This window comes from Bombella dulcis (genome assembly GCF_026385505.1).
In the GTDB taxonomy this organism is placed as follows: domain Bacteria; phylum Pseudomonadota; class Alphaproteobacteria; order Acetobacterales; family Acetobacteraceae; genus Bombella; species Bombella dulcis.
The window spans coordinates 171,546-219,557 of sequence record NZ_JANIDV010000004.1 but is presented as its reverse complement, the minus strand read 5'-3'; the positions used below and the strand labels follow the sequence as shown (position 1 = coordinate 219,557).

42 protein-coding genes and 1 tRNA gene (1 of these 43 cut by a window edge) are annotated in these 48,012 nt (G+C 56.4%); 20 read left to right on the top strand and 23 right to left on the bottom strand.

Annotation, left to right across the window (positions count from 1 at the left end; translation table 11 throughout):
• Window positions 1-128: 128 nt before the first annotated feature.
• The 3 genes from NQF87_RS07445 to NQF87_RS07435 all read right to left on the bottom strand — a co-directional run bounded on the left by NQF87_RS07445 (window position 129) and on the right by NQF87_RS07435 (window position 2,636).
• Entirely contained in the window at window positions 129-1,133 is a 1,005-nt protein-coding gene (locus NQF87_RS07445) for an alpha-ketoacid dehydrogenase subunit beta (protein WP_266127774.1), read from the bottom strand.
• Window positions 1,134-1,158: 25 nt separating this feature from the next.
• A complete protein-coding gene (locus NQF87_RS07440) occupies window positions 1,159-2,133 on the bottom strand; it encodes a thiamine pyrophosphate-dependent dehydrogenase E1 component subunit alpha (RefSeq protein ID WP_266127773.1) in 975 nt (324 codons plus the stop codon).
• A gap of 224 nt (window positions 2,134-2,357) precedes the next feature.
• Complete coding sequence (locus tag NQF87_RS07435) at window positions 2,358-2,636, bottom strand: hypothetical protein (RefSeq protein WP_266127772.1); 279 nt, start codon at window positions 2,634-2,636, stop codon at window positions 2,358-2,360.
• A gap of 916 nt (window positions 2,637-3,552) precedes the next feature.
• Between NQF87_RS07435 and NQF87_RS07430 the strand changes: the two genes are divergently transcribed.
• Window positions 3,553-4,971 carry a carbohydrate porin gene (locus NQF87_RS07430; RefSeq protein WP_266127771.1) on the top strand — a complete coding sequence of 473 codons (1,419 nt, stop codon included), beginning with the start codon at window positions 3,553-3,555 and terminating at the stop codon, window positions 4,969-4,971.
• A 102-nt stretch (window positions 4,972-5,073) separates the two neighbouring features.
• Here the strand turns inward: NQF87_RS07430 and NQF87_RS07425 are convergent, their stop codons facing one another.
• Window positions 5,074-5,553, bottom strand: a complete 480-nt coding sequence (locus tag NQF87_RS07425; RefSeq protein WP_266127770.1) for a phosphate-starvation-inducible PsiE family protein — start codon at window positions 5,551-5,553, stop codon at window positions 5,074-5,076.
• Between the two features lie 306 nt (window positions 5,554-5,859).
• Between NQF87_RS07425 and NQF87_RS07420 the strand changes: the two genes are divergently transcribed.
• Window positions 5,860-6,636 (top strand): hypothetical protein, encoded by a 777-nt coding sequence (locus tag NQF87_RS07420; protein ID WP_266127769.1) that lies wholly within the window; start codon window positions 5,860-5,862, stop codon window positions 6,634-6,636.
• 311 nt (window positions 6,637-6,947) lie between these two features.
• Here NQF87_RS07420 and NQF87_RS07415 read toward each other — a convergent pair.
• From NQF87_RS07415 to NQF87_RS07405, 3 genes are all read right to left on the bottom strand, one after another.
• A tRNA-Thr gene (locus tag NQF87_RS07415) sits at window positions 6,948-7,022 on the bottom strand.
• Window positions 7,023-7,144: 122 nt separating this feature from the next.
• Window positions 7,145-7,348: a hypothetical protein gene (locus NQF87_RS07410; protein ID WP_266127768.1), complete on the bottom strand. Its 204-nt coding sequence runs from the start codon at window positions 7,346-7,348 to the stop codon at window positions 7,145-7,147.
• Window positions 7,349-7,353: 5 nt separating this feature from the next.
• Complete coding sequence (locus NQF87_RS07405; RefSeq protein ID WP_266127767.1) at window positions 7,354-8,514, bottom strand: Mrp/NBP35 family ATP-binding protein; 1,161 nt, start codon at window positions 8,512-8,514, stop codon at window positions 7,354-7,356.
• A gap of 115 nt (window positions 8,515-8,629) precedes the next feature.
• On the opposite strand from NQF87_RS07405, the gene NQF87_RS07400 reads away from it, so the two are divergent.
• Entirely contained in the window at window positions 8,630-10,240 is a 1,611-nt protein-coding gene (locus NQF87_RS07400; protein ID WP_266127766.1) for a Do family serine endopeptidase, read from the top strand.
• 16 nt (window positions 10,241-10,256) lie between these two features.
• Here NQF87_RS07400 and NQF87_RS07395 read toward each other — a convergent pair whose 3' ends face one another.
• The 6 genes from NQF87_RS07395 to NQF87_RS07370 form a co-directional block, all read right to left on the bottom strand.
• Window positions 10,257-11,090: a TerB family tellurite resistance protein gene (locus NQF87_RS07395; protein WP_266127765.1), complete on the bottom strand. Its 834-nt coding sequence runs from the start codon at window positions 11,088-11,090 to the stop codon at window positions 10,257-10,259.
• 66 nt (window positions 11,091-11,156) lie between these two features.
• On the bottom strand, window positions 11,157-11,480 hold the full coding sequence (locus NQF87_RS07390) for a ribbon-helix-helix domain-containing protein (protein ID WP_323670722.1): 324 nt from the start codon (window positions 11,478-11,480) through the stop codon (window positions 11,157-11,159).
• On the bottom strand, window positions 11,450-12,598 hold the full coding sequence (gene tgt, locus NQF87_RS07385; RefSeq protein WP_266127784.1) for a tRNA guanosine(34) transglycosylase Tgt: 1,149 nt from the start codon (window positions 12,596-12,598) through the stop codon (window positions 11,450-11,452). Before tgt ends, NQF87_RS07390 begins: the two co-directional genes overlap by 31 nt.
• Window positions 12,599-12,639: 41 nt before the next feature.
• Window positions 12,640-13,704 (bottom strand): tRNA preQ1(34) S-adenosylmethionine ribosyltransferase-isomerase QueA, encoded by a 1,065-nt coding sequence (queA, locus tag NQF87_RS07380; RefSeq protein ID WP_266127764.1) that lies wholly within the window; start codon window positions 13,702-13,704, stop codon window positions 12,640-12,642.
• Between the two features lie 88 nt (window positions 13,705-13,792).
• Window positions 13,793-14,398, bottom strand: a complete 606-nt coding sequence (locus NQF87_RS07375) for an MlaC/ttg2D family ABC transporter substrate-binding protein (protein ID WP_266127763.1) — start codon at window positions 14,396-14,398, stop codon at window positions 13,793-13,795.
• A 45-nt stretch (window positions 14,399-14,443) separates the two neighbouring features.
• Window positions 14,444-15,241, bottom strand: coding sequence for an MlaA family lipoprotein (locus NQF87_RS07370; protein WP_266127762.1), 798 nt, complete (start codon window positions 15,239-15,241; stop codon window positions 14,444-14,446).
• A gap of 351 nt (window positions 15,242-15,592) precedes the next feature.
• Between NQF87_RS07370 and NQF87_RS07365 the strand changes: the two genes are divergently transcribed.
• Complete coding sequence (locus NQF87_RS07365; protein ID WP_266127761.1) at window positions 15,593-16,765, top strand: aldose epimerase family protein; 1,173 nt, start codon at window positions 15,593-15,595, stop codon at window positions 16,763-16,765.
• A gap of 426 nt (window positions 16,766-17,191) precedes the next feature.
• Here NQF87_RS07365 and NQF87_RS07360 read toward each other — a convergent pair whose 3' ends face one another.
• The 3 genes from NQF87_RS07360 to NQF87_RS07350 all read right to left on the bottom strand — a co-directional run bounded on the left by NQF87_RS07360 (window position 17,192) and on the right by NQF87_RS07350 (window position 19,889).
• A complete protein-coding gene (locus NQF87_RS07360) occupies window positions 17,192-17,848 on the bottom strand; it encodes a PIN-like domain-containing protein (protein WP_266127760.1) in 657 nt (218 codons plus the stop codon).
• Window positions 17,845-18,579: a serine O-acetyltransferase gene (cysE, locus tag NQF87_RS07355; RefSeq protein ID WP_266127783.1), complete on the bottom strand. Its 735-nt coding sequence runs from the start codon at window positions 18,577-18,579 to the stop codon at window positions 17,845-17,847. Before cysE ends, NQF87_RS07360 begins: the two co-directional genes overlap by 4 nt.
• A gap of 89 nt (window positions 18,580-18,668) precedes the next feature.
• Complete coding sequence (locus NQF87_RS07350; RefSeq protein ID WP_266127759.1) at window positions 18,669-19,889, bottom strand: FAD-dependent monooxygenase; 1,221 nt, start codon at window positions 19,887-19,889, stop codon at window positions 18,669-18,671.
• 191 nt (window positions 19,890-20,080) lie between these two features.
• Between NQF87_RS07350 and NQF87_RS07345 the strand changes: the two genes are divergently transcribed.
• From NQF87_RS07345 to NQF87_RS07335, 3 genes are all read left to right on the top strand, one after another.
• Window positions 20,081-20,419, top strand: coding sequence for a P-II family nitrogen regulator (locus NQF87_RS07345; RefSeq protein ID WP_266127758.1), 339 nt, complete (start codon window positions 20,081-20,083; stop codon window positions 20,417-20,419).
• The gene (locus NQF87_RS07340) at window positions 20,419-21,690 is read left to right on the top strand and encodes an ammonium transporter (protein ID WP_266127757.1); all 1,272 of its coding nucleotides are present in this window, start codon (window positions 20,419-20,421) and stop codon (window positions 21,688-21,690) included. The genes NQF87_RS07345 and NQF87_RS07340 overlap by 1 nt, the downstream gene beginning before the upstream one ends.
• Before the next feature lie 155 nt (window positions 21,691-21,845).
• Window positions 21,846-22,562, top strand: a complete 717-nt coding sequence (locus tag NQF87_RS07335; RefSeq protein ID WP_266127756.1) for a hypothetical protein — start codon at window positions 21,846-21,848, stop codon at window positions 22,560-22,562.
• Window positions 22,563-22,623: 61 nt separating this feature from the next.
• On the opposite strand, the gene NQF87_RS07330 is transcribed toward NQF87_RS07335, so the two are convergent.
• Window positions 22,624-23,520 (bottom strand): 4-(cytidine 5'-diphospho)-2-C-methyl-D-erythritol kinase, encoded by an 897-nt coding sequence (locus NQF87_RS07330; RefSeq protein ID WP_266127755.1) that lies wholly within the window; start codon window positions 23,518-23,520, stop codon window positions 22,624-22,626.
• Window positions 23,521-23,653: 133 nt separating this feature from the next.
• Between NQF87_RS07330 and NQF87_RS07325 the strand changes: the two genes are divergently transcribed.
• From NQF87_RS07325 to NQF87_RS07275, 11 genes are all read left to right on the top strand, one after another.
• Complete coding sequence (locus NQF87_RS07325) at window positions 23,654-24,469, top strand: uracil-DNA glycosylase (protein WP_266127754.1); 816 nt, start codon at window positions 23,654-23,656, stop codon at window positions 24,467-24,469.
• A gap of 724 nt (window positions 24,470-25,193) precedes the next feature.
• Window positions 25,194-26,663, top strand: a complete 1,470-nt coding sequence (locus NQF87_RS07320) for a transglycosylase SLT domain-containing protein (protein ID WP_266127753.1) — start codon at window positions 25,194-25,196, stop codon at window positions 26,661-26,663.
• A gap of 327 nt (window positions 26,664-26,990) precedes the next feature.
• Window positions 26,991-28,859, top strand: coding sequence for a phosphogluconate dehydratase (gene edd, locus NQF87_RS07315; RefSeq protein WP_266127752.1), 1,869 nt, complete (start codon window positions 26,991-26,993; stop codon window positions 28,857-28,859).
• Entirely contained in the window at window positions 28,856-29,476 is a 621-nt protein-coding gene (gene eda, locus NQF87_RS07310; RefSeq protein WP_266127751.1) for a bifunctional 4-hydroxy-2-oxoglutarate aldolase/2-dehydro-3-deoxy-phosphogluconate aldolase, read from the top strand. Before edd ends, eda begins: the two co-directional genes overlap by 4 nt.
• A gap of 234 nt (window positions 29,477-29,710) precedes the next feature.
• Window positions 29,711-31,327 carry an MFS transporter gene (locus NQF87_RS07305; protein WP_266127750.1) on the top strand — a complete coding sequence of 539 codons (1,617 nt, stop codon included), beginning with the start codon at window positions 29,711-29,713 and terminating at the stop codon, window positions 31,325-31,327.
• Window positions 31,324-32,550, top strand: coding sequence for an efflux RND transporter periplasmic adaptor subunit (locus tag NQF87_RS07300; RefSeq protein WP_266127749.1), 1,227 nt, complete (start codon window positions 31,324-31,326; stop codon window positions 32,548-32,550). Before NQF87_RS07305 ends, NQF87_RS07300 begins: the two co-directional genes overlap by 4 nt.
• Window positions 32,547-34,088, top strand: coding sequence for an efflux transporter outer membrane subunit (locus tag NQF87_RS07295; RefSeq protein WP_266127748.1), 1,542 nt, complete (start codon window positions 32,547-32,549; stop codon window positions 34,086-34,088). The genes NQF87_RS07300 and NQF87_RS07295 overlap by 4 nt, the downstream gene beginning before the upstream one ends.
• Window positions 34,089-34,174: 86 nt before the next feature.
• Entirely contained in the window at window positions 34,175-35,767 is a 1,593-nt protein-coding gene (purH, locus tag NQF87_RS07290; protein WP_266127747.1) for a bifunctional phosphoribosylaminoimidazolecarboxamide formyltransferase/IMP cyclohydrolase, read from the top strand.
• Between the two features lie 5 nt (window positions 35,768-35,772).
• On the top strand, window positions 35,773-36,162 hold the full coding sequence (locus NQF87_RS07285) for a hypothetical protein (RefSeq protein ID WP_266127746.1): 390 nt from the start codon (window positions 35,773-35,775) through the stop codon (window positions 36,160-36,162).
• 8 nt (window positions 36,163-36,170) lie between these two features.
• Window positions 36,171-36,929, top strand: a complete 759-nt coding sequence (locus NQF87_RS07280) for an NAD kinase (protein WP_266127745.1) — start codon at window positions 36,171-36,173, stop codon at window positions 36,927-36,929.
• Between the two features lie 103 nt (window positions 36,930-37,032).
• Window positions 37,033-37,497, top strand: coding sequence for a TM2 domain-containing protein (locus tag NQF87_RS07275; protein ID WP_266127744.1), 465 nt, complete (start codon window positions 37,033-37,035; stop codon window positions 37,495-37,497).
• A 91-nt stretch (window positions 37,498-37,588) separates the two neighbouring features.
• On the opposite strand, the gene NQF87_RS07270 is transcribed toward NQF87_RS07275, so the two are convergent.
• The 6 genes from NQF87_RS07270 to NQF87_RS07245 all read right to left on the bottom strand — a co-directional run bounded on the left by NQF87_RS07270 (window position 37,589) and on the right by NQF87_RS07245 (window position 46,543).
• On the bottom strand, window positions 37,589-38,536 hold the full coding sequence (locus tag NQF87_RS07270) for a 2-hydroxyacid dehydrogenase (RefSeq protein WP_266127743.1): 948 nt from the start codon (window positions 38,534-38,536) through the stop codon (window positions 37,589-37,591).
• Window positions 38,533-39,063: a low molecular weight protein-tyrosine-phosphatase gene (locus NQF87_RS07265; RefSeq protein ID WP_266127742.1), complete on the bottom strand. Its 531-nt coding sequence runs from the start codon at window positions 39,061-39,063 to the stop codon at window positions 38,533-38,535. The genes NQF87_RS07270 and NQF87_RS07265 overlap by 4 nt, the downstream gene beginning before the upstream one ends.
• Window positions 39,060-40,037, bottom strand: coding sequence for an AEC family transporter (locus NQF87_RS07260; RefSeq protein ID WP_266127741.1), 978 nt, complete (start codon window positions 40,035-40,037; stop codon window positions 39,060-39,062). Before NQF87_RS07260 ends, NQF87_RS07265 begins: the two co-directional genes overlap by 4 nt.
• 98 nt (window positions 40,038-40,135) lie before the next feature.
• Entirely contained in the window at window positions 40,136-43,474 is a 3,339-nt protein-coding gene (locus tag NQF87_RS07255; protein ID WP_266127740.1) for a Hint domain-containing protein, read from the bottom strand.
• Window positions 43,475-43,869: 395 nt separating this feature from the next.
• Window positions 43,870-44,430 carry a hypothetical protein gene (locus NQF87_RS07250; protein ID WP_266127739.1) on the bottom strand — a complete coding sequence of 187 codons (561 nt, stop codon included), beginning with the start codon at window positions 44,428-44,430 and terminating at the stop codon, window positions 43,870-43,872.
• Between the two features lie 1,840 nt (window positions 44,431-46,270).
• The gene (locus NQF87_RS07245; protein ID WP_266127738.1) at window positions 46,271-46,543 is read right to left on the bottom strand and encodes a hypothetical protein; all 273 of its coding nucleotides are present in this window, start codon (window positions 46,541-46,543) and stop codon (window positions 46,271-46,273) included.
• Between the two features lie 794 nt (window positions 46,544-47,337).
• On the opposite strand from NQF87_RS07245, the gene NQF87_RS07240 reads away from it, so the two are divergent.
• Together NQF87_RS07240 and leuS are read left to right on the top strand one after the other, a co-directional pair.
• Complete coding sequence (locus NQF87_RS07240; RefSeq protein WP_407652026.1) at window positions 47,338-47,811, top strand: DUF3576 domain-containing protein; 474 nt, start codon at window positions 47,338-47,340, stop codon at window positions 47,809-47,811.
• Window positions 47,812-47,820: 9 nt separating this feature from the next.
• Window positions 47,821-48,012 carry the beginning of a leucine--tRNA ligase gene (gene leuS, locus NQF87_RS07235; RefSeq protein WP_266127737.1) on the top strand. It continues 2,421 nt past the right edge of the window, so 192 of the gene's 2,613 nt are visible here — the first part of the coding sequence; its start codon is at window positions 47,821-47,823; its stop codon lies off the right edge, out of view.

The following is a 48,012-nucleotide window of genomic DNA, read 5'->3' as shown; positions in this document are numbered from 1 at the left end:
AGGTTCCGGGAGGCACCTTCTTCCAGCACGGCCCGTACGAGGCCACTGGCGGCGTCACTGGTAACCGTTGCGTATCTGTCATGGTTCCGGGCTGTCATGAGATAGCTCCATCAGTTCCTGTGTGGGGGTTACGGCATCGTCTTCATCACGGCGGCCATGATCTGCTCTTCATCGGGGATGTAGGCTTTCTCCAGAACAGGTGAGAAGGGCACGGGCGTATGAGGGGCACTGACCATCTGCGGAGCAGTCTCCAGGCTGGTGAAGCACTGTCCGGTGACCTGTGCCACGATGTCGGTTGCGATGTTGCAGCGGGGATGGGCCTCGTCAGCAGCCACCAGTCGTCCGGTCTTCTGCACGGATTTCAGGACGGATGCGATGTCCAGCGGGGAGAGGGTCCGCAGGTCGATCACCTCTGCATCAATGCCCTTTTCCGCCAGTCCGGCTGCGGCTTCCAGTGCCCGGGGCACCATCGGCCCATAGGTGACGATGGACACGTCACGCCCTTCTCTGGCGCGATGGGCCTGCCCGAAGGGGACAGCATAGGGGTGTGCCGGGACAGGGCCGGTGGTCTCGTAAAGATATTTCGGCTCACAGAAAATGACGGGGCCTCTGTCCCGGATGGCCTCGATCATCAGTCCCTTGGCGTCATGGGGTGTGCTGGGACAGACGACTTTCAGGCCCGGAACATGGGTGAACATGGCTGTCAGCATCTGGGAATGCTGTGCGGCTCCGTTGATACCTGCCCCGACCATCGTGCGGACGACGAGCGGTATTTCAGCCGTGCCGCCGAACATGTAGCGCATCTTGGCAGCCTGATTCAGGAGCTGGTCAAAACAGACGCCCATGAAGTCGATGAACGGCACTTCCGCAACGACGGGGAAGCCGGAGAGGGCTGCACCGATGGCGGCCCCGACATAGGCCATTTCTGTCGGCGGGGCATCGATCACCTGGTCGCCATATTTCGTATAGAGGCCTTTCGTGACACCGAGGACACCGCCCCATGTGTCCGTTTCACCGCCAGCGTCGACACCACCGGCCGTATCCTGTCCGAAAATGAGCAGTTTCGGGTCTCTGGCCATTTCCTGATCCAGAGCTTCATTGATGGCTGATTTCAGCGAAATATGTCTGGTCATGACTGATTTTCCTTCAGATGCTGTTTCAGTAGGAGACGTACACACCGTCATTGAGTTCATTCAGGGCCGGGTGGGGTGCCTTGAGCGCTTCCTGGACGGAAGCTTCGATCAGCTGCTCAACGTCACGGTCCACGGCGTCCAGTTCGGCTCTGTCCAGACCGGAGTTCCGGGCAAAAATGTGCAGGCAGTCCCGGTCCTTCCAGGCGTCTTTCACTTCCCCGGCAGGGCGATAGGCCTGGCTGTCCCCTTCAAAATGGCCGTAGAAGCGGACGGTCCGGCATTCCAGAAGCACCGGTCCACCACCGGCCCTCATTTTTGCGATCAGCTCACCGGCTGTGCGGTAGACGGCCATGAAGTCCAGCCCGTCCACCGTGACGGCGGGCATGCCGAAGCCCCTGGCACGATCTTCATAGCTGCTGACGGAGGTTGTCCTGTGCTGGGGCGTGGACTGGGCGTAGCCGTTATTTTCCACGACGAACATCAGGGGGAGTTTCCAGACACTGGCCAGGTTCATGCTTTCCAGCACGGCCCCTTCATTCACGCCGCCATCCCCGCCGAAGACCACGGCGACATGGCCTTTCCCTTCCAGTCTGTCGGCAAGGGCGGCACCACAGGCCAGCGGGGCACCGGCACCCAGAATGCCGTTGGCCCCCAGCATTCCTTTGCTCAGGTCCGCAATATGCATGGAGCCACCCTTGCCCTTGCAGATGCCGCCCTGCCGCCCGTGAATTTCTTTCATCATGGCCATGACGTCCACGCCCTTGGCGATGCAGTGGCCGTGCCCGCGATGGGTGCTGGCGATCTGGTCCTGATCAGTCAGATGGCTGCATATTCCGACAGCAACGGCCTCCTGCCCGGCATAGAGATGGGTGAAGCCCGGAACGATACCCGCCTTGAAGTCCTCATGCAGACGGTTCTCGAAGGTACGGATCGTCTTCATGCGCCTGTAGGCGGACAGCAGGATTTTATGGGATATGTCCGTGTTTTCAGTATGATTCATGACTGCCTCCATAATGACTCTAATAAGGGGCCGATGCCTCATGGGGTATGGCGTTACAGTCTTTTTCTAGATGTCCGTTGTGGAAGGGCGGTAGAAAGATTTTGTGTAAAACTTGCCTTATTTTCCAGAAATGAAAGATGTCCCCGAGGAATCAGGTATGAAAAAAGCCGCCTCCCGCAGGGGAGGCGGCCTGTCACCCGGCAGATGCCGTGCCGGATGTGGCGTCAGAGATAATCAGCCAGCGACATGTTCTTCATGTCCGCAATGAGCGAGAAGGAGGCTTTCAGCTGGAGGCTGAGATCGGATGACCGTGTGGCGACTTCGGCAAGATTGACGTCCAGATTGTTGGAAAGCTGCTCCTTGATGGAGAGCTGGACGCTGGAATAGATGCCCTGCCGACGGGTCAGGGTGTTTTGTGTGACGCCAATGGTGGTGTTCATGTGGATGAGCTGATTGGTTGCCTGACCGGTAAAAACGGATAGAAAGAAGGAAAATACATTCATGCTGGCAGTATTATTTGCGGAAAGATAAATTTTTTAGGAAAAATGAGCAGAAATCGATATTATATTTATAATTTATAAAATTGAACATTAAATATAATTTTATCTTGTATAAGACTACAATATTAATCTAGAATATATTAAAAATTATTTCCTGTGATCGCTATTTTTAAGTAATATTTTAATATAGGTGGCGTTTCTGTACGTTTTGGTCATTTAATAGTGGAAATTTGCGAGGTCCTTAGAGGAGCGGACCGAAAGTAACGTTTGTTGCAGGATAAATCGTATTAAATGTACAATCGGCTATTTTATAGAGGGTAAGGTGGATTGTGAACCTCTGCGATTCAAAATAAATTTGACCCTTGCAAACTCGCTTCGAGGTGCTGGGCAAAGGCATCTTAGGTAAGTTATTCTGTTTTAAGAGTTAAGTAACCGGGTCAGAACACTTTTTTTTTTGAGTGTCTTTGTATAGAGACGTAGGATGGTGTTTTTGCTCAGTTTATCGGAGAAAAATAAAAATATGAATATCTTGGCTGCGTTGAATATTTTGTTTGTTATAGGGGAAAAAGTGCGAGGAAGGGAGAAAGTTTGTCTAGCATTGGCTTTAGTTTTCTCATGTTTGAAGGCTGATGCTCTCTGGGCTGCGGATGGAACTCTGAGCGGGGGGCAGGTCCAGTTTCGTTCGGAACAGGCCACTGCTATTGTGGAGCCGCCTCGGAAGACGTACGGAAGGGAAGCTTTGTTCATACGCAATGGAAAGCAGGTACAACCAACGTTGGTGGGTCGGGAACCGGTAAGAGGCGAGGTTGAGCATGCGGCTAAGGTTTATTTTAAGCAAGTTAAACTTCGTCCATACTCTAATTATCCGTCAGAGGATTTCGGTGTGTATGGCGAGAATGGACGAGAACTTTTGCAGCGTGTGAATATTCCCCTTCATGAGGGCGACCCAGTGACGAATGATGGTCCGCCTCTGCCTCGACCTGAAGCCCTGTTTCGCAAGATGCGTTGGAATGAATGGCTGCGGGACCGTGGTGTGGCCTTTATGCTGGATAATACTAATGAGTTTGCCGGTGCCATCACTTCTCCCACGAAAGGACTGGGATTGAAGCAAGGAGCGTCCAACTCTGGTCAGTACAGTCTTGAGAATGATATTGACTGGTACAAGCTGGCCGGCATCCGGGGGTTCCAGACTCATGTCATTGGTGTTGGCCGTTACGGCATTTCAGCCAGCAAGATGTTTGGGGACAATGTGAACCCCAGTCAGGAAATTTACGGTGGTGGTGGCAATGTGGTGTTCCACCTTATCCATTTCTACGGGGAAGAAACACTCTGGGGCGGGCGGTTGAATATTGCTGCAGGCCGCATGTCCACCAATACGGACTTCGCCAATAGCCCGATCTACTGTAACTTCATGAACAATGCCTTCTGTGGGAACCCCAAGGCGGTGACGGATACGTATACACGGTCATCCTATCCGGGGACGAGCTGGGGTGCCCGTGTTCGTGGTCGCCCCACGAATAGCACCTATATTCAGGTGGGTATCTATTTTCCCGAGCGTGGCATTTATGGCGTGCAGGAAAACCGCACGGGCTTCAAGTTCAATGGTGCCAATATCAGTGGCGTGCTGACGCCGATTGAAGCGGGTTGGGAGCCCGAGTTTGGTAAGAAGCATTTGTTGGGACATTACAAGGTTGGTTTTGCTCCTGATACGTCTGACCATTATCTGGGTGTGTATAACCCGCCGAACCGTCGTAATGGCTGGCGGACTCTTATGACTATTCCCAACTGCCCGACCTGTTGGGGTGTGGGTGATGAGGTGCCGGGTACGGGTGTTCGTCGTAATTTTAATTGGAGCTTGTGGTTTTTGGCTGATCAAATGATCATGCGGAACAAGACGCAGGATACGCCTGAGGGTGGTTTAGTCGCCTTTTTCGATGCGTATTGGAACAAGGCCTCCACGGCTATGCGTGGTAAGCTTTATGCGTTCGGGCTTGTGGACACTGGCTTTTGGCCCGCTCGTCCGCTGGATACAGTGGGTGTTTCCTTCTCTTATACGGGGTCTAGCCGCTACACTCGTGATGCACAGCGTTTCCAGATTGAACATGGTATGGCTCCTGCACCGGGGAGTGCCTATTATGAGAGTGGTGGGGCACCACTGATGTGGGGGTCTTATGGTGTGCAGCGTTGGGGCAGTACGTTTGAGGCGACGTACCGTATTCACGTCATGCGGGGTGTGACCTTTGCTCCGGATTTCCAGTATTATTTCAATCCGGGTATGCAGCGTGTCCTGAAGGATGCGGCCATGCTGGGCTTCAAGTCTCACGTCCAGTTCTTCTGATCTGATGACGTGTGCCTGCCGCTTTTTGTGGGCGGCAGGGTGATTGTCCCCTTTCCGGCTGCTGGAGCTGGAAAGGGGTTTTTTTTATTGTGGGATGATTTGTTACGGGCTGGGCGGCGTCTGGGGGGCGGCATCAGCCCGTGTCATGGCCTTGCCACGGACCAGCCAGTAAGCGGCGGAGAGGGACAGGACAGCCGCCGAAAGGGCCAGAAGTTCACTGACATTCACGCCATTCAGGTCCAGCACGATGAATTTCCGTACGGCTGCCATCATGCCGATGAGCAGAACGGACCGCATACGGATCATTCCCTGTGATTCCGAACCGGGAAGCACGAGAATGGAGTGGCGGAACTCCAGAGCGATCAGGACCGTGAAGAACAGCCCGAAGATTTCCTGAAGAATGGCAGGTTCCGTGGGACTGAGACCGGCATGGAGGACAAGCCTTGCAACGGCTACCACGACATGCAGCAGCCCAAGGCAGGCCACTAGCGTGATGCAGATGGACAGGATCAGCATGGCTGCCCCTTCGAACATGTCGAACAGGCGGGCCAGCCCGATGAAGCCGGGCAGGGTGTTTTTCATGGGAGGAGATGCCTCTGTTGTGGGTGGGAAGTTTCTTGGGACTTATAGTGGTTTTTTGGTAGGATGCTTCTAACAGTTGAAGAAGGTGTATGTTAGCCTTTTTCATATTGAGGAATTTGTATAACATTAAAGCTGTTAGAGGTGCATGGGAGTCTTTTGTTAAGGCATGAAAATGGGTGATTGGAGCAGATATTTTTCTTTCTTGGTGAGAAGGAGATTATATAAATATGGAGGATAATAGAGGTAATTTTTTACAAATTTTCCCTTCTTTTTTGAAATTTTTTGTAGGTGAGGATTTTAATGACAGTGACTAATATTGCTTTTAGGCTTGAAGAAGTCTTTTTAGGATTTAATAGGGTTTTTATTTTTATGAGGGATCAACTTAAACCTGTGACTATACGTCAAATATGGAGTTATAATTTTGATCTCCAAGGCGAGTTAGACAATAAAAATATTGATAGGAAAATTTTTGATGTAGGAGACGATTTAGATCTCTTGTGTGAGCAGATACGCAGTTCAAGAAAGATGAAAGAAACACAGAAGCCTCCAGCTTTGAATAAAGTGGAATACTTTTATGATTTTGTTAGACCTGAAAATTTTGGAAATTTTGCCCTTTCCGGTGGTGGTATTCACTTCGTTTCACATATATCCATAACGGCTGATAAGTGTGGTGAATTGGGTTTTTTAGGTCACGCTTTAGAGGTTGATTTCCCAGAGTTTGCTTGTCCCGTAGAAAAAACGAATGATTTAATTGAAGAGCTTGAGTGTGTCCTCTCTATTTTGGATAGTGATTGCTTGGATATTGGATTGAAAATAAGAATTAAAAGAAAGGTTGATGCTGTAATATGGTGTTTGCAGCATCCAGAAAGTGGAAGCTTACAAAATGCCTATGAGGCCTTAGGAGCTGCAACTTTGAATGCGTATCAGATGGAAAAATTATGTCCTTCTGAGGGGGGAAGTGAGCAGGCCAAGGTTATAACGGAACGTCTTCTTTCTGCAGTAAAAACAGTGGGGACTTGGGTAAGTGCTGCTGATGGAGCTATGAAACTGGTACACGGTGTACGGGCAATGTTAGGGTCCTAAGTGTTATTTTGAGGTATAGTTATTCTTCTAATGGATGGAGGAAGGGTCTGTTTCTGTGTGAGGGTGTCTGGCGTGTCTTTATGTGGAACTTCCTAGAATAGGAGTACGTTGCGCTTGTTGAATGTGGCTTGCTCATTCGTGAAGCGGTTTATAGCCTTCAGTTGCAGCTTGGTTGGTCCAGCCCCTTGCCTGACCCCGATTAGGGAGTACATCAAGTTTCACGCCAAGGTATTTATTTGAAACACTGTTATTGATGGGATCGGCGACGTAAAAAGAAGACCAATAAGCCGTAAAATCCTAAGGGAAAAATCTGGTGCCGGATGAGAGATTCGAACTCCCGGCCTTCGGTTTACAAAACCGCTGCACTACCACTGTGCTAATCCGGCGACGGGGCCGTACATCTCATTTTTCCTGTCAGGAATCAAGTGGAAAATGAGAGAGTGGAGGGAAAATCTTCCGGTCCGCAGGCCCGTTGGGACCTCATGAAAGAGGGCCTGCGGGACAGGTGTCAGTGTTGGCCTGGTACGGACGATGGGACTGGTGACTGGTGCTGTACCAGATGTTCCGGAGGAGCCAGAACGGGACCATTCTGCACGAAGCCATAACCATCAGGAGAAAGGCCCGGGTGGCTGGTTCTGGAGCCGGTATCCGTGCAGGCTGTCATGCCGGACAGAATGGACAGGGAGAGGAGGAGAACGGACAGACGGAGCATGGCGATCATTTCATGGGCTGGTCAGGATGGCGTGAAGAAGGGGCTGCCTGCTGTCCGGAGATGGCCAGTTTGTCCATCAGGGTGCGGGCGATGGCCCTGTAAGCCTGCGAGGCAGGATGCTCCGGGTCACGCAGGACAAGGGGCGTCCCTTCATCAGCACTGCACCTTATGTCCCGTAGCAGGGGAATTTCCCCAAGGAAGGGAATGTTGAGGGCTTCGGCTTCTTTCCGGGCACCGCCATGACCGAAGAGGTCGGTTTTTTCCTGGCAGTGAGGGCAGCAGAAATAGGACATGTTCTCAATCAGTCCCAGAACAGGTGTCCCTGTCTTTTCAAACAGGGTGACACCCCGGCGGGCATCAAGCAGGGCAATGTCCTGCGGCGTGGAGACAATGACGGCACCGTCAGCCTGGAGCCTGTCCGAGAGCTTGCGGGTCAGGGTCAGCTGGGCATCGCCCGTGCCGGGGGGGAGGTCCACGACGAGTACATCAAGTGTTCCCCATGAAACATCACTCATGAGCTGGGTGAGGGCACCCATGACCATGGGTCCGCGCCAGATCATGGCCTGTTCCTTTTCGACCAGATAGCCGATGGACATGGTCTCCATGCCCCATCGTTCCAGCGGGCGCAGCCTGCCATCTTCCACGGTGGGCTTTTGATCTTCGCCCAGCATGTGGGGCAGGGAGGGGCCATAAATGTCGGCATCCAGGAGGCCGGTCCGGGCACCAAGACGGGCCAGAGAGCAGGCCAGATTCACGGCCGTGGTGGATTTCCCGACCCCTCCCTTGCCGGAGGCAACGGCAATGACGGCTTTGACATCAGGCAGGCAGGCCTCTGGCGGCGCAGACCGGCCGGTCGGACGTTTGCCCAGTGCGAGGGGCCGATGGCCTTCCGCTGCACCGGCACGTTCAGGCTGACGGGAAGCGGGGCGATGGGCCGTCAGTGACAGTGTGAGGCTGCTGACGGCAGGATGCTGCGTTACCTGTTCCTCAAGCGTCGTGCTGGCCTGCTGAAGAAAGGCCGCTCCCTGTGCCGTAGTCCGCAGGATGAGATGGGCATGACCATCCTCCAGTGTCAGGGCTTCTATGGTGGTCTGTTCCGTCGGGCCGTGCGAGGTGAGGAAACGGGCGACGTGATCCTTCAGGGAGGAAATGTCGGAAGCTGTCATGGGGCAAGAACTCTCATGCAACGCCCCTCATGAGGCAAAAAAACACAGATGCCACAGGCCGGAAAGGATGACGTCCAGCCTGCCGTGGGGTAGATTTTACAGCATGAGCCGAGTCATGTCTTCTTCTCTTCTGTCTTCCTCCCGTCCCTGGCTGGTGCGCCTGCTGGCCTGTGCGGGGCTGGTGGCTTCCAGTGTTCAGGCGCAGGACGCTGCCCCCGGACCGTCTCCTGTGGCGGAGGGGCCGCCATCGGGAGGGACTGTTGCCACGGCCACCCGTGCAGCGCATGAAGCGGCCATGATGCCCGGTTTTGCTGCACTGGTGGAGAAGCTCCTGCCAGCCGTGGTGAACATTTCCGTTTCCAGTGTGATTCATCCTGATACTTCCCAGCCGGAAGGACCGGATGGCAGTACCCCATCAGGGCCGCAGTCATCGCCTTTCCCGCCGGGATCGCCGCTGGAGAAGTTCTTTCATGATTATCTCCATCACCGTCACGGGGATGGCAGGCCGGGGCGGCAGGTGCAGGCTCTGGGGTCCGGCTTCATCATTGATCCTTCCGGCGTGGTGGTGACGAACAATCATGTCATCGACAATGCCCAGCAGGTGAGCGTGACGCTTTCTGACGGAACGGAATATCCCGCCAGCATCGTGGGGCGGGACAGCAAGGAAGACCTCGCCGTTTTACAGGTGAAGGCGGACCGTCCCCTGCCGTCCGTTCCGCTCGGGCATAGTGATGAGGCCCGCATTGGCGACTGGGTGCTGGCCATCGGCAATCCGTTCGGCTTGAGCGGTACGGTCACGGCGGGCATTATTTCGTCCCGCAAGCGCAATGTGGATCATGGTCTGTATGATGACTTCATCCAGACGGATGCAGCCATCAATCATGGGAATTCCGGGGGACCGCTCTTCAATCTCAAGGGAGAGGTCATCGGGATCAACACGCTGATCTATGGTGGGTCCGGTGGTGATTCCATCGGGATCGGCTTTGCCATCCCTTCGGATGATGCACGGGGCATCATCAGTCAGCTGAGGCAGACCGGTTATGTGCGGCGTGGCTGGCTGGGCGTGCGCTATCAGGATGTCACCCGGAGCATGGCGGAAGACCTAGAGTTCCATAAGGCTGATGCGGGCAGGGAGCGGGGCACGGGGGCCATCGTGGCTTCAGTTGACAGGGATGGTCCGGCCCAGAAGGCGGGCCTGAAGGTTGGGGACATCCTGACCGTCCTGAATGGTCAGCCCGTGACGGGTCAGACGCTGCCCCGCCTTGTGGCGGGGTACCAGCCGGGAGAGACGGTTCATTTTACCCTCTGGCGGCGGGGCAATTACCAGAAACTGGACCTGACACTTGGGAAGAACCCGGAGGAGAAAGACCCGCTTCCTTCGGACACGCATCCGCCGGAGCATCCTGTGAAGACGCTGCGTGAGCTGGGCCTGAAGCTGGGCGTGATCGATCAGGCGGCCCGCACCCAGTATGAGCTGACGGACAGCCAGAGGGGCGTACTGGTCATGCGTGTCTATGAGGGCAGTCCTGCGGCAAGCCGTGGCCTGACGGAAGGCAATCTGATCCTTCAGGTGGGGCAGCAGGAAGTCAACACGCCGGAAGCCCTCCAGACTGCGCTGGACCGTGCCCGTGAGATGAAGAGAACGGACATTCTGCTTCTGGTGCAGGACAAGGACGGTCTGCGCTGGGTCGCCGTGCCGCTGGGGGACCAGCCGTCGCAGCAGTAAAGGTGGTGGCCTGTATTTACAGGCCCCGGTCCCGCTTGATCTGATCCCATGCCGCATTGATGCGGGCCACACGCTCCTGAGCCGCCAGCCGTTGGGCGTCCGTCATGGGGCGTTGGGCAAGCCGGTCTGGGTGGTGCTCACGGATCAGCACCCGCCAGCGGGCACGGATTTCGCCATCGCTGGCCGTCGCACTGATGCCCAGAACACGGTAGCATTCTGCCGATGACGAGGTGGAGGCAGCACGGGGCTGCCCGCTTTCCGCCCGGTCCCAGGCCCGTTCTGAAAGGCGGAAGGCTTTATGCGTCCGGCGGAGGAAGTCCGTCTCAAGGGGATGAAGGGGGGCCTTGGGGGGCAGATCGGCCCTGGCAATCATGAACAGGACGCCGAGAAGTGTTTCCAGAGGTTCCGGCTTGTCGGCAAAGGCACGGCCCAGTTCCTTGGCATACATCTCGAAATCGTCTGTCCGTTCTCTGGCACGGTCAAAAAGAAGGCCGATTTCTTTCTGATTGTCGTCCGGGAAGCGGAAAGACCGTTTGAAGGCATCAATTTCAGCCCGGTTCACGGGGCCATCCACCTTGGCCAGCTTGGCGGACAGTGTGACCACGCCAAGCCCGTAGAGCTGATCTGTCTTGCCCAGCAGGGCAGAAAGTTTCGCAGCGGTGAAGAAGGCGGCATTATGCGGGTCCGGCTGCCCCCGTGCGGGAAAGCGGTCCCCCCATGTGCCGGAAAGAGGGGTAAGCAGTTTGTCCGTATCGGACATATGACCGAGAATGACACCCAGAAGGCCACCTATCGGCCCTCCGGCTGCAAACCCGGCCACACCTCCAAACATTTTCCCCCAGAAAGCCATTGCCGCCCTCCCTGTTCATGCAGGCGTGAGTCTATCACGAGGATAGGAGAAGCGGGAATAGGGATATCATCGTCCGGACTGGGCCGATGTCTGCGGAAGGTTGGTTATGGCAGGCTGTTGCAGGGCAAAACGGAGGGCCGTGAGGCGCAGCAGGGAGGCAAGGGCCTGTTCCGGCGGGCGGTGCCTGTCCAGCCGGGCGATGAAGGCGGCGAAAGCCAGTCCTTCACGCTGCGCTATGACTTCCAGAACCTGCCAGAATTCCCCTTCTAGGGCGATGGAGGTCCGGTGCCCGTAAAGGCTGAGGCTGCGCTTCTGCAGGCGGGATGGAGAGGAGGCCTCGTACATGCCGTGTCCGGGGGTCAGTCCTGCTGGTAGCGGGGCATGGGCCATTCATCCTCGCTCCAGTCCCCTCTGGCCCAGTTCCGGCGGAGTTCAGCGGCGGTCTGTTCCAGCGTTCCGGCCACGATGGCGGCCCGTATCTGGCGCATGAGCCGTTGATAATAGGCGAGATTATGGAGGGTCAGGAGCATCGGCCCCAGCATCTCATTGGCCCGGAAGAGATGATGCAGATAGGCCCGGCTGTACCGGCCTGCCATCGGGCTGTCATCCTCGGGGGAGATGGGACGGGTATCTTCGGCAAAGCGGGCGTTGCGGAGATTCAGCGTGCCCCGCTCGGTATAAGCCCGGGCAGTCCGGCCTGCACGGGACGGCATGACGCAGTCGAACATGTCGCAGCCACGCATGACGGCTCCCAGCAGGTCATCCGGGGTTCCCACACCCATCAGATAGCGGGGCTGATCTTCGGGCAGCATGGGGGTCGTGTAATCCAGCGTGGCAAACATCAGCTCCTGCCCTTCGCCCACGGCCAGACCGCCAATGGCATAGCCTTCAAAGCCGATCTTCCGCAGGGCGAGGGCGGAGCGTTCCCGCAGGTCCTGCTCCGTGCCGCCCTGTACGATGCCGAACTGCCCATAGCCGGGCCGGGCGATGAAGGCCTCACGGGAGCGGGCGGCCCACCGCATGGAGCGTTCCATGGAGGCTTCCAGAACGTCTTTTGTGGCGGGGAGGGCAGGGCATTCATCAAAAGCCATGGTAATGGTGGCATCCAGTTTGTACTGGATGTCCGTTGAACTTTCAGGCGTCAGCCGGTGGGAGCTGCCATCAATATGGGAGCGGAAGGTGACGCCATCCTCATCCATTTTCCGCAGCGGTCCCAGAGACATGACCTGAAATCCGCCGGAATCCGTCAGGATGGGGCCGGGCCAGTCCATCATGCGGTGCAGCCCGCCGAGACGCTGGACCCGTTCAGCCGTAGGGCGCAGCATGAGGTGATAGGTATTGCCCAGCACGATGCCCGCTCCGGTGGCCCGGACATTGTCCATCGTGATGCCCTTGACGGTCCCGACCGTACCAACCGGCATGAAGGTCGGTGTCGGCACGCTGCCGTGGCGGGTATGCAGCCAGCCAGCCCGTGCCTGACCACACTGGGCCTCTTTCTGCCAGTGCATGTGGTCGGACGGGGTCAGGGTGGGGCGGATGGGGACAGTCGTCATGGGGCACGTTCCAGAAGGCAGGCATCACCGTAGGAATAGAAGCGCAGCCCTTCGGCAATGGCGTGATGATAGGCATGGCGCATGGTCTGTGTCCCGGCAAAAGCGCAGACCAGCATGAAAAGCGTGGAGCGGGGCAGGTGGAAGTTGGTCAGCAGCGCATCCACGGCCCGGAAGCGGTAGCCGGGCCTGATGAAAATGGAGGTTTCCCCGGTCCAGGGATGGACGATGCCCTGTTCATCTGCTGCACTTTCCAGGAGGCGCAGGCTGGTCGTGCCCACGGCAACGACACGGCCCCCGTTGGCACGGGTCTCGTTGATGAGACGGGCTGTTTCTTCATCAATATGGCCCCATTCCGCATGCATCTTGTGTTCGGCAATGGTGCTGCGGACGGGCAGGAAGGTGCCAGCTCCGACATGCAGGGTGAGGGTCTGTTTTCTGATGCCTCTGGCAGCGAGGGCCTCCAGCAGGTCTTCCGTGAAGTGCAGCCCTGCTGTGGGAGCAGCCACTGCGCCACGGAAGCGGGAGAAAATGGTGCGGTAATCGCTTGTATCCGTCTCGGTCGGGCCATTGGGGCGGGCAATGTAGGGCGGCAGGGCCAGAGTCGCTCTGCGTTCCAGGAAGGCATCAAACTCATCGCCCTCGACCGAGAAACGGATGGTCACGGCCCCGTCGCCTTCATTGGTCAGGACGTCAGCGGTGACGGGATCATCCTCAAAGCGGAGTTGATTGCCGGGGCGGAGCTTGCGGGCATTGCGGGCCAAGGCGTGCCACTGGCCTTCCGGCAGGATGCGGTCCAGCGTGATTCCGATTTTGGCGTCGCCCCGGCGGGCCTCCATTTTTGCCCGGATGACTTCCGTATCATTGGCGATGAGCAGGTCGTCTTCTTTTAGCAGGTCGGGCAGGTTGCGGATGCGGTGAAGGGAGAGGGTGGCGTCATCGGTTCCGGCAAGGGCGGGCGGGACGACATGCAGGAGTCGTGCCATGTCCCGGGGGCGGGCAGGCTCCGTGGCGATATGATCCCGGGGGAGGGTGAAGTCGAAAAGGGAGAGGTCGTCAGTCATTCAGGGCGAGATGGTCGGAGAAACAGGCATGTCAGTGAAAAGGGGGCTGACGCCCCCTCCAAGCTGCTGACTCGTTGTGAAATGAAGATCAGTCACGCCCCAGCTGATGCTTGAGAGCATTGATCAGCGTCTGCACCTGCCCGCCATGACGGGTAAGATAGGTGGTGTAATCGCTGCGCTGTGTCATGCGCATGCTGGCCCCTTCACCATACAGGTCGACCACTTTGGGTGGCTCGCCATCAATGACGGCGGTCATCAGCACGTCAGGCTGGTGTGGACGGGAAATCTGGAGTGTCACCTTCTGGCCAGCCGGAGAAGGGACGCTCTCCACGAGACGGAAGGAGATGTTCTGATATTCGCCCATGCGGGCCGTGACGGCGTTGAGCAGCACATCCTGAAACAGTTCCAGATAGAGCTTCTGCTGTTCCGGTGTGGCGACTCGCCAGTAGCGGCCGAGGCAGTAGCGGCCAATGCCCTGCACGTCCACATTTTCACGCAGGAGGGGGAGCAGGGCGTCCCGTTTCTTGGCCAGCGGGACGTTGCTGTTCAGGACAGTGACCAGCCTGCTACCAAACCTGCCGACAAAAGCCTTGGCCTCATCGCTGGAGGGCGCGGCGAAAGCCAGTGTGGGCACGAGAGCGAACAGGCTGGCAGCTCCCAGAATGGTGCGGCGTGTAAGCTGACGGAGCATCATGTTGAGGGATCCTTCCAATAAAGGCTTCCTGGCGGGACGGAATGGTCAGTACCAGTCGGGTGTGGTGGCGCGGTGATCAGCCTTGAGGGCGTCGATCTGGCTCTGACGCTGCTGCTGCCATGCACTGCGCATGAAAGCGTAGGGGTCGAGGCTCTGATGTTCCAGCTGGTCCAGCTGGTCCGTGCTGTCGGCAAAGCTGTTGAAGGTTCCGAGAATATTGTATCCCCAGTTGAAGCTGATGAGGGCATACCCGCTCGGGACATAGTTGATGGGTGTTAGTCCCTGACTGATGGCATACCCTGCGGCATCACGGAAGCTGCTGGGACCGAATCCCGGCAGGAAAATATAGGGGCCGGACTTCACGCCCCAGAGGGCCAGAACCATGCCGGGGTCCGTTTCGTGCTGCTTGTACCCGAGATACTGGGCAACATCGTAGAAGCCGGCCGTCGTCATGTTCAGGAGGAACCGCATGAAGGCATCGCCCGCCCTGCGGGGGCGTCCTGCCCCGACGTCGGAAAAGAACACGGCAGGTTCACGCCAGGTCTCGTTCAGCGTGGCAACGGAGGTCCGGATGGGCTGGGGGATGTTGTTCTTCCAGAAGCGGCCAATCGGGCGCAGGGCCTTGTGATAGACCCACATGTTGAGGTTGAACATCTTGCGGTTGAACGGTTCATAGGGGTCATTGACCGCCTTGTAGTCTGCCAGATCATCAGGGTCGGTCGGCGGCTTGGAGTGGAGGGAACCGCATCCGCCGAGGGAGAGCAGGGTCAGACAGCCGATCAGTGTAAAAAGGGCAGGAAATCTGCCCCGATGATGCTGCGTTGTGCTGCCTGTGCACGCCATGTTGCTGCCGCTCCTGCTTCTTCAAAGGCCCGGCTATGGCGGCAACGCCACAGCTATTGCTGGGGTAGCGTGCCTGAAGGGGAACGGGCCGGGACTGTAACACACATTTGACTCTACCTATGCCAGTCATGAAGACCAGCACAATTCAAGCATATGGCACTTGTCTGATGCTGCCTACCCCTTTCGATTGTCTCTCTTGTATAAGAGGGAGAAGTATTGCATTTTTGCATCGTTGGGTTTTCTCATGGGAACCAGCCCTGGCGTGGACGGCTTTTTTTTAAGCCCCCCTCTCAGGAGAAAGGGCCTGTTGTTTTGATGGGTCTATAATTTCATGAATTGTTGAGAGATTTTATGTCCCGTTTTCATAAAGGTCGCAGCTGGCTTCTGTCTGCCAGCGCACTGGTGGCCAGCCTTGCCATCTCCGGTATCGCCTGTGCGGATCCCACGGTGCAGGTGAAAAATTGGGGAAAACTTTCCACAGGCCAGAAGGTGAAGGCTATTACTCTGACTAACGATCATGGTATGAAGGTCACCGTGCTGAGTTATGGGGCCGTTGTCCAAGAGGTGGATGTGCCGGATCGTCTTGGCCGTCTGGGTAATGTGGCACTGGGCTTCCCCAATATTGCCGCCTATGAGAATCACAATTCCGATCCCCATTTCGGTGCCGTGCTGGGGCGTGTAACGAATCGCATCTCTGGTGGTGTGTTTACACTGGATGGGCAGACCTACCATACGAGCATCAATGAAGGACCGAATACCCTACATGGTGGTACGGAAGGTTTTGACCGCAAGCTCTGGATCATCAAGCGCAAGGGTGTAGATTCGCAGGGTGCTTACGTCGTGCTGCAACTGGTCAGCAAGGATGGGGATCAGGGGTTCCCGGGTGATCTGACAACGCAGGCGACCTATCGTTTAAGTGCCAATGACACGCTGAGCCTGAAGTTCCAGGCGAAGGTGAAGAAGGCTCCGACCGTCGTGAACCTCTCCACGCACAATTACTGGAACCTCAATGGCGAAGGGTCCGGGACCATTGCGCCGGAAGTGGTGCAGATTTACGCCGACCGCTACCTGAAGACGGACGACCAGTCCATCCCGACGGGTGATCTGGCCTCTGTTGATGGAACACCGTTCGACTTCCGTCAGCCCCGCACGGTGGGTGAGGGCCTGCTGAGCCGTGACCCGCAGATGGTGCCACAGGGTGGTTATGATAAATGCATGGTGCTGATCGGCCCGTCCCAGCCCGGCAATACGGAGCGTGTCGTCGCCCGTGTGACGGACCCCCGTTCCGGCCGTGTGATGGAAGTGGCCACCAACATGCCGGGGATGCAGTTCTATTCCGCCAATCATCTGATCGGCAATTATCAGGGTACGTCAGGCCGTCCTTACAACAAGTGGGATGCTCTGGCATTCGAGCCGGAATTCTACCCCAACAGCCCGAACACGCCGAGCTTCCCGAGCATCGAGTTGAAGCCGGGCCAGACCTACGATTACGGGATGAGCTTCCACTTCACCCATCAGCAGTAAGGTCCGGGGCCTTCATGGTCCTGATCTGAAAGAAGGGGCCGGACGGGTGCGGAGGTACTGTCCGGCCCTTTTATATATGCGCCGTATGTTCCGGAATGACTCATCAACAGCCACATGGAGCGGACTTTCAGGAGTCCCCTGAATCTGTCCACATTTCTCCCGGCTCAGCGCACAGGATGATGCCCCGACCTGTCCCCTGAACTGGGGATAAGTTTGAGGAAGGGTAGACGTCATTTAGGCTTACGAGGATTAATTTTGGGATAGAAGGCAGAGAACATTTTTTCAATTTCTGTATTTTTGTATATTTCATCTAGATTCTTTATAATTATCTATTATTCGCTCTGAAAGAAGGGCTTTTTCTATTATTTTATAATTATCTTCTAAATTTTTTATGTTGTAATAGTGATATTGTGGAATTTTTTTGTCTTATGATAAGATTTTTGCATGTTCTATTAACTCAAGCCAGATTATTGCATCTCCAGCTTGAGATATAGAGGAGGGTTTTTGGGAGTCTTTTCCACTAGGGGCGTGGCCGTCTTTGATTAATTTTTGGGCATCTTCTTGGGAAGGAATCTCATGTGTCAGAACTTTATCTGAAAATATCTCCTGTAAACGTTCTACAATCTTTAAGCGTGATTCCAGATTATACTCTGATGATTTTTGTGATTCTTTTAGCTCTGAGATTACGAGATCTATTTCTTTATTCATGGATTTCTTGAGTCTTTTAATAGTTTTCTCTGGAATAATTCCGCTTGATTTTAGATGTCCATAAATATCTGATTTTAGTTTGTTTTTTGAATTTTCTAGAAACTCTTCTGACTTTTTGAATTGGTCATGTGCATATTTCATGGCCATACGAATATTACTTTTGAATTCGATTAGGACCTGTTTTGTTAGGAAGAGATTTTTTTCTTTTAAAGAGGCGCACTCTTCAAGAGTCTGCATAAGTTTGTTTGCGGTATCATTCGTTAAACGGAACATTCCAAGCAGAACATTCGTATCAACGCTTAGCATAGCAGTATCCCAAGCCTCTTCGGCTCTGGAGGGATGTGTGGCGAAGAAGTATTCAAGAGACTTTTTCATATCTGATAGTTCGTGAAATCCTGATCCATGTCGCCGAAGCGGACGATGCGGGCAGGGTTGCCGACGGCCGTGGCACGGGACGGGACATTGCCTAGCACGACCGAAGCCGCCCCGACACGGGCATGGGCACCGATTTCCAGATGGCCCAGGATTTTCGCTCCAGCCCCGATCAGGCAGCCCTGACGGATGATGGGATGACGCTGCCCGCCATTCTTTCCGGTGCCACCAAGGGTGACACTCTGGAAAAGGGACACGTCATCTTCAATGATGGTGGTCTCCCCGATGACAATGCCCGTGCCGTGGTCGATCGTGATGCGCTGGCCGATCTGGGCGGCAGGGTGAATGTCGATGCCGAATTTTTCATTCACGCGGCTCTGGAAGTGATAGGCCAGTGGCCTGCGGCCTGCTTTCCAGAGGTGATGGGAGATGCGGTAGGCCTGTAAGGCGTGGAATCCCTTGAAGAACAGGAAGGGCGTGGCGAGGTCCGGGCAGGCCGGGTCTCTCTGGAGAGTGGCCACGATATCCGAGGCGGCAGCCCGTGTGATGGCGGGGTCAGCCTTCAGTATGGAGGCAGTCAGCTCCATCAGGGTCTGTTCCGACATGGCACGGTCGGTCAGCTTGGTGCTGATCAGCGAGGCCAGGGCAGAGGCAAAATCAGCATGATTGCAGATGTTGACGGCGAACAGGTCCCGGATCAGCGCATCGGCACAGCCGCAGGCCTGTGTCTGCATGACGGACCAGAATCTGTCCAGAAATTCGGGGTCTGATGAGGAATCAGGAAAGGTGTCGAGAAAATCGGCCATAAATGATCGCAGTTTTTTTATAGTCCCATGGCCTTCTGGACAAACCCATGCCGCAGGGAGGGCAGGCGTTTCATGGCCATGAGTCCGGCATGTCGGGCATGACGGATGAGAGGCATGTTGGTGCTGAAGAGACGTTCCATCAGGTCGCAGCCCGCCAGCATGGCAAGGTTGCCCGGACGGCTGAGCCGCTGATAGTGCTGGAGGAGAGCCGGGGCACCGAGGTCCTGCCCCCGTGCATGGGCGTCTCCCAGAATGTCGTTGAGGGTGCGGACGTCACGGAAGCCGAGATTCATCCCCTGTCCGGCAACGGGATGAAGCCCGTGTGCGGCATCGCCTGCCAGAAGGAGGCGTGTGGCATGATAACGGTGCGCATACTGGGAGGCCAGAGGATACGTCCAGTGCCTGCCGGCCAGCGTGATGGTTCCGAGGTCTTCCCCGCAGAGGCGGTCTTCCACCAGCCGGGTGAAGCTGGCGGCATCAAGGCTGGTGAAGTGGGCGATGCGCCCGGGCCGGTCCGTCCAGACGATGGCGGAGCGGTGAGGGTGTGTCTCCGTGCCGGGGAGGGGCAGGCGGGCAAAAGGCCCCTGAGGCAGGAAATTTTCGAGCGCACTGCCATGATGGGGCTTCTCATGAGCCAGCACGCTGACGAGGGCGATCTTGTTGTAGGGGATGCGGGTCAGTCCGATCCCGGCCTGCTGGCGGAGGAGGGACTGCCGCCCGTCCGCCGCGATGACAAGGGACGCCGTGACGGTTTCGCCCGTATCAAGGGTGATCCGGGCTTCATCCCGGGAGAAGGTGAAACGGCCCGTGGCCGGGGCACGGACATCCAGTCCCGGCTGGTTGGTGAGGGTGCGGGCAATGGCGGCCAGAAGATTGTGGGCTTCCACCATCCAGCCGAAGGGGCGGTCTTCGGGGGCGTCATCGCCGGTGAAGCTCAGCCCGTCGGCAATGGTGCTGCGGGATGCGGCGGGGATGCGGCCCTGGCTGTCCGTGACATGAATGGTGGTGATGGGCTGGGGCGGCAGGGGCAGGGCCTGCCAGATTCCGGCATCTTCGAGCAGGGGGCGGATGCCCTCGGCAAGAGCATAGGCACGGCCATCGGGATTCCGGGCCGGTGTGGTGGAGAGGGGGGAGCGTTCCAGCAGAAGGATGCGTAGTCCCTTCCGGGCCAGCAGGCAGGCCAGTGTCGCCCCGATGGGGCCACCGCCATTTATGCAGAGGTCATAATCTGTACCCACGACAGGTGCTCCTTCCCGGCCTGACGGATGGCAGGATACTCCCGCCTTTGCGGTCCTTCGGGACCGGGGGAGCAGGTCTATCGTGTCTAGCCTTATCTTTGCCGAAAAGAAAGTCTTGCAGAAATCGTTATGAAGGTGGCACGATTTTACTTCGGATCAGCGAAAGACCAACGGGAGAAGGGTCGGAGGGGATGAAACTTGTAACGGCGATCATAAAGCCATTCAAACTGGATGACGTGCGGGAAGCCCTTGCCGAGCTTGGCGTGCATGGCCTGACAGTCACGGAGGTGCGTGGTTTCGGGCGGCAGAAAGGCCAGACGGAAATTTATCGTGGGGCGGAATACACGGTCAGCTTCATTGCCAAGATCAAGATTGAGACGGTCGTGCCGGATGAGCGCGTGCCTGATATCATCGATGCCATTACTGACACTGCCCGGACGGGGCGGATCGGCGACGGCAAGATCATGGTGACGGATGTGGAACAGATGGTCCGCATCCGGACGGGTGAGACCGGGGAGGGTGCCCTCTGATGCGTGCGATTGATACGGGTGATACCGCATGGATGCTGGTCAGCACGGCTCTGGTCCTGCTGATGACCGTTCCCGGCCTTGCCCTGTTCTATGCCGGGATGGTGCGGCGGAAGAATGTGCTGTCCACCATGATCCAGTCTTTCGGCATCTGCTGCATTGTCAGCATCGTCTGGATGGTGCTGGGCTACAGTCTGGCCTTCTCGACCGGTACGGCATGGATCGGGGACCTGTCCCGTTTCTTCCTGCGGGGCATTGCGGATCACATCCATCAGGGTGTTGACGGTGCCTTCACGCTGGGGGCGGGCACTCCGGCAGAAACGCCCATGACCATCCCCGAGAGTGTCTATCTGATGTATCAGATGACCTTTGCCATCATCACTCCGGCTCTTCTGACGGGGGCTTTTGCGGGCCGTGTCCGGTTTGCGGGCCTGTGCGTGTTCACCGTTCTCTGGTCCCTGCTGGTCTATTCCCCCATTGCTCACTGGGTCTGGAGTCCGCTGGGCTGGGTGGCCGGTCTCGGTGCCGTGGATTTTGCAGGTGGTACGGTCGTTCACATCAATTCCGGTGTGGCCGGTCTGGTCTGCGCCATCATGATCGGCCGCCGGTACGGGCTGCATCGTGATGACATGTCCCCGCATAATCTGGCCTATGCCATTATCGGGGCGTCCCTGCTCTGGGTGGGCTGGTTCGGCTTCAATGCTGGGTCGGCACTGGGGGCGAACGGGCGTGCCGGTATGGCCATGCTGACGACGCAGGTCGCTGCGGCTGGCGGTGGCATGGGCTGGATGCTGGTGGAATGGTGGCGGCATGGCAAGCCGACGGCACTGGGGATCATCTCCGGTGTGGTGGCGGGCCTTGTGGCCGTGACCCCGGCCGCCGGTTTTGTCCTGCCTGGCGGTGCCCTTGTCATCGGGCTGGCTGCTGGTGGCATCTGTTTCTACAGTGCTGCCGTCCTGAAGAACAGGCTGGGCTATGATGACAGTCTGGATGCTTTCGGTGTGCATGGTGTGGGAGGCATCGTCGGTGCCCTGCTGACGGGCGTATTCGCCTATGGGCCGCTTTCTGCCACACCTTCCAGCCCGGCTGGCATCAGCGGGGGCTGGGCGCAGCTTCTTCGTCAGGCTGAGGCTGTGGGTGTCACCATCGTCTGGTCCGTCGTGGTGACGGCCGTGATCTTCTGGGTTGTGGACAGGCTGATCGGGATGCGTGTTTCCGCCGAGGAAGAGCAGGTGGGTCTGGACCTGACCCAGCATGGCGAACGCCTGAACTGACACATCCGTAGGCTGTCCTGTCTCCTGCCGGGGCAGGACAGCTTTATGGAAATCAGGACCGGGTGATTTACGGGCTGGATGAAAAAGGGTGCGGGTCTTTTTGGCCCATGCCTGTTATGATCGCCACGTAATCATGAGATGTGAGGATTGAATTCATGAAGCTGACACGACTGTGCCTGCCTTTGGTGGCCTGTTCCATGCTGGGTGGCACGGCTGCACTGGCTGCGGCCCCTGCTTCCGCTTCTGCCCCGACAACGGGCAAGCTGTCTTTCATGGCCTGTCACCGGGCCTTCAGTGATGCCAAGAGGGCTGGCACACTGAATGGACAGAAGTACGGCGACTTCAAACAGAGCCACTGTAACGGGACGGCTGCACCGGCACAGGCCCCGGCCTCTGCTCCGGCTGCGACCGGCACGCCCTCCGCTTCCACGGCGGCTCCTGCTGCGGCAGCCGCTCCTGCCCCGGCAACGGGCAAGCTGTCTTTCATGGCCTGTCATCGGGCCTTCAGTGATGCTAAGAGGGCTGGCACGCTGAATGGACAGAAGTACGGCGACTTCAAACAGAGCCACTGTAACGGGACGGCTGCACCGGCACAGGCCCCGGCCTCTGCTCCGGCTGCGACCGGCACGCCCTCCGCTTCCACGGCGGCTCCTGCTGCGGCAGCCGCTCCGGTTGCCAGTGGCAACGTCGTGTTCCCGGCCCGTGTGTCTCCCGAGTTTGCATCGCTTACACCGGGGAAAGCCCGGATGCAGACCTGTCTGGCACAGTATAATGCCAACAAGAGCACCGGCCGCAATGGCAGCCTGAAATGGATACAGAAGGGCGGCGGGTATTATTCTGAATGTAACAACCGTCTGAAAACGGCCCAGTAAACTCTTTCTGAGACGATGAAAAGGCCCGCTCTCATGGCGGGCCTTTTTTGTTGAGAGCGGGTCAGGGCAGGACAGGTCCGGCCCAGTGCCACCAGTCTCTGGCGGCGTCCTGTCGGGCAAGATGCCGTGCGGCTTCGGCGGCTTTTTCGGCACTGTCGAACAGGGCGAAGCATGTGGCTCCGGAGCCGCTCATGCGGCTGAACCGGACATCCGGGAGAGCCGCAAGCTGCTCCAGCACCGTGGCGATGACAGGTTCCTGAGCGATGGCATGGGGCTGGAGGTCGTTTTCCGTGGTTCGGAGGAACGCAATGAGGGCGTCCAGCGTCGGCCAGCCTGCTTCCGGGAAAGAAAGAGATGGGCGGACGGTGATGCCGCCCGTGGCCGCCAGTCTCCTGAAGATGCTGGGTGTGGAGACGCTGACGCCCGGATTGACCAGCAGGATGCCCATTTCCGGCAGGGAAGGAGCGGGTGTCAGTATGTCGCCAATGCCTTCCATGCGTGTGGCTTTCTGTACCAGACAGACGGGAACATCCGCTCCAAGGGTGGGGGCTGCCCTGGTGGCCATGTCTGCCGGGAGATGCCAGTAACGGGTGAGCAGCCGCAGGGCGCAGGCTGCATCGGCGGACCCGCCGCCAATGCCTGAAGCCACGGGGAGGTGCTTTTCCAGCCGCAGGGCGGTAGCGGGGAGTGTCCGGCCTGTCGTTCCCATTTCGTGCCGCAGGGATCGTGCGGCCTTCAGGATAAGGTTGTTACTGTCGGCTTCCAGCCCCTCCGAGAAAGGCCCCTGAACTGTGAGGCTGTCCTCATCATCCGGTGTGGTGGCGGAGAGGGTGACATGATCGCCTGCACCGGCGAAGACGGCCAGACTGTCCAGCAGATGGTAACCATCATCACGACGGCCCGTGACATGGAGAAACAGATTGATCTTGGCGTGGGCCATATCCTGAAGCAGAGCCATGACAGGGCAACTCCGGGTGAGGGGTGTTCATTTGAGATGAGGCTATGTAACAAATTGGGCGATCAAAGGCCATGAGGAGGCGTATCCGGCGTCTCCATCCTCCGGAATCGTGACGAAAGGATTCTTGTTCACTATGGCATCTTCCCCGGCACTTCCTGCTCAGGATGTTCTTGCAGCCCTCCGCCTGCATCAGGAATGGGGTGTGGATGGCATCATGGAGGACATGCCGTGGGATGTCTGGGAGGACAGTCCCGTATCGTCCATCCGGGCCAGGGAGACACGGCCCGCCCCTCCGGTGAGGCAGCAGGTGACACAGCAGCAGGCTCCCCGCCAGGGTCTGAAAAGCCGGGAAGCTGTTCTGGCAGAGATTGCCGGTGCCCCGGATGTTGAGGCCCTCATGAAAGCCAGTCTGAATCTTCCGGGTATCAGTCTGATGCGTATGGCCAAACATCATCTGGCACCGGTTCTGGTGGAGGGGGCACCGTTTCTGCTGGTGGGGGAGGTGCCCAATGAGGATGAGGACCGTCATGGCATCTTGTTTGCAGGGGCGATGGGGACTCTTCTGGACAGGATTCTGGCGTCAGCGGGGTTGGAGCGGGCGCAGCTTTCCATGGCTCCGGCCATTCCGTGGCGGCCGCCGGGCGGCCAGCGTGTTTCGCAGCGTGATCTGGAAGCCTGTCTGCCGGTTCTGCAGAGGGCGGTCGCTCTGGCAAAGCCCAGGCGGATCGTGACGATGGGGGCAACCCCGGCATGGATGCTGCTGCAGAAAAATTCCCGTCTGAGCCAGCTGCGTGGCCGCTGGCATGAGGCGGATATTCCCGGCTTGGAAGAGAAGGTGCCGTTACTACCCCTCTGGCACCCGGCCCAGCTTGGCGGGAATGCGGGACGCCGGAAGACCCTCTGGGCGGACATGCTTCTTTTGGCCGGGACCTTGTTTCCGGAAGCATGAGCGTGGAGTCGCAATTCCGATTCGCATCTTGTCATGCTCCCTGATGGAGGGGTGGAATGTGGAGATGAGAGTAAAATTGGTTATTCTTTAATAATACCGGAAGTGAACCGTAAAAAAAACACTAACAGTGTGTAAAATCAGAAGAATATTCTGGATTCCTCACTAGGGAGATATTAGCATGAAAGGCACACTGGAATTTTTTGCTTAAACGTCAAGGGTTGCCAGAGGCGCAAAAGCGGGTTAGTCCACCGGCATTATGCGATGGATATTTCCATGTGGGTCTCCCGCAATGTGGTCCGGCGTCGTTCTCAGCGCAGCTATTTTGGCGGGATGCACTGTTTCCCCAGCGCAGGGGCAGACATTTCCTCTTTCGTCTCGTGCAGTTGAGCATTCAGGTGGCTGGGGTTGTGATGCGTGTTTTCTCAACAGAGAGGGGGCTTCTTTGCCGCATCCGTTGCCTCCCTCTGTGGCTGAGCACTATCTCGTACTCTTTGCAGCAGTTCGTGAGGGTAATGCGGTTCGTTTGGAGCAATTGACTCGTGGGTCGGGAACAGATGGCACGGCTGGACAGTTGCTTTTGCCAGACTATTTGGCTGAACGTTATTTGAACACAGCGTTTCATCCATCGGTGACTGAGCTGACTGTTTGGCTTCAACATTACCCCAATTTACCTGATGCTTCCTTGTTGAAGCATCGGCTGAGCCAGCTCCGTAAAGGTTCTTTCGTGGATGATCAACCTTCATTTGGATACGGGGATGTACTAGATTTTCAGCAGTCGGATAGGGGTACCTCCTTTTCTCAGATACTAATCCGCAACGGGCTTCTGGAACGGGAACTGCTGGACAAGGCCTCCTCAGGTGAGGCCGGGGTTCGCAAGGCCCTCAGTCAGCTTTCCCGCACACCGGGCATGACGCCAACCTATGCAGCGCAGCTTCATGGCGAAATAGCCATGCAGGCTCTCAGCCAGGGAGATACACGGACAGCCCTGAGGGTTGGCTCTGCCGGGCTGGAGAAGGGACAGTACAAGGTCGGCCTGCCCGCCTTCGTGGCGGGGCTGGCTGCCTGGCGTGAAGGGCAGCTCGATGCGGCCTACAGCCTCTTCGAGACGGCGGCCAATGCCGACCAGACGGATGGTGACGTGCAGGCTGCGGCATCCTTCTGGGCAGGCCGTGTGGCCGAGAGGCACGGGGACCGGTCCCTGTACCGGACATGGCTGCACCGGGCGTCCATACAGGGTGAAAGTTTCTACGGCCTGCTGGCGGGGCGTCTCCTGCATTCGGCACATCCCCAGACGGAGATGTTGTCAGGTGCCCTGTCGAATATCGGGCGTGCAGGGGCAAAACAGACGGTCCTGAGCGAGGTGGACATCAATGTTGTGTCCTCCATGCAGGAGGGTGCCCATCTTTTTGCCCTGATCCAGATTGGCGAGCAGGGGCGGGCCGAAATGCTGGCCCGGCAGATGTGGCAGGATGCGCTGGTCGATCCGGTCCGTGCCCATTCCCTTCAGCTGGTCGTGCGAAAGGCTGGGATGCGGGTGCTGGCCGACCAGATGCAGCAGGCCCTGGAACGGCTGGATCACAAGGAATACAAGGAAGTTCTCGGGCCATTGCCGGACCTGCATCCCTATCACGGGTTCCGCCTGTCCTCGGCACTGGTCTATGCCGTGGCCCGGATGGAGTCCAATTTTGACCCTCTGGCATCTTCCTCGGCCGGGGCGTATGGCATGATGCAGGTCCGCCCGATGACGGCCAGCTTTGTCAGTGAGCAGTATCACCTGCCCCAGAGCGTGGCCGTGGCATCCGGCAATGATTTCTACCAGGCAATGCAGCGTCGTCTCCGGGAGCCGGGCTATAATCTGGAGGTGGGGCAGCTTTACATGCTCTATCTGGCCCGCAGCATCGCCCAGGGCGAACAGCGTGACGAAGCGTCCCTGCTGAAGGTTCTCGCTTCCTATAATGCGGGGCCGCAGGCCATCCTGCGGTGGGAAAGCGGGCAGAAGGGCCTTCAGGACCCGCTGATGTATATTGAATGTCTGCCCAGTCAGGAGACCCGGCAGTATGTCCGGAATGTCCTGACCAATGACTGGGTGTATGGCCGCCGCTTGCATGTGGCCACGCCTTCCCTCATGTCCCTGGCTGATGGCCAGTGGCCGAGCTTCCGGGAGGAGGAGCAGGGGCGTGACTCGCCCAGCTGATGCCTGACCCGGCATGTCGAGAGGCCCGTTTCGCAAAGCCCAGACTGGAGTTTCATGCATGGCAGCATGAGGGTCCGTCTGGGTTTTTCATTGAAAAACCCTTGGGAACCGCCTCTTTTTGATAAACGGGGCGTGCAGGGCGGCAGGGTGATGACTGAGATGTGCATGGGAGGGCCGCTTGCCCGGTAGGGCGTCTTTCCTTACAAAAGGCAATGCGTGCTTTCCTTGCAGGAATGGAAAGCGAGCGGATGATAATATGATACCGTGTCTCTCAGGGGGAATTATCCGTCTGTCTGTGGGGTGTCCAGCCGAACAGCGAGTGCTTCAATGTCTCTGAATTCCGTTGTTGAGAGTGTAACGTCCAGAATTATTGAGCGGTCCAAGACGTCCCGCCGTCGTTACCTCACTCTTATGGAGCGTAACCGTGAAAAAGGTGCAGACAGGTCCCGGCTGACCTGCGGAAACCTGGCTCACGCCGTTGCTGCATCCAGTGCTGCTGACAAGCAGGAGCTGGTGTTTGAGCAGCGGCCTAATCTGGGGATTGTTACGACCTATAACGACATGCTCTCCGCACACGAGCCTTATGGCCGTTATCCGGAGCAGATGAAGATTTTTGCTCGTGAGGTTGGTGCCACGGCGCAGGTTGCCGGTGGTGCGCCGGCCATGTGTGACGGTGTCACGCAGGGGCAGGAGGGGATGGACCTGTCCCTGTTCTCCCGTGACGTGATCGCCCAGTCCACGGCCATCGGTCTCAGCCATGCCATGTATGATGGCGTGGCCCTGCTGGGTATCTGCGACAAAATCGTCCCCGGCCTGCTGATGGGTGCGCTGCGGTTCGGTCATCTGCCGGGCATGCTGATCCCGTCCGGCCCGATGACCTCCGGCCTGCCGAACAAGGAAAAGGTCCGTGTCCGCCAGCTTTACGTACAGGGCAAGATCGGCAAAGATGAGCTGATGAAGGCCGAAATGGCCTCCTATCACAGTGAAGGCACCTGTACCTTCTATGGTACGGCCAACACCAACCAGATGATGGCTGAATTCCTTGGTCTCATGATGCCGGATTCCTCCTTCATTCCGGTGGATACGTCCCTGCGTCAGGCCATGACCCGTGCCAGCGTGCATCGTCTGGTCGAGATCAGCGCGAAGGGCAAGGACCCCCGTCCGATGGCCGAGGTCGTCAATGAGAAGGCCATTGTCAATGCGATCGTCGGCCTGATGGCAACGGGTGGGTCCACCAACCACACCATCCATATTCCGGCCGTGGCCCGTGCCGCTGGCATTATCGTGAACTGGGAAGACTTCGCCGAGCTTTCCGCCGTCGTGCCGACGCTCTGCAAGGTTTATCCGAGCGGACCTTCCGACGTGAACAAGTTCAATGAGGTTGGTGGTCTGCCGACCGTCATTTCCGAACTGTCCGGTGCCGGTCTGCTGCATCGTGATGCTCCGACCATTTCCGAAAATGGTCTGGATGATTACGCCAGACGTGCCCTGATGGGGAATGACAAGAACGTCGTCTACACACCGGCCAAGCCGTCCAGCGATCTGGAAATCCTGCGCAGTGCGAAGGAGCCGTTCCATCAGGGTGGTGGCATCCAGCTGCTTCAGGGCAATCTGGGCCGTGGCGTGTACAAGTCCAGTGCCGTGGCGGACAACCTGCTGACCATCGAGGCTCCCGCCCGTGTCTTCCAGTCCCAGACAGCCGTGAAGGAAGCTCAGAAGGCTGGCGAGCTGCATCGTGACGTCGTGGTGGTCGTCATCGGTCAGGGTCCCCGTGGCAACGGGATGCCGGAGCTGCACAACCTGATCCCGTCCCTCGGCGTCGAGCTGGACCAGGGCTTCAAGATCGCACTGGTGACGGATGGCCGTCTCTCCGGGGCCAGCGGCAAGGTTCCGGCCGTGGTGCATGTCGGGCCGGAAGCACAGGTGGGCGGTCCGCTCGCCAAGGTGCGTGACGGTGACGTCATCCGTGTCTGTGCCCGCAGCGGCAAGCTGGAAGCTCTGGTGGATGAGAAGGAATGGGCAGCCCGCACGCCGACCAAGCCGCACCGTGCAACAGCCGGTACGGGGCGTGAACTTTTCGCCCTCATGCGTGAGGCGGCTCCGTCCGCTGAAGAGGGTGCTTCACCGATGCTGTTCATGATGGATCGTGAACTTGAAGAAATCGGTGATGATGTTGAGAAAGGAACTGAGGTATGAGCTACATCGAGAGACTGGATGCGGTAATGGACCGCAGCCCGATTATGCCTGTTCTGGTCATTGAGGATGCGGCTCAGGCCCGTCCGATCGCCGAGGCTCTGGTTGCCGGTGGCATCTCCACTCTGGAAGTGACACTGCGTACGCCGGCTGCTCTGGATGTCATCTCTGAGATGTCCAAGGTTGAGGGTGCCCTGGTTGGTGCCGGTACGGTGCTGAACACCGAGCAGATGGACAAGGCCATGAAGGCCGGTGCGAAGTTCATCGTCAGCCCCGGCATCACGCCGGCTCTGGCCAAGGGTGCGCTGGAGCGCGACGTGCCGTTCCTGCCCGGTACGGCCAATGCCAGTGACATCATGATGGGTCTGGACCTGGGGCTGCGTCGCTTCAAGTTCTTCCCGGCCATGACGAATGGTGGCATTCCGGCCCTCAAGGGGCTGTCTGCCGTGTTCGGCAACCTTGGCGTGCGCTTCTGCCCGACTGGTGGCATCACCGAAGCGACCTACAAGGACTGGCTGGCCCTGCCGACCGTTGCCTGTGTGGGTGGTTCCTGGCTGACCTCTGGCGATGCGTCCGCCGAGGAAGTGGCCAAACGTACGAAGGCTCTGGGCCTGCGCTGAGAGCAGCGTCTGATGGACCGGGGAGCTTCGGCTCTCCGGTTCCGGGGGGGCGGGACATGTGGCATGATCGTGTGTTCCGCCCTTTTTGTATATTTTGTCCGGGATGGACTGAGGAAAAGGCAGTCCGTTGTTTCTATGTAACAGACTGGTCGAATAATCAGGAAAATGTGATCTTTTAGTTAAACCCGTTTCTGTTCCCTGATACAGCTCTGACCATTTAGTCAGGAGGAGCTGTTGAAAACCGTCCGTGCTCACATGACGTCCATTGCCGGTCTGGCCGGTGTGCTCCTGACGGCCATCATGACGACACTGAACGAACAGGTTTCAGCGCAGGGACTGAATGATGTCATGGGGGGGATGGGGCTGAGCCATGATCCCTCCCGCTGGTTTGTCAGCCTCTATACGTCCGCCCAGGTCATCGGGGCGGGGCTTTCACCGTGGATGGCCATAACTTTCAGCCTGCGGCGTTGGGCCTTTTTCGTGCTGGCCCTGGCAGTATGCAGTATCGTGCCGACCGTTTTCTGTCAGACACCCCTGCTGCTTTATGTTCTGCGGAGTTTTCAGGGGCTGGCCGGTGGTTTTGCCATTCCTCTGCTGATGTTCTCCATCCTCAAGATACTGCCCTTCAGTCTGCGGAGCTATGGGCTGGTGGCCTATACGCTGGTTTCCACATGTTTTCCCTATCTCGGGACAATGCTGGCAGGACTGTGGACGGACCTGCTCAGCTGGCAGTTCATCTTTCTTCAGGCCATTCCGCTGGGGGCACTGGCGGGACTGCTCATCTGGTACGGGATGCCCGTCATGGAGCCGCAGCATCACAGGCTCCAGATTTTCAACGGGTATGGTCTGCTGTTTTTTGCCGTGGCGGCCTGGTGCCTGACGACGGTCCTTTCTCTTGGGGACTGGCTGGACTGGTTCAATTCACCGCTGGTCTGCGTACTGGGGGCCATCGGATTGGCGGCTGTCCCGCTGCTGATCTGGAATGAATGGACGCATCCTCTGCCCTTCTTCCGCTTTCAGCTTCTCAGCCGGAACAACTATATTTACGGGGTCGGAGGGATCAGCCTGTTTGTGGTGGTGTCCCTTTCGGCGTCTGCCGTGCCTTTGCAGTTTCTGACCAGGGTTGTGGGGTACCGGCCCGAGCAGAGCTATCTCGTGACGCTGGAAGTCGCCGCCGTGGAGATCGCCATAGCCCCGCTGGTGGGCTATCTGCTCAACCGGCGTGATGTGGACTGCCGGATCGTCGGTTTCTCCGGCATGGTCTGCATGTTCATTGCCTGCTGTGGTGATTCACTGGTCACCTCCGTGTGGCAGAGGCCGGAATTTTACATCTGGCAGTTTCTCCAGGGCATTGGCGGGGTGATGGTGCTGTCCTCCCTGCTGCTGATGTCCACCAATGCCGTGGTGGCAGAAGAATCCCCCTTTGCCGTGGCTCTGGTGAACATGCCACGGGCTTTCATGATGGTCGGTGGCACATGGCTGATGGAGCTGGTTGGCCGCTGGCGTGGCGGCCTTCACTCAGACAGGCTGGCAGATCATCTGGGTCAGTACCGTTATGCGCTGGTGCAGGGCAGCAGCCCACTCATCCAGAGTCCGACACCGCTTCTGCCCGATGGAAGACCCCGCTACCGGGGCAGCATGAGTTACCTCAAGGAGCAGTTCCACCATCAGACCGCCGTGCTGACCCTGTCGGACCTGTTCTGTGTTCTGGCGGCCCTGCTGGTGGTGATGATGTTTTTCATTCTTCTGGTCCCTGTACGGACCTATCCACCGTGGATCGTTTTTGCCCCCCGCAAGGTGAAATCTCCTGATCATCCGGTGGCTCATCACAAGGAGACCATCAGGGCATGAAGGGAAAGCACGTGCAGGATGATGGCCGGAACAGGGCGGGAGAGACGGGAATGACACGGAAAGCGGATGAACAGACGGGTGCCGGTGCCGTCCGGCCACAGGCCAGTGTCACGAAGGAGGTTCCTGCTGACGGGACGGCACTGGCCAGGGAAAGGCGGCGGCGTTGGCCATTCCTGCTGGCTGGAGGGATCATTCTCGTTTTCACAGTCAGCGTGCTGGCCATCGTTTTCGTTCCTGCCGCACGGGTCTGGACGAATGATGCCTATGTGACGGCACATTACAGCGTCATTGCGCCCCGTGTGCCCGGTCAGGTCATTGCTGTTGCCGTGGATGACAACCAGACCGTCCATGCCGGGGATATTCTGGTGCAGCTTGACCCACGGGATTATCAGACCACACTGGATCAGGCCCGTGCGGTGGAGGCGCATGACCGTGCCCTCGTGATGGATGCCGCCGCCAGCGTGGCCCGTCAGCCTGCCATCATTGCTGAGGCGAAGGCCCGTGTGGCCCAGCTGTCCGCCCAGCTTCTTTTTGCGAAACAGAATGCCAGTCGTTACGCCCATCTGGCCCTGAATGGCGCAGGCAGCCGGGAAGAGGGTGAGCGGACCCGGGCCAGTCTGGATGATCTGACAGCGTCCCTTCAGGCGGCGGAAGCCCAGAGAGATGCCGCCGAGGCGCAGCTCCGTGTGCTGGAGGCCCGTCAGGATTCCAGCCGCCGTCAGGTGGATGTGGACCGGGCACGGGTGCATCAGGCCGAGCTGAACCTGTCCTACACGGCCATCCGTGCCCCCTTTGACGGCATGGTTGGGGAACGTACCGTCCAGAGTGGTAATTACGTGCCTGATGGGGCCGCCCTGATGGTCGTCGTGCCGATGGACCAGCTCTGGATTGAGGCGAATTACCGGGAACTTGCCCTCCAGCACATGCGTCCCGGCCAGAAGGCCCGCATCCATGTGGATGCCTATGACATTGATCTTGATGGCGTCGTGGACAGCATGCCTCCGGCTTCCGGTGCTGCTTTCGCACCTCTGGCCCCGGAGAATGCAACAGGCAACTTTACCAAGATTGTCCAGCGTCTTCCCGTCAAGATCACGCTGGTGCCGGGCCAGCCCCATGCCCGCCTGCTGCGGATGGGACTTTCTGTCGAAACGACCGTGGATACGGGGCTGGTATCCGTTGTGCGTGCCCAGACACGGACTGATCGGGCGGTGACGGACAAATGAGCATGAAAGGTCTGTCTGCCTGTGGTCGGGGCGGCGTGATGGGGCTGGTCCTGTTCGGGCTGGCGGCTCTGGGCGGATGTGTGCGGATGGGGCAGGACTACCACACGCCGAAGGAGGATGATCAGCCTGTCGCATGGCAGAAGGCTGCTGATGCACGGGAGAAGCGGAGCCGTGGTTTCACAGGCCCCGCCACGGTGGATGTCAGCTGGTGGCAGCAGTGGCATGATCCGGTCCTGAACCGGCTGGTTGACCGGCTCTCACGGGACAATCTGGACATCAGGCAGGCGGCCACCCGTGTGCTTCAGGCCCGTGGGCAGCTGAAGGTTGTGGCCGCAGAAGGTGTGCCGAGCCTGAACTGGGCCGGGTCCTATACATGGACACAGCAGAGCCGGAAAGGCTTCCTGACGCTGGCCCAGCCCGCCCCGGGGTCCAACCTGCAATATGAGCAGTATGCCAATATTGGCTCCGTTTCGTGGGACATGGATGTTTTTGGCCGCATCCGCCGGCTTGTGGAAGCCGGAAAGGCCCGTGTGGACGAGCAGCAGGCCTATGCCCGTGGCATTGCGCTGGCCCGTCTGGCTGATTTCGTGGAGGCCTATCTGCGTCTGCGGGCGGTTCAGGCACAGATAGGCCTGACGGAACGGCATCAGGCTCTTGTAAGGCATGATCTGGCCCTCGTTCTGGCCCGTCAGAAGGAAGGGGCGGCGAATGATTTGGAGGTGGCGCAGGCCCGTGGGCAGGTGGAGCAGACGGACAGTGCCCTGCCGCCTCTGCGGGACATGCAGGCGGTCCTGATCAATACGATGGGTGTCATGCTGGACCTCCCGCCCCGTGCGTTGGAGGAGGAGCTGATGCCGGTCCAGCCGCAGCTGGATGTGCCCGTTTCTGTCGGGGTGGATGTGCCCTCCAGTCTGGCGCAGCGGAGGCCGGACATCATGGTGGCGGATGCCCGTCTCCATGCGGCCACGGCTGAGGTCGGGGCGGCAAAGGCGGCGTTCTATCCGGACATCAACCTGGCGGGCAATCTGGGGACGCAGAGCCTTTCGGCAGGCGATTTCTTCATGCCTGCGGCCAAATATTTCACGCTCGGCCCGACCGTGAATGTCCCGATCTTTGAGGGTGGACGCCTGCGGGGAACACTGGCCCTGAAGAAGGCCGAGCAGCAGGAAGCCGCTCTGGCTTACCGCCAGACGGTCCTGAATGCATGGCGGGATGTGGATGATGCGATCACGAGGCTGGCCCAGCTCCAGCTCCGCTATCAGCACGTCACGGGGCTGGTGCAGCAGAACCGGAAAGCTTACCGGGCGGCCCGCCTGCAATATGAGGATGGGGCCGTGCCGTTTCTGGAGGTGGACAGGGCGGAATCCATGCTGCTTTCCAGTCAGGTGACGCTGGCGGACCTGCGGATGGAGACGACGCTGGCCGCTGTCAGCCTCTATCGTGCCCTGGGTGGGGGCTGGCAGCCTGTTCTTGCCGCCACCGAGCAGCGCATGACCGCCGATGCCGGAGATGGAAAGGACGGGAAGGGGACCCGCTAGGGGCAGGTGACGGGAAAGTGGCTTTTTGCGGTCTGTTTACGTGAATCTGTCTTGCACAGCGGGAAGGCCGGGGATATGCCACAAGCATGACTGATACACGCTTTTCTCCCCGTCGTGCCCTTCTGTCCGTTTCTGACAAGACAGGGCTGGTTGATCTGGCCCGTGCCCTGGTGGCCCGGAATGTTGAAATCCTGTCCACTGGTGGGTCTGCCCGCACGCTGCGTGGGGCTGGCCTGCCGGTGAAGGAAGTGTCCGAGCATACGGGTTTCCCCGAGATTCTGGATGGCCGGGTCAAGACGCTGGTGCCATGGATTCATGGTGGCATTCTCGGGCGGCGGGACAGGGAAGAGCATAAGGCGCAGATGCAGGAACATGGCATTGCGCCGATTGATCTGGTCTGCGTCAATCTCTACCCCTTTGCGGCCACGGTGGCTTCCGGTGCGGATGCAGAGCAGTGCGTGGAGAATATTGATATTGGTGGCCCCGCCATGGTGCGGGCGGCTGCCAAGAATTTTGCCTCGGTCGCCATTTTGACAAGCCCGGCCCAGTATGCAGACTTCCTCGCCGCTCTGGAGCAGGGTGGCACGACACTGGCGGAACGTCGGGACTGGGCTGCGGCTGCCTATACCCATACGGCAGCCTATGACGGGATGATCTCCGCATGGTTCATCCGGCAGGGGGATGAAGAGGGCAACAAGGTGGCTCTGCCGCCGGTCCTGACACTCTCCGGCCAGCGTGACGAGCTGCTGCGCTATGGTGAGAATCCTCATCAGGCGGCGGCCTTCTATCGTGATGGTAGTACACGGCCCGGTCTGGCGACGGCAAAGCAGATTCAGGGCAAGGCCCTGAGCTATAACAACCTGAATGACACGGATGCTGCCTTCGAGGCTGTGGCAGAGTTTGATGAACCGACGGTGGTGATCGTCAAACATGCCAATCCGTGTGGCGTGGCCTCTGCCGCTACACTGGTCGAGGCATGGAAGGCCGCTCTGCGCTGTGATCCGGTTTCTGCCTTTGGTGGCATCGTGGCCCTGAACCGCACGCTGGATGAAGCTACGGCGGAACAGATCAGTGCGATCTTTACCGAGGTGATCGTGGCTCCTGATGCAGACGAGGGGGCAAAGGCCATTCTGGCAAAGAAGAAGAATCTACGCCTATTGCTGACGGGTGGCGTGCCGGATGCACAGGCACCGGGGCTGTCCTTTCGGTCCGTTTCCGGTGGGTTCCTGGCCCAGAGCCGGGATAACGGGCATGTGACGGAAGAGATGCTGAAGGTCGTGACGAAGCGCAAGCCGACGGCACAGGAAATGGCAGACCTTCTCTTCTCCTTCCGTGTTGCCAAGCATGTGAAGTCGAACGCCGTGATTTATGTGAAGAATCAGGCTACGGTGGGCATCGGTGCCGGGCAGATGTCCCGTGTGGACAGCGCACGGATCGCCGCCCGCAAGAGCGAGGATGCGGCCCAGGCGGCTGGTGAGTCCGAGGCCCTGACCAGAGGGTCCGTTGCGGCTTCCGATGCGTTCTTCCCCTTTGCGGACGGGCTGGAGAGCGTGGTTGCGGCAGGGGCCACGGCTGTCATCCAGCCTGGTGGGTCCATCCGGGATCAGGAAGTGATTGACGCTGCGGATGCTGCCGGTATCGCCATGGTCTTTACGGGGATGCGCCACTTCAGACATTGAGGTTTATGATGATCACCCGCTTTTCTGCTCTTTTCGTGCTGGCATGTGGTCTGTCCGGGATGCTGTCTCCGGCAGCCCGGGCGGCGGACTGCCAGTATGACGTGAAGCCCGTGCCGGTTTTTACGGGCACGGTCAGCCGGATTACGGGTGATGGCGTCCTGTTCTCTGACGGGCGGGATGTTGTCATGCCGGAATCCCTGCTGCCATTCGTCCGTCTGGCCAATGAGGTGAAGCTGCATGGGCTGCTCAGCCTTGATGGAAAGAAAATCTGGGTGCTGGCCCTGTATGACAAGGACAGGCTGATCTGTCCTTCGGCTCTGGATGTGCGCAAGGGGGCTTATCCCGGTTCGGCAGCTTATGATGTGATCGAGCATCAGGGCAGTGAGTCTCCCTGAGACGCCTTATGAACATAGCCTTCGTTGCGGCTTCGACTGAGGCGGCGCAGAGTGCCCTGAAGCGTTTCACCAGGCGTTATGGCAATGTTCCACTGGAGCAGGCCGAAGTGCTGGTGTGCCTGGGGGGTGATGGCTTCATGCTGGAGACCCTGCTGCATATTCCCGGGCGCAACATTCCTGTTTTTGGCATGAATTACGGGACGATCGGCTTCCTCATGAACAGCCCCGAGGAAGATCATCTTCCGCAGCGTCTGGCCTATGCCCAGCATACGGAGATTGCCCCCCTGCATATGTGGGCGAGGACGACCTCCGGGGAGATGCATGAGGGCATCGGGTTCAATGACGTGTTCCTGTATCGGGAAACCCGACAGACGGTGCATATCGGCATCGAGGTTGATGGCCGGACACGCATGTCACGCCTGACCTGTGATGGAATCATTCTGGCAACGCCGGCAGGGTCCACGGCCTATAACCGTTCGGCACATGGGCCGATCATTCCTCTGGGGGCGGAGCTTCTGTCCCTTACGCCCATTTCACCGTTTCATCCCCGGCACTGGCGGGGTGCCCTGCTGCCAGCGGATGTGACGGTACGTTTCACCCTGTCCGATACGGGCAAACGGCCTGCCTCTGCCGTAGCCGGACCGGAGGAAATCCGGAATGTGGAAGAAGTGGTCGTCAGGCTGGATCAGGAAAAGAAAGTGACTCTCCTGTTCGACCCGGATCACAGCCTGTCTGAACGAATTATAGCGGAACAGTTTGCGGAGTGACCGGGGGATTCGGCCCGCCTGGAAGCAGTCTGACTGGAATGCCGTTTCATTTATCCTGACATGGCCCTGATGGTTGCAGGGCCTGCATGTACGGAGACAAGAGATGCGTGGAACAATCCTGACTTACGATGCGCAGAGTGGTGAAGGTCTCATCAGCGGTGATGATGGCAGACGTTATTCCTTCAAGGGAGCCAGTTTTGGTTCTGACAGCAATCTCCTGAAAAATGGGACGGCTGTTGATTTTGAAGTGCGTGATGATGAGGCTCTGTCCATCTTCACGGTGCTGGAGAGGGGCGGCAACGCTTTTGATGAGATTGGTGGAAAATCCAAGATGGTGGCGGGTATTCTGGCCCTTTTCTTTGGTGGGCTGGGCGTTCACAAATTCTATCTGGGCTATAACTGGGCCGGTGTCATCATGCTGCTGCTGACGGGTTCTGGTCTGTTTCTGTTCGGAATTCCGAGCCTCATCATCGGGGTCATCGCCTTCATTGAGGGGGTCATCTACCTGACGAAATCCGATCAGGACTTCTATCTGACCTATGTGAAGAACCGCCGTTCATGGTTCTGAGGTCTTCCCTCTGATGAAGGGATGAAGTGTGCAGCCAGAGGAGCCGTAATACCGGCTTCTCTGGCTTTCGTGATTCTGGAAGGTTCGTTTTTCAGCAGACCGGGGTCAGCAGGGGCCTGCCACTGAAGAAGGCGAGCAGGTTGTCGATGATGTTCTGCCCCATCGCCAGTCGTGTCTCGATGGTGGCGGATGCCTGATGCGGCTGAAGCACGACATTGTCTAGCGTGAGAAAAGCGGGATTGATGGTCGGTTCGTTCTGGAACACATCCAGCCCGGCCCCGGCAATGGACCTGTTCTTCAGGGCGTCCAGGAGAGCCTCTTCATCAATGACACTGCCCCGTGCGGTGTTGATGAGAACACCATCTTTTCCAAGAGCCTTCAGGATGTCGGCATTGATGATGTGTTTCGTTTCCGGGGTGGCAGGAAGGGTGATGACCAGAACATCCGCCCATGTGGCCAGTTTTCTGAGGTCAGGCTCGAAGGTCAGGGGACTGTGTTCACGAGGATGGGGGTTGAAGTAGGCCACATCCATGTTGCTGGCTTCTGCCCGTCTGGCCACGGCCTGCCCGATGCGTCCGAAACCGGCTATGCCCAGCTTCCGCCCATTGAGGGAATGAGCCAGCGGGGGGAGCTTCCCGGCTGCCCAGCTGCCATCAAGCAGGAACTGTTCATTGCTCTTCAGGTTGCGTTTCAGGGCCAGCAGGAGAAGCATGGCCATGTCGGCCACGTCGTTGGTGGAAATGTCCGTCGTGACAGTGACGTGAATGCCACGCCGTCTGGCTTCGGCAACATCAATCCTGTCCAGTCCGACACCATTGACGGCAATGATCTTCAGATGTGGCAGGGCGGCCATGACCTCAGGGGCCACACCATAGGAGCCACCCGTGGCGATGGCCTGAATGTCCGGCGTAATCTTTTCCAGCTCCTGCATGGTGCTGAAAGGATGGATGACAAAATGTTCTGCCAGAGTTCTGAGTGTAGGCTCAGGGAGGGGTTCCAGCAGGAGAAGGGGCCGTTTTGTCTGACTGGTGTCCGTCATGATTGATGTCTCTCGGTGAAAGGCGGAAGAGCCTGTTTTGTGGCGGCTGGCTGGTCCAGATAGCGGGTGGCAAGAGCCTTGCAGCCTGCCTCGACATCCCGCCATGTGGTCTCGAAGTTGTCTTCAGAGCCGTAATAAGGGTCAATGACGTCACGACCCTGCTGCCCTTCAACATGGTCCAGCAGAAGGGTGATGCGTGCTTTACTGTCAGCGGGTCTGAGTTTTTTCAGGGTAGCGAGGTGGGAGCGGTCAAGGGCGATGATGTGATCGAACCGGTCGAAGTCTTCCTGCCGGACCTGACGTGCCCGCAGGACATCGGCATTCAGCCCATGCCGACGGGCTGTGGCACGGGCACGGGGGTCTGGCCGGTCGCCTTCATGCCAGTTGCCCGTCCCGGCGGAATCGATGTCGATCATCAGGCCACGGGCTTCAGCTTCCCGGCGCATGGCGAGTTCGGCCAGTGGAGAGCGGCATATGTTGCCGGTGCAGACAAAAAGGAAAGATGGTGCAGGGGGTGTATCTGTCATGAGTGCGTCAGCCATATGAAGAATGCCAGAGTAAATATGGAGCTGATCGTGCCGAAAAAAAGGACCGATGCAATTTCACGCTCCATCATGTGATAGCGCATGGCGAGGATGACATTCATGGCGGCACTGGGCATGGCCATGGCGAGGACGCCTTCCTGCAGGGTGAGAGACGGGAGCCGCCAGAGAAAGGCCAGAGCGCAGACGCCAAGGGGAATGAGGATCGTGCGCCCCAGAACCATCAGCCCGACCGGGAGGTTGAACCGGACCTGTCGGGCACAGAGGACCACGCCGGAGGCAAAGAGGGCTGTTCCACCCGTGGCATGACCCAGAAGCTGGAGGGAGCTTTTCAGGGGCAGTGGAAGGTGAATGCCTGCGAGGACCATCACGAAAGCCAGCATGGGTGCCCAGACAACAGGTTCCCTGCAGGAATGGAGCAGATGGCCACCCAGCTCCCGTAATGTGGCCTGCCATGTAGGGGGTGCATCATCCTGCCGCTGCTGGCGTTGCTGGTCATGATTCATCAGGATCAGCGTCAGGGGAATCTGGCACAGATTCATGATGAGAGACGCTACCGAGATGGGGACCGCACTTGTGGGGCCGAAAAGCTGGCCCAGCACCGGGATGCCAATGAAAGGAACGGAAGGTCCGGTCACCGTCATGGAGATCAGGGCGGCTTCACCCTGTTTACGGCCCAGTCCCCAGCGCAGAAAGGCGAAGAGGAGGACATAGACTCCCAGCATGGCAATGAGAATCAGCACGGCGAGCGGGCCGGCCGCGAGGACACGTTCCCGTGGCGTGCTGAGAATGGAGGCCAGCAGAGCGAGCGGCAGGGCATAGAGCATGACAAGCCGGATGAGAACACCGGCCTGATGGGAATCGAAATCCCGTCTCCATGCTGCCAGATACCCCAGCCCGAGCGTCACCAGGATGGGCAGGATGGCTTCTATGATTGTCAGGAAAAGGGCTGTTGTCACGGGCTGCCACTGAGCTCCATGTAAAGGAGGGAGCGGCAGGGGATAGCCTACAACACTTCAAGTTCTGGGGGAACAGATCGTTCCCCCGAATATGTACTTTAGGCTGCCTTGTATGGCCCCCCTGCTTGGACTTCGATACTTAGCATGTGCTGACCTATGTCAGAGGCAGGAACATCATGCAGAAGAAGTTCTGCTTCACCTTTAGTCCAGCGATGAGGACCAGCCTCGATTACATCCCAACCCTTGAGGTTTTTCTCAGTTAAGTGGCGAGTAACGATATGTTCCTTTTCACCAGTCCAAAGAGAGACTTGGCCGATCAGCATACCAAGTTCACGTCGATCGTCCAAGTGGGGGCCTACAGTCTCAGAAGGACGGAATGTTCGAGAACCAAGAATAGCTTTGCGAGCATGAGCAGGTAGGGAGAAAAGATAACGACCGGCCTCGTGACGCTGAGGCTGAATGGTTCGGCCATCATCAAGTCTAATGTAAGGAGCAGGATCCGCACTCATGTCACTTGATAGGGACTCGTTGGAGAAGGACTGTTTAACAGGAGTGAGTTTCTTAGCACGGCTAGAAAACCTGGAATGTAGTGGCTCTACGAAAGCTTGTGAGGTATCAAGCGGAGCTGCCGCATGTTCATCCCAGTTAAGTTTCTGCTGCGTAATTAAACGCATGATTCCTTCTGCGGAGGAATCCTGTTTATAGATGTCCTGCACCTCTGTATCCAACCAGCTTTCGGTTAACGTATTGTTGGCCCACAGAACGGAATGCGGCTCGGTTTTAATGTGGTAATAATCATATTCGACTTGACTGTGATCGTACCGGATAGACTCGCCATTTACGAGCATACGCACAGGAACGAAACGGCCTTCAAAATAAAAACAGTGCTCAGGTGTAACAGAGAGATCTTTATTAGGAACACCTTGGGCAAAGGCATCCTTTGCAATAATGATAGACCAACCAGCAATATCTTCTGGCTGTGAGCTGTTAACGCGAGCCCGGCGTTGGATAACGCTCGTAATCTCCCTTGTCTCTTCCTTCCCATCCACATAGACACATACCGTCTCTCCTTTGCGGAGCCGTTCCACAGCCTTCTCTCCTTTAGGAGTACGGATCATGCTACCAGCGAGGAAACACTTCTGATAGATGAGAACGGTGTTACCAGCCCCATCATTATTGAGAATAAAACCGCTTGGATCATAATTGCCAGAGATACTCATCTGCCAATTTTGTCCATTTTCAGAAACAGTTAAGATATTATTGCTGACAGTAACTGAGCCACCGCTGTCGTAGGACAACCCATTTACTTTAATGCGGGCATTATAACCCATGGATGTATTAATCAGGACAGCACCCGATTCAACTGTTAGCAGTCCCCCTAGATTAGAAGCTCCTTCGCCCACACTTCCAGCACCTGCGACGGTAGCATTTGCGACAGTCCCTCCAGATTGAACCATAGTGTAGGGGTTTGTAGCCCACATGCCACTGTCATATTTAATCAAACTTTGTATGGCGGTCCCGCCGGACGAAACAACTAGTTCTCCATTGTTGGCAACAGTCGCACCGCTAATCCAACCGCCATTGGCGACTTCAATATGTTGGACAGATGCACCAGGCATCAAGACACCTGATGCGCCACTTAGCACAGTTAGTTTGCTGACGAAAACACCGGATGCGATAGTGGCATTAGCGGAAGAAAGAGAGACGCTATTAAGACGAGCACCAGAGTCGATGATACCTGTGGCTCCGGAGATTGCCGAAAGAACGCTGACGCCCGCTCCACCTCTAGGAATTTCAACTGTTGCACCACTTGCTAGGACTACATTTGGGACTGTGGCACCGCTTGAAAGGAAGGCCGATGCATTTGCTCCAGTAACACTGAGTGAACTAGCAAATACCCCAGAGCCAACTGTGCCCATACCGTTATTTGTTATATTAACGCTGCCAACTGACGCTCCGGAATCAACAAATGCCGACGCACCACTTCCAATATCAAGTTCTTTAAACTGGTTCGGCGTATCAACATAAAGATAACCATCGTAGGGGGAACCGTTGGTAGTGCCACCCGATACTTGCATCGTAGCACCGCTAGCTACATAAACTCCTTTTAGAAGAGTACCGGTCCCGCCACTAATACTAACTCCACTCGTAATCGTTCCACTGTTGGCGAGGGCGGTAGCCCCCCCTTGTGCTCCAAAGGTGGCCGCAGTTCCCCCACTATCGAGAATAACAGTACCATCACCATTGGCCAGGGGATTATTAGGATCAAATCCAGCTAAGAGAGTGTTAACGGAAATACCGGAAGCAACGGACCCTACACCGCTATTAACTGTATAAATGCTCCCGATCGTTGCACCAGGGACGGCGAGTACTGTCCCATTGCTCGCAACAAGATAATCTGCAGTAGCACCGGAAGAGAGAGCAAAAGACGTGTTTGCGTAATTAAGGGTAGCCCCACTATATATAACAGCTCCGGAAGGAACGGTGAGGGTGCCACCACTGTTCAGAAGAGAACGACCGAGAGAGCCTCCGCTGTCCACCACGACGGTACCACCGCTGTTGGCTACGAAAGCATATCCAGTTCCGCCAGATAGAACTTGAGCAAACCCAGTGGAAGAAACATTTAAACTGGAGGCGGCACCGGCAGAAGAAACGAAGACGCTGCCTTGACCGCTTACACTGCCGCTGCTGAGGAGACCCCCTGCACTGACCGTTTCCGTTCCACCACTTATAACCGGAAAGAGGCTTGTTCCACCCTGGGTAACAATCCCAACTGCACCAGAAGTTAGAACAGAGTTAGAGGTAATACCATCTTGACCCACTAATTCTGTCGCTCCGGAACCGATATAGTCATTGCTAGACGTTCCAGTCCCGTAACCGCCATATTGAACTTTAAACTGCGGATGCAGCCAACTTGTGTATGTCCCTCCTGTAACGTTAAGGGAACCACCACTCAGTATAGTTGCACCAGATGTCGTCCCGCCCGAATTTAAGACGGTCCCGCCAAGGACAGTAGATTGCGAAGCGACACCACTACTATAAAGGGTTTGTACAGCGTCACTTCCAACGAAAAGTTGGTTTATGGAGGTTCCGGTTGCAAAAATAGCCTGACTGCCGAATATAGTCCCGCCAGTTCCTACACCAGCATTACCGATACCGTAAACACTTCCTGGGTTAAACGTGCCACCTGACATGACGCCGCCCTGACCATCAACGGAAAACCCTTTAACGACAAAGTCTCCAGCACCACCCCCTACGATAGCGTAACCCTTGGAGGCAACATTAGGGTTGATAACCGTACCGTAACCGGAAACCTGTCCCCCGCTTGTAAGAGCTCCAGCGAAGACAGCCCCAGAGGAGCCAACAACCCCACCAGAAATGACACCTCCACCAACAGCCTCAATGGATCCTTTATTTAGAGCAGTTCCACCGAACATGGTTGCGCCGCTAGCGACCGCTACATGCCCACCGTTTATTGTGATAGCATTGGTAACGTTATTGCCGGTTCCGAAACCGTAGGCAAAAGAATTGCTCGTACTGGTGCCGCCAGAGGAGTCTATGTTGATCGAGGTGCCACTGACATAATAATTACTGAGAGGGACAGCCGTACCAGAACTAACGGTGTTACCGGACAGCACCGTAACCCAATTGCTCGGAACTTGATTGAGAGCTACTGCCTTCAGGCCATCATATGAAGAGTTATAGGTGTATGTGGTGGAGTTGTAGTTGTAAGCGGGCATATCGGTATCCCTCAGCTATGGTAGAGGTTGGGTTGTGATGAGCAAGAGGTAGACGAAATTTTTACAAAAATCCAGAGGAATCCGTGTGAGTTTTACGGATTTGATGAAGTTTCTCCACGGGAAAAATGGAGACGTTCAAATATGCTCAAAGCAGTGTCAGTATCTTCCTGATAAAAACTGAAAAAAAGAAGAACACCATCTCCGCGAGGGGTGGAGAAAGAAGAGTTGCTTTCCTCGCCCTTTGAGAGGGGAAGGGTGTATCTGTCTGCTGTTTGAAGCAGAAGGGGATGAGGTTGCTCTAGTCTTGGTTTGTAGGGATTTTCTCCCATTTGTATTAGGAAGCCATCGGGCAACGAATCGCTGTTCGCCATTTGGGGAAAATGAGACAAGGTAGAAATGTCACAATCAAGTGATCCACCGAGGAATGTGAGTATTACAGGCATTCCCTCTGGGAGACTCAATCTACAGTCGTAGCCTTGTGGTATTAGGCAAAGCTCTGCTTGGTATCCATTTCGCCGGTAGAGGGTGATAGCCATTGCTCCCTCTTTTTTGTTGGTTGGATAGTATAGGGGAATATGCAACAGATTTGGTCCGCTTGGAGAGAGGAACCAAGCTTGGAAGGCTTGTAGAGCGGCAATATTTCGTTGCTTCATACTAGTGTCTCCTTTGCGGGATTCATGTTTATACCTCCCTCCCTCTATGGTCAACAATGTCACGGGATTGTTAAGAGCGAGAGCGACTCTGTGTAGCTTTTTTGCCTTCTAGATTGCAAAATATCGGGTATTTTAAACTTATTGTTGTTGTGTAAATGTTTAACGGCCTTCTTAATGAAGAAAATATATATATATATATTTATAATTAATATTTAAATTAAATATCGCAATGCATTAATTAATAGACGGAGATAAAATACTATCTCTATATTTATAGAACATATAAAATTGTGTATCTGAGATAAAGCATCTTCTACAAAAAGTGTTTTTTGGGATGCGGATAGATTTATTTATAAATTTACATTTATTTTGCAAAATTTAGGAAAATTAAAATAAAATTTTGATATTTAGTATTCATTTAAAATAATAAATTATCATAATTTAATTATCTATTTACGATAATTCGCTGGCGTATTTTGAGAATTGCATTTCAAAAATTTATTTGTGCGGTTGATATGAATATAATATTGAGTATGGTATTAATTTTTTATCTTTAGTAATATTTTGTTTTTTTATGGGTAAACTTTACGGAGGTGCTTTCTGGGAAAAAATTTTTATTAATGATTTGGAAATATAAATATTATATTTTTCTATGGAGACGAAGATAGCTGTAATTTATTGGAATTTCTACTTAATTGTTATAGGGATTGTGAATTAATATGGCTGTTTTATTGTTTTTATATTAAATAGCAGGTGAGCGTTTGGGAATTTTTTAATTCACTTGAATTTTAAGATATGGCATTGTTTACTTAGTATCGATTGTGTTCGGTGCTGCAATGGTTAAATAATTGTGAATCGTATCGCTGGATAGCGTGAAATACCCTAGAAAGGGTTGTTTCCTATAAGTAGTGTTAACACGTGTTATGAATTTGTTGGGGTTGGACCTTTTGGGAATCTCTTGAAATCTTACCCATCTACCTACCTATATTGCCCATCCTAAAATACGGCTTTTTTGAGGAATAAAGTAGGGTGTAGGTGCGCCATGATCTTGAAAAGCTGACGTTCGTACGGAGAGGATGGTAGCGGTCTACATCTATGAGTTAGATGAGCCTTCTAGGGCACAAAGGTTATTTGCCGGTCTGTATCGATATGAAACTACAATTTAAACATTGTGGGATAGGATTGCTCTCATGTGCTGATAAGTCGGAGTGCAGGCTTCTTATGCTTTGGCTCTAACTTTCTATTAATTGGTAATAGTAAAATATTGAATAGGAGATTCTCAATTTATATTATGAGAATATTTAAATATTTACCACATAGTGTTTTATCAAACGTTTTCTCCATAATTGTGCTAGTACCTTTTCTCAAACAACTGATTTCTCACGTGGCATGGGGTTTGGTTCATCTGCCAAGTGTTGACACCTAGTTATGCCCATATTCATCATCCGGTATTTCCAATTTCTGATGGTTCTTATTTGTGTACTCTATAGGTAAGTGCAGCTGTAGAAACGCCCAACGTTTTTTGCATGGACAATTTGAGTGAGGGACGACATGAAGGGAAGATGTGCTCTGATATTCAATTCTGGCATTAGGAGTGAATAGGCAAAGCAATTAGTTTCTGATTCAGCTTGTCTTCTGTATTCAATAGAAGATGCCCTAATTCATGGGCAGAAGCAAAGTGAATGCGTTCGGCTGATTTTATTGAGAAATATATAGGGTGTTTTTCATCTCCAGCAGGAATAACCATTGACTCTTAGAGTATTTTTGGCCAGTGGAAACACTTAGAAACCTTTGGATTCCATAAGTTTGATTATATCGCGACTGTCTGCTTTCCTAATGTTCAAAAACTGCTAAGGAAGCGGGCAGCATTGTCGAGGTCAGACTCAGGAGAAACATTGAGTAAATTGTGTTGAGGAAGGTTGAACCATTCTTCAGCCCAGTTTTGAATGTTGTAAGCCAACGGAGCCGCTACACTCGCTATGCTACGTTCACGAGCGGTCATTGTAATCATGCTGCGGAAGCTTAGGGCTCTTTCTTCCGGAAAAAATAATGTGGTTACTGTAGCTTGGCCCCTTTGGGGGAAACCTGTAGCGAGTCCTTTGTTATTGGCCACACGGTACTCCCGGTCCTTTGACTTGAGGTCCCGTGACCTTGCGTCTGTTAGTTGATTGCGGGTCATCTACCTAGCCTCCCAAAACCTGCCCAGAAATCTACCTTGATGGGTGATAGCTGCTATTGTGCGTTAATGTTACTAGGTGACATGAAATTACGCCAGAAATGGCGGTTTTCTGAGGTGTTTTGATACTTATTGTCGCTTGTTGTGGGTAATATTGGTGTCCGCGGAGGGATTCGAACCCTCGACCCCAGGATTCATACCACTTCAGCTTTCGCCGCCGGACCTCCCGATGGTAAGGCCTCGTTCGTGGTCTGGACTGTCTCTTCACCACAGGGCGGCTGCCCTGCCACGGTGTCACCCGTACAGTCTCTACACCTTCCAGCCTGTTGACCTAGGCTGGCTTGGCTCGGGATTGGCATGGCCTGAAACGGCGTTAGCGTTCCCCGACTTTGAGCGAATTCACCGGGCGGTTTGCCATCCCGGTGCCCAATTATTTAGGAATCCTGTGCTCTATCCTGCTGAGCTACGCGGACACGCAGAGACGGCCTAGCGTTTTTTTTACAGTTCCGCAAGCCTGCTCTCCCACCATGCCCCTTGGCCTGTGCGGGCGGGCAGGATATGAAGGGGACAGTTCTGATCTGTTCTGACAGTTGATGCTTCCACGCCTGCCATGCTGGAAGCCTTGTTCAAGACCGGCCCTGGCACGGCCTTCCGCAGGTTTGCCCATGTTCTTTTCGTCATCGTATCCAGTACCCCGTCTATCTGTTCTCTGGTGTGGCCTGCGCCGCCCCATGGTCCTGTCGCTGATGGCAGTGGTGGCTGTCGGGGGGCTGGCTGGCTGTGGTGGGGGCAAGCGCAATCCGTCTTCGCTGGCCTTGCCCCGCAATCACCTGCTGGGCGTGGACCGGGGGGCGCAGGGGGGCGACGACCAGCTCCGTGGCGGCGTGAATGCCTATCTCTGGCGTGGGGCGATCGATACGCTCTCCTTCATGCCGATGGTCTCCGCCGATGCACAGGGTGGCGTCATCCTGACGGACTGGTATCAGCCTTCCGGTTCGCAGGATGAGCGTTTTAAGATCGCTGCTTACATCTTGGATCGTCGTCTACGGTCGGATGCCATCCGGCTGAGCGTTTTCCGCCAAACCCGTATCAATGGTGGAGAATGGCAGGATACGCCCGCCGCCTCCAATACGGCAGCGGACATCATATCCCGCATCCTGGAGCGTGCCCGTCAGCTGCGGGCCGAAAATGGCGGCGGAAAATAAGATAATCTGATGAGTGACATGACAGCCAGCAACGCTTCTGATTCCAGTTTCGACTTCCATGCCCGTGAGCCTCACTGGCAGGCCCGGTGGGCGGAGGCCGACATTTTCCATGTGCCGGATGTTCCGCCTGCCGACAGGCCGAAATATTATGTGCTGGAAATGTTCCCTTACCCGTCGGGGCAGCTGCATGTCGGGCATGTA

Coding starts and splice junctions, on each gene's coding strand:
- NQF87_RS07445 (WP_266127774.1), bottom strand. CDS start 1,133: ATGACCAGACATATTTCGCTGAAATCAGCCATCAATGAAGCTCTGGAT.
- NQF87_RS07440 (WP_266127773.1), bottom strand. CDS start 2,133: ATGAATCATACTGAAAACACGGACATATCCCATAAAATCCTGCTGTCC.
- NQF87_RS07435 (WP_266127772.1), bottom strand. CDS start 2,636: ATGAATGTATTTTCCTTCTTTCTATCCGTTTTTACCGGTCAGGCAACC.
- NQF87_RS07425 (WP_266127770.1), bottom strand. CDS start 5,553: ATGAAAAACACCCTGCCCGGCTTCATCGGGCTGGCCCGCCTGTTCGAC.
- NQF87_RS07410 (WP_266127768.1), bottom strand. CDS start 7,348: ATGCTCCGTCTGTCCGTTCTCCTCCTCTCCCTGTCCATTCTGTCCGGC.
- NQF87_RS07405 (WP_266127767.1), bottom strand. CDS start 8,514: ATGACAGCTTCCGACATTTCCTCCCTGAAGGATCACGTCGCCCGTTTC.
- NQF87_RS07400 (WP_266127766.1), top strand. CDS start 8,630: ATGTCTTCTTCTCTTCTGTCTTCCTCCCGTCCCTGGCTGGTGCGCCTG.
- NQF87_RS07395 (WP_266127765.1), bottom strand. CDS start 11,090: ATGGCTTTCTGGGGGAAAATGTTTGGAGGTGTGGCCGGGTTTGCAGCC.
- NQF87_RS07390 (WP_323670722.1), bottom strand. CDS start 11,480: ATGGCCCATGCCCCGCTACCAGCAGGACTGACCCCCGGACACGGCATG.
- tgt (WP_266127784.1), bottom strand. CDS start 12,598: ATGCACTGGCAGAAAGAGGCCCAGTGTGGTCAGGCACGGGCTGGCTGG.
- queA (WP_266127764.1), bottom strand. CDS start 13,704: ATGACTGACGACCTCTCCCTTTTCGACTTCACCCTCCCCCGGGATCAT.
- NQF87_RS07375 (WP_266127763.1), bottom strand. CDS start 14,398: ATGATGCTCCGTCAGCTTACACGCCGCACCATTCTGGGAGCTGCCAGC.
- NQF87_RS07370 (WP_266127762.1), bottom strand. CDS start 15,241: ATGGCGTGCACAGGCAGCACAACGCAGCATCATCGGGGCAGATTTCCT.
- NQF87_RS07365 (WP_266127761.1), top strand. CDS start 15,593: ATGTCCCGTTTTCATAAAGGTCGCAGCTGGCTTCTGTCTGCCAGCGCA.
- NQF87_RS07360 (WP_266127760.1), bottom strand. CDS start 17,848: ATGAAAAAGTCTCTTGAATACTTCTTCGCCACACATCCCTCCAGAGCC.
- cysE (WP_266127783.1), bottom strand. CDS start 18,579: ATGCAGACACAGGCCTGCGGCTGTGCCGATGCGCTGATCCGGGACCTG.
- NQF87_RS07345 (WP_266127758.1), top strand. CDS start 20,081: ATGAAACTTGTAACGGCGATCATAAAGCCATTCAAACTGGATGACGTG.
- NQF87_RS07340 (WP_266127757.1), top strand. CDS start 20,419: ATGCGTGCGATTGATACGGGTGATACCGCATGGATGCTGGTCAGCACG.
- NQF87_RS07335 (WP_266127756.1), top strand. CDS start 21,846: ATGAAGCTGACACGACTGTGCCTGCCTTTGGTGGCCTGTTCCATGCTG.
- NQF87_RS07330 (WP_266127755.1), bottom strand. CDS start 23,520: ATGGCTCTGCTTCAGGATATGGCCCACGCCAAGATCAATCTGTTTCTC.
- NQF87_RS07325 (WP_266127754.1), top strand. CDS start 23,654: ATGGCATCTTCCCCGGCACTTCCTGCTCAGGATGTTCTTGCAGCCCTC.
- edd (WP_266127752.1), top strand. CDS start 26,991: ATGTCTCTGAATTCCGTTGTTGAGAGTGTAACGTCCAGAATTATTGAG.
- eda (WP_266127751.1), top strand. CDS start 28,856: ATGAGCTACATCGAGAGACTGGATGCGGTAATGGACCGCAGCCCGATT.
- NQF87_RS07300 (WP_266127749.1), top strand. CDS start 31,324: ATGAAGGGAAAGCACGTGCAGGATGATGGCCGGAACAGGGCGGGAGAG.
- NQF87_RS07295 (WP_266127748.1), top strand. CDS start 32,547: ATGAGCATGAAAGGTCTGTCTGCCTGTGGTCGGGGCGGCGTGATGGGG.
- purH (WP_266127747.1), top strand. CDS start 34,175: ATGACTGATACACGCTTTTCTCCCCGTCGTGCCCTTCTGTCCGTTTCT.
- NQF87_RS07285 (WP_266127746.1), top strand. CDS start 35,773: ATGATGATCACCCGCTTTTCTGCTCTTTTCGTGCTGGCATGTGGTCTG.
- NQF87_RS07280 (WP_266127745.1), top strand. CDS start 36,171: ATGAACATAGCCTTCGTTGCGGCTTCGACTGAGGCGGCGCAGAGTGCC.
- NQF87_RS07275 (WP_266127744.1), top strand. CDS start 37,033: ATGCGTGGAACAATCCTGACTTACGATGCGCAGAGTGGTGAAGGTCTC.
- NQF87_RS07270 (WP_266127743.1), bottom strand. CDS start 38,536: ATGACGGACACCAGTCAGACAAAACGGCCCCTTCTCCTGCTGGAACCC.
- NQF87_RS07265 (WP_266127742.1), bottom strand. CDS start 39,063: ATGACAGATACACCCCCTGCACCATCTTTCCTTTTTGTCTGCACCGGC.
- NQF87_RS07255 (WP_266127740.1), bottom strand. CDS start 43,474: ATGTTCGGTGGAACTGCTCTAAATAAAGGATCCATTGAGGCTGTTGGT.
- NQF87_RS07250 (WP_266127739.1), bottom strand. CDS start 44,430: ATGAAGCAACGAAATATTGCCGCTCTACAAGCCTTCCAAGCTTGGTTC.
- NQF87_RS07240 (WP_407652026.1), top strand. CDS start 47,338: ATGGTCCTGTCGCTGATGGCAGTGGTGGCTGTCGGGGGGCTGGCTGGC.